General features: G+C 71.1%; 51 protein-coding genes and 3 pseudogenes (1 of these 54 running past the window's edge). 28 read left to right on the forward strand and 26 right to left on the reverse strand.

Annotation, left to right across the window (positions count from 1 at the left end; translation table 11 throughout):
* Positions 1-132, forward strand: a pseudogene (locus D8M39_RS05350) (integrase core domain-containing protein); the annotation flags it as partial.
* Here the strand turns inward: D8M39_RS05350 and D8M39_RS05355 are convergent.
* Positions 129-686, reverse strand: a complete 558-nt coding sequence (locus D8M39_RS05355; RefSeq protein WP_232300268.1) for a TetR/AcrR family transcriptional regulator — start codon at positions 684-686, stop codon at positions 129-131. The pseudogene D8M39_RS05350 and the gene D8M39_RS05355 overlap by 4 nt on opposite strands.
* Before the next feature lie 158 nt (positions 687-844).
* On the opposite strand from D8M39_RS05355, the gene D8M39_RS05360 reads away from it, so the two are divergent.
* From D8M39_RS05360 to D8M39_RS05420, 13 genes are all read left to right on the forward strand, one after another.
* Entirely contained in the window at positions 845-2,359 is a 1,515-nt protein-coding gene (locus D8M39_RS05360) for an MFS transporter (protein ID WP_055084052.1), read from the forward strand.
* A gap of 115 nt (positions 2,360-2,474) precedes the next feature.
* A complete protein-coding gene (locus tag D8M39_RS05365; RefSeq protein ID WP_094393355.1) occupies positions 2,475-2,777 on the forward strand; it encodes an urease subunit gamma in 303 nt (100 codons plus the stop codon).
* Between the two features lie 63 nt (positions 2,778-2,840).
* Positions 2,841-3,272: an urease subunit beta gene (locus tag D8M39_RS05370; RefSeq protein WP_055084040.1), complete on the forward strand. Its 432-nt coding sequence runs from the start codon at positions 2,841-2,843 to the stop codon at positions 3,270-3,272.
* 153 nt (positions 3,273-3,425) lie between these two features.
* Positions 3,426-5,141: an urease subunit alpha gene (gene ureC / locus D8M39_RS05375; protein WP_126874571.1), complete on the forward strand. Its 1,716-nt coding sequence runs from the start codon at positions 3,426-3,428 to the stop codon at positions 5,139-5,141.
* Positions 5,142-5,296: 155 nt separating this feature from the next.
* Entirely contained in the window at positions 5,297-5,911 is a 615-nt protein-coding gene (ureE, locus tag D8M39_RS05380; RefSeq protein WP_055084037.1) for an urease accessory protein UreE, read from the forward strand.
* A gap of 4 nt (positions 5,912-5,915) precedes the next feature.
* Positions 5,916-6,620, forward strand: a complete 705-nt coding sequence (locus D8M39_RS05385) for an urease accessory protein UreF (RefSeq protein WP_094393356.1) — start codon at positions 5,916-5,918, stop codon at positions 6,618-6,620.
* A 152-nt stretch (positions 6,621-6,772) separates the two neighbouring features.
* Positions 6,773-7,384 carry an urease accessory protein UreG gene (gene ureG, locus D8M39_RS05390; protein WP_055084033.1) on the forward strand — a complete coding sequence of 204 codons (612 nt, stop codon included), beginning with the start codon at positions 6,773-6,775 and terminating at the stop codon, positions 7,382-7,384.
* 97 nt (positions 7,385-7,481) lie between these two features.
* A complete protein-coding gene (locus D8M39_RS05395; protein ID WP_371413763.1) occupies positions 7,482-8,357 on the forward strand; it encodes an urease accessory protein UreD in 876 nt (291 codons plus the stop codon).
* 25 nt (positions 8,358-8,382) lie between these two features.
* Positions 8,383-9,462 carry a HoxN/HupN/NixA family nickel/cobalt transporter gene (locus tag D8M39_RS05400; protein WP_126874572.1) on the forward strand — a complete coding sequence of 360 codons (1,080 nt, stop codon included), beginning with the start codon at positions 8,383-8,385 and terminating at the stop codon, positions 9,460-9,462.
* 229 nt (positions 9,463-9,691) lie between these two features.
* Positions 9,692-11,062, forward strand: coding sequence for an NAD-dependent succinate-semialdehyde dehydrogenase (locus D8M39_RS05405; protein WP_055084029.1), 1,371 nt, complete (start codon positions 9,692-9,694; stop codon positions 11,060-11,062).
* A 223-nt stretch (positions 11,063-11,285) separates the two neighbouring features.
* Positions 11,286-11,810 carry a DUF664 domain-containing protein gene (locus tag D8M39_RS05410; RefSeq protein WP_055084027.1) on the forward strand — a complete coding sequence of 175 codons (525 nt, stop codon included), beginning with the start codon at positions 11,286-11,288 and terminating at the stop codon, positions 11,808-11,810.
* Between the two features lie 168 nt (positions 11,811-11,978).
* Positions 11,979-13,592 carry a M23 family metallopeptidase gene (locus D8M39_RS05415; RefSeq protein ID WP_126874573.1) on the forward strand — a complete coding sequence of 538 codons (1,614 nt, stop codon included), beginning with the start codon at positions 11,979-11,981 and terminating at the stop codon, positions 13,590-13,592.
* A 234-nt stretch (positions 13,593-13,826) separates the two neighbouring features.
* Positions 13,827-15,008 carry an NAD(P)/FAD-dependent oxidoreductase gene (locus D8M39_RS05420; RefSeq protein WP_126874574.1) on the forward strand — a complete coding sequence of 394 codons (1,182 nt, stop codon included), beginning with the start codon at positions 13,827-13,829 and terminating at the stop codon, positions 15,006-15,008.
* A gap of 132 nt (positions 15,009-15,140) precedes the next feature.
* Here D8M39_RS05420 and D8M39_RS05425 read toward each other — a convergent pair whose 3' ends face one another.
* The 5 genes from D8M39_RS05425 to D8M39_RS05445 form a co-directional block, all read right to left on the reverse strand.
* Entirely contained in the window at positions 15,141-16,427 is a 1,287-nt protein-coding gene (locus D8M39_RS05425; protein ID WP_126874575.1) for a cytochrome P450, read from the reverse strand.
* Positions 16,428-16,463: 36 nt separating this feature from the next.
* Positions 16,464-17,681: an MFS transporter gene (locus D8M39_RS05430; RefSeq protein WP_055082045.1), complete on the reverse strand. Its 1,218-nt coding sequence runs from the start codon at positions 17,679-17,681 to the stop codon at positions 16,464-16,466.
* Between the two features lie 291 nt (positions 17,682-17,972).
* Positions 17,973-19,217: a DUF4097 family beta strand repeat-containing protein gene (locus D8M39_RS05435; protein WP_055082014.1), complete on the reverse strand. Its 1,245-nt coding sequence runs from the start codon at positions 19,215-19,217 to the stop codon at positions 17,973-17,975.
* An 8-nt stretch (positions 19,218-19,225) separates the two neighbouring features.
* The gene (locus tag D8M39_RS05440) at positions 19,226-19,882 is read right to left on the reverse strand and encodes a response regulator transcription factor (protein ID WP_126874576.1); all 657 of its coding nucleotides are present in this window, start codon (positions 19,880-19,882) and stop codon (positions 19,226-19,228) included.
* A 1-nt stretch (position 19,883) separates the two neighbouring features.
* Positions 19,884-21,626, reverse strand: coding sequence for a sensor histidine kinase (locus D8M39_RS05445; RefSeq protein WP_055082019.1), 1,743 nt, complete (start codon positions 21,624-21,626; stop codon positions 19,884-19,886).
* Positions 21,627-21,775: 149 nt separating this feature from the next.
* Here D8M39_RS05445 and D8M39_RS05450 point away from each other — a divergent pair, with 149 nt between their 5' ends.
* The gene (locus tag D8M39_RS05450) at positions 21,776-23,134 is read left to right on the forward strand and encodes an acyltransferase (protein WP_126874577.1); all 1,359 of its coding nucleotides are present in this window, start codon (positions 21,776-21,778) and stop codon (positions 23,132-23,134) included.
* Positions 23,135-23,238: 104 nt separating this feature from the next.
* The gene (hchA, locus tag D8M39_RS05455) at positions 23,239-24,099 is read left to right on the forward strand and encodes a glyoxalase III HchA (protein WP_094393364.1); all 861 of its coding nucleotides are present in this window, start codon (positions 23,239-23,241) and stop codon (positions 24,097-24,099) included.
* A 45-nt stretch (positions 24,100-24,144) separates the two neighbouring features.
* Here the strand turns inward: hchA and D8M39_RS12955 are convergent, their stop codons facing one another.
* The 10 genes and pseudogenes from D8M39_RS12955 to D8M39_RS05500 form a co-directional block, all read right to left on the reverse strand.
* Complete coding sequence (locus D8M39_RS12955) at positions 24,145-24,318, reverse strand: hypothetical protein (RefSeq protein WP_232300159.1); 174 nt, start codon at positions 24,316-24,318, stop codon at positions 24,145-24,147.
* Between the two features lie 112 nt (positions 24,319-24,430).
* Positions 24,431-24,547, reverse strand: a pseudogene (locus D8M39_RS12960) (hypothetical protein); the annotation flags it as partial.
* Entirely contained in the window at positions 24,544-25,485 is a 942-nt protein-coding gene (locus D8M39_RS05465) for an alpha/beta fold hydrolase (RefSeq protein WP_126874578.1), read from the reverse strand. The pseudogene D8M39_RS12960 and the gene D8M39_RS05465, both read right to left, overlap by 4 nt.
* Positions 25,486-25,533: 48 nt before the next feature.
* The gene (locus D8M39_RS05470; RefSeq protein WP_126874579.1) at positions 25,534-26,208 is read right to left on the reverse strand and encodes a GntR family transcriptional regulator; all 675 of its coding nucleotides are present in this window, start codon (positions 26,206-26,208) and stop codon (positions 25,534-25,536) included.
* A gap of 262 nt (positions 26,209-26,470) precedes the next feature.
* Positions 26,471-27,397, reverse strand: coding sequence for a formyltetrahydrofolate deformylase (gene purU, locus D8M39_RS05475; protein WP_126874580.1), 927 nt, complete (start codon positions 27,395-27,397; stop codon positions 26,471-26,473).
* Between the two features lie 227 nt (positions 27,398-27,624).
* Entirely contained in the window at positions 27,625-28,368 is a 744-nt protein-coding gene (locus tag D8M39_RS05480; protein ID WP_126874581.1) for a sarcosine oxidase subunit gamma, read from the reverse strand.
* The gene (locus D8M39_RS05485) at positions 28,361-31,273 is read right to left on the reverse strand and encodes a sarcosine oxidase subunit alpha family protein (protein WP_126874582.1); all 2,913 of its coding nucleotides are present in this window, start codon (positions 31,271-31,273) and stop codon (positions 28,361-28,363) included. Before D8M39_RS05485 ends, D8M39_RS05480 begins: the two co-directional genes overlap by 8 nt.
* Positions 31,270-31,551 carry a sarcosine oxidase subunit delta gene (locus tag D8M39_RS05490; protein ID WP_055085251.1) on the reverse strand — a complete coding sequence of 94 codons (282 nt, stop codon included), beginning with the start codon at positions 31,549-31,551 and terminating at the stop codon, positions 31,270-31,272. The genes D8M39_RS05485 and D8M39_RS05490 overlap by 4 nt, the downstream gene beginning before the upstream one ends.
* A 40-nt stretch (positions 31,552-31,591) precedes the next feature.
* Complete coding sequence (locus D8M39_RS05495) at positions 31,592-32,809, reverse strand: sarcosine oxidase subunit beta family protein (protein ID WP_055085249.1); 1,218 nt, start codon at positions 32,807-32,809, stop codon at positions 31,592-31,594.
* 83 nt (positions 32,810-32,892) lie between these two features.
* Complete coding sequence (locus tag D8M39_RS05500; RefSeq protein ID WP_094393370.1) at positions 32,893-34,017, reverse strand: hypothetical protein; 1,125 nt, start codon at positions 34,015-34,017, stop codon at positions 32,893-32,895.
* A gap of 844 nt (positions 34,018-34,861) precedes the next feature.
* Here D8M39_RS05500 and D8M39_RS05510 point away from each other — a divergent pair.
* The gene (locus tag D8M39_RS05510) at positions 34,862-35,437 is read left to right on the forward strand and encodes an AAA family ATPase (protein ID WP_126874583.1); all 576 of its coding nucleotides are present in this window, start codon (positions 34,862-34,864) and stop codon (positions 35,435-35,437) included.
* Positions 35,438-35,550: 113 nt separating this feature from the next.
* Here D8M39_RS05510 and D8M39_RS05515 read toward each other — a convergent pair whose 3' ends face one another.
* Together D8M39_RS05515 and D8M39_RS05520 are read right to left on the reverse strand one after the other, a co-directional pair.
* Entirely contained in the window at positions 35,551-37,206 is a 1,656-nt protein-coding gene (locus D8M39_RS05515) for a thiamine pyrophosphate-binding protein (protein ID WP_126874584.1), read from the reverse strand.
* The gene (locus D8M39_RS05520) at positions 37,203-38,648 is read right to left on the reverse strand and encodes a sodium:solute symporter (RefSeq protein WP_126874585.1); all 1,446 of its coding nucleotides are present in this window, start codon (positions 38,646-38,648) and stop codon (positions 37,203-37,205) included. Before D8M39_RS05520 ends, D8M39_RS05515 begins: the two co-directional genes overlap by 4 nt.
* A gap of 215 nt (positions 38,649-38,863) precedes the next feature.
* Between D8M39_RS05520 and speB the strand changes: the two genes are divergently transcribed.
* From speB to D8M39_RS05535, 3 genes are all read left to right on the forward strand, one after another.
* Positions 38,864-39,901, forward strand: a complete 1,038-nt coding sequence (gene speB / locus D8M39_RS05525) for an agmatinase (RefSeq protein ID WP_126874586.1) — start codon at positions 38,864-38,866, stop codon at positions 39,899-39,901.
* Positions 39,898-41,082, forward strand: a complete 1,185-nt coding sequence (locus tag D8M39_RS05530; protein ID WP_094393377.1) for a PLP-dependent aminotransferase family protein — start codon at positions 39,898-39,900, stop codon at positions 41,080-41,082. The genes speB and D8M39_RS05530 overlap by 4 nt, the downstream gene beginning before the upstream one ends.
* 311 nt (positions 41,083-41,393) lie before the next feature.
* Positions 41,394-41,876, forward strand: coding sequence for a MarR family winged helix-turn-helix transcriptional regulator (locus D8M39_RS05535; RefSeq protein WP_094393378.1), 483 nt, complete (start codon positions 41,394-41,396; stop codon positions 41,874-41,876).
* A 135-nt stretch (positions 41,877-42,011) separates the two neighbouring features.
* Here D8M39_RS05535 and D8M39_RS05540 read toward each other — a convergent pair whose 3' ends face one another.
* Positions 42,012-42,626 carry a malonic semialdehyde reductase gene (locus tag D8M39_RS05540; RefSeq protein ID WP_094393379.1) on the reverse strand — a complete coding sequence of 205 codons (615 nt, stop codon included), beginning with the start codon at positions 42,624-42,626 and terminating at the stop codon, positions 42,012-42,014.
* 124 nt (positions 42,627-42,750) lie between these two features.
* Here D8M39_RS05540 and D8M39_RS05545 point away from each other — a divergent pair, with 124 nt between their 5' ends.
* Together D8M39_RS05545 and D8M39_RS05550 are read left to right on the forward strand one after the other, a co-directional pair.
* Complete coding sequence (locus tag D8M39_RS05545) at positions 42,751-43,359, forward strand: LysE/ArgO family amino acid transporter (RefSeq protein WP_244944883.1); 609 nt, start codon at positions 42,751-42,753, stop codon at positions 43,357-43,359.
* 41 nt (positions 43,360-43,400) lie between these two features.
* The gene (locus D8M39_RS05550; RefSeq protein WP_094393381.1) at positions 43,401-44,570 is read left to right on the forward strand and encodes a polyprenyl synthetase family protein; all 1,170 of its coding nucleotides are present in this window, start codon (positions 43,401-43,403) and stop codon (positions 44,568-44,570) included.
* Between the two features lie 106 nt (positions 44,571-44,676).
* Here the strand turns inward: D8M39_RS05550 and D8M39_RS05555 are convergent, their stop codons facing one another.
* From D8M39_RS05555 to D8M39_RS05565, 3 genes are read right to left on the reverse strand one after another with little or no spacing between them, the layout of a single operon-like run.
* A complete protein-coding gene (locus tag D8M39_RS05555; protein ID WP_126874587.1) occupies positions 44,677-46,272 on the reverse strand; it encodes a dihydrolipoamide acetyltransferase family protein in 1,596 nt (531 codons plus the stop codon).
* A gap of 3 nt (positions 46,273-46,275) precedes the next feature.
* A complete protein-coding gene (locus D8M39_RS05560; protein WP_126874588.1) occupies positions 46,276-47,286 on the reverse strand; it encodes an alpha-ketoacid dehydrogenase subunit beta in 1,011 nt (336 codons plus the stop codon).
* Positions 47,286-48,482 carry a thiamine pyrophosphate-dependent dehydrogenase E1 component subunit alpha gene (locus D8M39_RS05565; protein ID WP_126874589.1) on the reverse strand — a complete coding sequence of 399 codons (1,197 nt, stop codon included), beginning with the start codon at positions 48,480-48,482 and terminating at the stop codon, positions 47,286-47,288. The genes D8M39_RS05560 and D8M39_RS05565 overlap by 1 nt, the downstream gene beginning before the upstream one ends.
* Before the next feature lie 356 nt (positions 48,483-48,838).
* On the opposite strand from D8M39_RS05565, the gene D8M39_RS05570 reads away from it, so the two are divergent.
* The 3 genes from D8M39_RS05570 to D8M39_RS05580 all read left to right on the forward strand — a co-directional run bounded on the left by D8M39_RS05570 (position 48,839) and on the right by D8M39_RS05580 (position 51,783).
* Positions 48,839-49,294, forward strand: coding sequence for an Lrp/AsnC family transcriptional regulator (locus tag D8M39_RS05570; protein ID WP_126874590.1), 456 nt, complete (start codon positions 48,839-48,841; stop codon positions 49,292-49,294).
* A 364-nt stretch (positions 49,295-49,658) separates the two neighbouring features.
* Positions 49,659-51,116, forward strand: coding sequence for a tryptophan-rich sensory protein (locus D8M39_RS05575; protein WP_126874591.1), 1,458 nt, complete (start codon positions 49,659-49,661; stop codon positions 51,114-51,116).
* Between the two features lie 4 nt (positions 51,117-51,120).
* A complete protein-coding gene (locus D8M39_RS05580) occupies positions 51,121-51,783 on the forward strand; it encodes a CPBP family intramembrane glutamic endopeptidase (RefSeq protein ID WP_126874592.1) in 663 nt (220 codons plus the stop codon).
* 153 nt (positions 51,784-51,936) lie between these two features.
* Here the strand turns inward: D8M39_RS05580 and D8M39_RS13185 are convergent, their stop codons facing one another.
* The 3 genes and pseudogenes from D8M39_RS13185 to D8M39_RS13190 all read right to left on the reverse strand — a co-directional run bounded on the left by D8M39_RS13185 (position 51,937) and on the right by D8M39_RS13190 (position 54,625).
* The gene (locus D8M39_RS13185; RefSeq protein ID WP_371413764.1) at positions 51,937-52,458 is read right to left on the reverse strand and encodes a hypothetical protein; all 522 of its coding nucleotides are present in this window, start codon (positions 52,456-52,458) and stop codon (positions 51,937-51,939) included.
* Positions 52,441-53,949 (reverse strand): annotated as a pseudogene (locus D8M39_RS05585) (KUP/HAK/KT family potassium transporter); the annotation flags it as partial. The pseudogene D8M39_RS05585 and the gene D8M39_RS13185, both read right to left, overlap by 18 nt.
* 247 nt (positions 53,950-54,196) lie before the next feature.
* Entirely contained in the window at positions 54,197-54,625 is a 429-nt protein-coding gene (locus D8M39_RS13190) for a TMEM175 family protein (RefSeq protein ID WP_161971379.1), read from the reverse strand.
* Here D8M39_RS13190 and D8M39_RS05595 point away from each other — a divergent pair.
* On the forward strand, positions 54,615-55,208 hold the full coding sequence (locus tag D8M39_RS05595; protein ID WP_238693968.1) for a CPBP family intramembrane glutamic endopeptidase: 594 nt from the start codon (positions 54,615-54,617) through the stop codon (positions 55,206-55,208). The genes D8M39_RS13190 and D8M39_RS05595 overlap by 11 nt on opposite strands.
* Positions 55,209-55,224: 16 nt before the next feature.
* Here the strand turns inward: D8M39_RS05595 and D8M39_RS05600 are convergent, their stop codons facing one another.
* Positions 55,225-55,905, reverse strand: a complete 681-nt coding sequence (locus D8M39_RS05600) for a TetR/AcrR family transcriptional regulator (protein WP_238693969.1) — start codon at positions 55,903-55,905, stop codon at positions 55,225-55,227.
* Positions 55,906-55,999: 94 nt separating this feature from the next.
* On the opposite strand from D8M39_RS05600, the gene D8M39_RS05605 reads away from it, so the two are divergent.
* A complete protein-coding gene (locus D8M39_RS05605; RefSeq protein WP_055085809.1) occupies positions 56,000-57,580 on the forward strand; it encodes a DUF3533 domain-containing protein in 1,581 nt (526 codons plus the stop codon).
* A 69-nt stretch (positions 57,581-57,649) separates the two neighbouring features.
* Positions 57,650-57,671: the 5' portion of a DUF4870 domain-containing protein gene (locus D8M39_RS05610; protein ID WP_055085806.1), read on the forward strand. 455 nt of this gene lie beyond the right edge of the window; only the first 22 of its 477 coding nucleotides appear in the window; the start codon lies at positions 57,650-57,652; its stop codon lies off the right edge, out of view.

Genomic DNA, 57,671 nt, shown 5'->3' on the forward strand with positions numbered 1-57,671 from the left:
GCCCGCCGGGAGGCGATCGGGGTGTGGGTGAACCACTTCAACTACCATCGGCCTCACACCGCCTGCGGCGACCAGCCCCCGGCCTCACGCACCCCCGCCCGAGTCAACAACGTCACGCCCTCCTACACCTAGGGGGCAAGGCGCTCCAGCGACTCCAGGAGGCGCTCCAGGATCTGCCGCTTCTCCGCGCTGCTCTCCGGCAGCAGGCCCATGGACGCCTGCTGGTAGAGGCCGTCGCCCATGGCCTGGACGGCGGTGGCGACCACGGGATCCCCCACGTCCTCCAGCACCGCGTGGTACCAGTGCCGCTCCACGCGCGCGCACGTCTCCCGGGCGCCGGGCTCGCGGGCCTGGACCAGGCGGAACGCGACGCCCAGGCTGCGGTCCAGCGGGCTGTCCTCGTAGACCGACGTGGCGAGGAACTCGCGGGCGGCACCCCTGGGGGAGGCAGTGAGCCGGGAGAGGTCCTCCGCGGCCAGCTCCTCGCAGCGGGCCAGCGCGGCGTCCACGAGCGCCTGGCGATGTGGGAAGTGGTAGAGCAGCCCGCCCTTGGAGACGCCGGCCTGGGCGGCCACGGCGTCGAGGGTCGCGGCGCGCTCGCCCTCGGTGAGAACGAGGTGCTCGAACGCGGCGAGCAGCTTCTGGCGGGCTTCGGGTTTGCGGGGCATGGCGGTGGCGGACCTCACGGTGTGATGGGAATGCTTGCGGGCCGTGCGAGGTTAACTGTACCGTCTGGACGGTAAAGACTGGTGAGGTGCCCCGTCCGCGGGGTCGGTACAAGGGTGTACGGCTCCCGCCGTCCCGTGCCGCAACCCGAATCCCAGGAGGTCCCGAGGTGTCCGTGATGGTCGAGGAACAGCGCAAGGCAGGTGCCCGCGAGTGGGGCGCACTGGCTGTTCTGATGCTCCCCGTGCTGCTGGTGTCCGTGAACAACACGGCCCTGAGCTTCGCGCTGCCCGCGATCTCCCAGGGGCTGCGACCCACCGGGGCCCAGCTGCTGTGGATCGTGGACGTCTACCCCCTGATCCTCGCGGCGCTGCTGATCCCCATGGGCAGCCTGGGAGACCGGATCGGGCGGCGGAAGATGCTCATCATCGGCTCCTCCGGCTTCGGAGCCGTCTCGCTGCTCGCCGCCTTCGCCCCGAGCGCCGAGTTCCTGCTGGCCGCACGCGTGGGCACCGCGATCTTCGGGTCCATGCTGCTGCCCACCACGCTGTCCCTGCTGCGCACGGTCTTCCGTGACGACCGCCAGCGCAGCCTGGCCATCGCCATCTGGACCGCCGGGTTCAGCGCGGGTGCCGGGCTCGGGCCCATTGCGGGCGGGTTCCTGCTCAACCACTTCTGGTGGGGCTCCGTGTTCCTGCTGGCCGTCCCGGCGCTGGTGGCGTTCCTGATTGCCGCGCCCCTGCTGCTGCCCGAGTCCAGGGACCCGAACCCGGGACCGGTGGATCCGGCGTCCATCGTGCTGGCCGTCGCCACCATGGCCCCCGTGGTCTACGGCATCAAGTCCCTCGCCATCGGCGGCTCGCCTCTGCACGGCGTCCTGTTCATCGCGGTGGGTGCACTGTGCGGGCTGCTCTTCGCGCGCCGCCAGGTGGTCAAGAACTACCCGATGCTGGACCTGCGCTTCTTCCGCAGCGCCCGCTTCTCCGGGGGCCTGTCCGTGAACATGGTTTCCAACGTGGCGCTGTTCGGGTTCCTGTTCTTCTTCACCCAGTACCTGCAGCTGGTCAACGGCATGGACCCCATGACCTCCGGGCTGCTCATGATCCCGGGCCTGCTGCTGTCCATCCTCACCGGCCTGGGCGCCGAGCGGATCGCGCGCGTGGTGGGGGTGCGCTCAGCGGTGGTGCTGGGCCTGCTGCTCGTGGCCGCGGGCTTCTTCGTGGTCGCCTTCACGGACCAGATGCAGTCCTCCGCGCCGATCCTCGTGGCGTTCACTGTCATGAGCGCCGGCACCGGTCTGGCGACGACGCTGTCCACGGACCTCGTGGTCTCATCCGTCCCCGAGTCCAAGGCGGGTGCGGCGTCGGCCGTGTCCGAGACCGGGTACGAGGTGGGGGCCGTCCTCGGCACCGCCGTGCTGGGCGGCCTGACCACCGCGTTCTACCAGGCGCACCTGGACCTGCCCGCCGCCGTGGGTGCAGACAGCGCGCAGGCCGCGCACGAGACGCTGGGCGGAGCCCTGGACGTGGCCGCCGAGTCCCCGCTGGGATCCGCGGTCGCCGACGCCGCCGTGGCCGCCTTCTCCGCGGGCATGCAGTGGACCTCGGTGTTCGGGGGGATTCTGGTCGCAGGGGTGGCGCTGGCCCTGTTCCGGGTCCTCCGGGCGGACCGCAGGGTGCGCCGGGCCGTCTGATCCCGGGGGCGCCCCGGGTGTGGAGGTACGCTGACCTCGCTCGTGTATCGCGGGGTAGCCAGCCCTCGACGCGAGCGGCGCACCGCACGAGCCGGCCGACCGGAGGGGATCCCGCATGCACCTGCAGCCCAAGGACCAGGAGAAGCTTCTGGTGGTGGTCGCCGCGGACCTCGCGCGCAGGCGTCAGGCGCGGGGGCTGAAGCTCAACTACCCGGAAGCCATCGCGATCATCACCTACGAGCTGCTCGAGGGCGCCCGCGACGGCCGCACCGTGGCGGACCTGATGAGCTGGGGCAGCACCATTCTCACCCGTGACGACGTCATGGAGGGCATCCCGGAGATGATCCCGGACGTCCAGGTGGAGGCCACGTTCCCGGACGGCACCAAGCTCGTGACCGTCCACGAGCCCATCCGGTGAGACCCGCCGTGCACTGCGCCGCACCGATCGCACCACCCACCGCAACCCCCGCGAGGAGCACCCGTGACACCCGGTGAGTACGTCCTGGCCGAGACCCCCGTGGTCTGCAACGAGGGCCGCGAGGCCATCACACTGGAAGTCCTCAACCGCGGGGACCGCCCCGTGCAGGTGGGTTCGCACTTCCACTTCGCCGAGGCCAACCGGGCCCTGGATTTCGACCGGAACCGGGCCGTGGGCCGCCGCCTGGACATCCCCGCTGGCACCGCGGTGCGCCTCGAGCCGGGGGACTCCACCACGGTGCGGCTGATCCCGCTCGGCGGGGACCGCATCGTCTACGGGTTCCGGGACCTGATGGACGGCCCACTGGACGCCCACGAGCCGGCGTCCCTCGACGACGACACAGCCCCCGTCACCCCCGCCCGGCACCGTTCCGCGGCGGGGGACGCACCGCAGCCGCTGCGCGAACGCAAGGGCTTCTCCAACGAGACCCGCTGAGCCGGGCCGCCGCGCGGCGTCGTGCCCGGACGGGCGCCCGCCGGACAGACAGCACCGGAGCGGGACCACCGCCGCGGAACCGCAGGGACCTGCGAGCGCTGTGACCACCAGCACCCCGAGACCAACCGCCCACCCCGAACGAGAAGGCCGACCATGAGCTTTGAGATGAGCAGGGAGCAGTACGCGAGCCTGTACGGGCCCACTACCGGGGACGCCGTGCGCCTGGCGGACACCGAACTCTTCGCACGGATCGAGAGGGACCTCACGACCCCCGGGGAGGAGGCCGTGTTCGGTGGCGGCAAGGTGGTCCGGGACGGGATGGGCCAGAACGGGCAGCTCGTGCGGGACGTCGGGATCCCGGACCTGGTGATCACGAACGTGGTGGTGATCGACTGGACGGGGATCTACAAGGCGGACGTGGCCGTGCGCGACGGTCACGTCCTGAAGATCGGCAAAGCCGGCAACCCCCACGTGATGAGCGGTGTGGACATCGTGATCGGCGTGGCCACGGACGTGATCGCCGGTGAGGGCAAGATCCTCACGGCGGGCGGGATCGACTCCCACATCCACTTCATCAGCCCGGACCAGATCGAGACGGCGCTGGTCTCGGGGATCACCACGATGATCGGAGGCGGCACGGGACCGAGCGAGTCCTCCAAGGCCACCACGATCACCCCGGGCGAGTGGAACATCCACAACATGCTGCGCTCGTTCGAGGAGTTCCCCATGAACTTCGGGATCCTGGGCAAGGGCCACGGCTCGTCCATCTCGCCCATGGCGGAGCAGATCCGGGCCGGGGCGATCGGGCTGAAGGTCCACGAGGACTGGGGCGCCACGCCGTCGTCCATCAACACGTCCCTGCAGGTGGCGGACGAGTACGACGTCCAGGTGGCCATCCACACGGACACCCTCAACGAGGCGGGTTTCGTGGAGGACACCCGCGCGGCCATCGCGGGGCGCGTGATCCACACGTTCCACACGGAGGGCGCGGGCGGTGGGCACGCGCCGGACATCATCGAGCTCGCGCAGGACCCGAACATCCTGCCGGCGTCCACGAACCCCACGCTGCCGTACACGCGCAACACCATCGAGGAGCACCTGGACATGCTCATGGTGTGCCACCACCTCAACCCGGACATCCCCGAGGACGTGGCGTTCGCGGACTCGCGCATCCGCAAGGAGACCATCGCGGCGGAGGACGTGCTGCAGGACATGGGGATCTTCTCGATGACCTCCTCGGACTCACAGGCCATGGGTCGTGTGGGGGAGGTGGTGCTGCGCTCGTGGCAGGTCGCGGACTCCATGAAGCGTCAGCGCGGGCCCCTGCCGCAGGACGAGGGCACGGGCGCGGACAACCACCGGATCAAGCGGTTCATCTCCAAGTACACGATCAACCCGGCGATCGCCCACGGCATCTCGCACGCGGTGGGCTCCGTGGAGGAGGGCAAGTTCGCGGACCTGGTGCTGTGGGAGCCCAAGTTCTTCGGGGTGAAGCCGGACCTGGTCATCAAGGGAGGGCAGATGGTGCACGGCGTGATGGGCGATCCGAACGCGTCCATCCCCACCCCGCAGCCCCGCTGGTACCGCAAGGCGTTCGGGGCGTACGGCAAGGCCGCCGCGCGCTCGTCCATCACGTTCATGTCCCAGGCATCCATCCGGGCGGGCGTGCCACGCTCGCTCGGGCTGGAGAAGGTGGTGCGCGAGTGCCGCGACATCCGCACCCTGACCAAGGCGGACATGAAGTTCAACGGCGAGACCCCGCAGCTGCGCGTGGACCCGGAGACCTACGAGGTGCGCGTGGAGGGAACTCCCGTGAGCTGCGAGCCCCGGGACGAGCTGCCCATGGCGCAGCGCTACTTCCTGTTCTGACGCCACACCGGCTCCGCGCCCGGCTCCGGTCACGACGACGACGCCGCACGGCCCGGTCCGCACGCCCGCCCCGTTCGCGGTCGTTCCGGCCGCGGCCGGCGGCTTCGGCCACGCAGTCCCGCACCACGACATTCGACAGCGAAGGGAGAGCACCCGTGATCGTCACCGAGATCCTGGGCAACATCCATGAGGAGAGCGGCCGCGAGCTGGTGGTCGGCAGACACGTCGAGAAGGTGGTGCTGCCCAGCACCGAGCTGGTGAAGCGCATCCAGCGGCTGAGCACCGACCACGACCGCGAGATCGGTCTCCGCCTGCCCACCGGCGCACCGGATCTGAAGGACGGGGACGTCGTCGCCGTCGAGGATGCGACGGAGGTTGCGGAGGGCGGCGCCGGGGAGGGCCACGGGTACGCGGCCGTGGACGGGCGAGGCCACGACGCCGCGGACGGCACCGACGTCGCGGACACCGCCGGGCACCACAGCCACGCGGGGTCCGGGCGGGGCAACGCCATCGTGGTCCAGGTGCTGCCCACGGACGTGCTGGTGATCGGGGCGCGGTCCATCACGGAGATGGCGTTCGTGGCGCACAGCCTGGGCAACCGGCACCTGCAGGCGCAGTTCTTCGACGAGGACAGCGAGTACGGGGCGCAGGTGATGGTGGTGCAGTACGACCACACCGTCCAGGACTTCCTGGAGCACCACGGCGTTCCGTACTCCCGCCAGGAACGGGTCATGCCGGTGCCGTTCCGCCACGCCGAGCACACGCACTGAGACCGTGGTGGAGCCGAGCCTGAGCGGGGTCCTGGGGCTGATGCAGCTCACGGACTCCGCGCTGCCCACCGGGGCGTTCAGCCATTCGCTGGGCTTCGAGACGTACATGCACGCGGAGCAGCTGGAGGACCGGGAGTCGTTCTCTGCGTGGCTGGAGATGTTCGTGGACCAGCAGCTCACGCACACGGACGCGCTCGCCGTCCGGCTGGTCTACGCGGCGCAGGACTTCGAGCGGGTCGAGGACCTGGACGACCTCGTGACCGCCCAGGCCCTGCCCCGGCAGATCCGCGAGGGTGGGATGACCATGGGCAGGCGGCTGCTGAGCATCGGCGCCCGCAGCTACCCCGGCGAGTGGGTGCAGCGCTACGAGCAGGGGGTTGTGGAGGAGCGGCTGCACGGCCACCAGGCCACCGTGTGGGGCGTCCTCGCGCGGGAGCTGGGCGTGCCCGAGGACACGGCGGTGGCCTCGCACGTGTACGCCACGGTGATCTCCCTGACCCAGAACGCGGTGCGCGGCATCCCGCTGGGGCAGAACACCGGCCAGGCCGTGATCCGGGACGCGCAGGACTGGGTGGGGCGCGCCGTCGCCGTCTCCCGGGACCTCGTGGCGCAGGGCATCGCCGAGGAGGTGCTCGGCGCTGTGGCCCCCGGGCTGGAGATCGCGCAGATGAACCACGAGCGGCAGCGGGCCAGGCTCTTCATGAGCTGAGGCCGACGACAACGACGCGCGGCCGGGAGGGGCGCCCCGGGCCGGTTCACCCGGGACCGGCAGCAACGCACGAACCGCACGGCCGCATGAACCGGCGGAACGCACGACACGTCATGGGAACCAGAAGCACGACGAGCAGCAGGAGGAACAGCATGGACCCCGTCATCATCGGTGTGGGAGGCCCCGTGGGAGCGGGCAAGACGCAGCTCGTGGAGCGCATCACGCGAGCCATGAGCCAGGAGATCTCCATGGCCGCGATCACCAACGACATCTACACGATCGAGGACGCCAAGATCCTCGCGCGCAACTCGGTGCTTCCTGAGGAGCGGATCATCGGCCTGGAGACCGGTGGCTGTCCGCACACAGCGATCCGCGAGGACACTTCCATGAACGAGGCCGCGATCGAGCAGCTGAAGAAGCGATTCCCTGACCTGCAGGTGATCTTCGTGGAGTCCGGCGGGGACAACCTCTCCGCGACGTTCAGCCCGGAGCTCGTCGACTTCTCGATCTACGTGATCGACGTGGCGCAGGGGGAGAAGATCCCGCGCAAGGCCGGGCAGGGGATGATCAAGTCTGACCTGTTCATCATCAACAAGACGGACCTCGCCCCCCACGTGGGTGCGGACCTGGGCGTGATGGAGGAGGACTCCAAGGTCTTCCGCAAGGACAAGCCGTTCGCGTTCACCAACCTCAAGACGGACGAGGGGCTCGAGCGCGTCCAGGAGTGGCTCCGCAACGACGTCCTGATGCTCGATCTTGCCTGAGCCCTCCGAGGCTCCGGGCACGACGACGCCGCTCGGGCAGCGTGCCCCGTCCGCGCCGGTGCACAGGGCTGGGAGCGCGGGAGCGCGGTCGTCCCGGATACGGAGCCTGGCCGAGACCGAGTGGACGGGGCAGCTGCGGCTGGGCGTCGCCGAGCGGGACGGCCGGTCCTACGCGGCCCGGCAGTTCCACGAGGGCGCCCTGCGGGTGCTGCGTCCGCACTACCTGGACCACTCCGGGCAGGTGACCTACACGGTGATCAATCCCGGGGGCGCGTACTTCGGGGCGGACGCCTACCTGCTGGACGTCGTCGTGGAGCGGGGCGCGTCCCTGGCGCTGACCACCCAGTCCGCGACCAAGGTCTACCGCACTCCGCAGGGCCCCGCCACGCAGGAGATGACCGTGCGGCTGGGCCCCGGCAGCGTGCTGGAGTACGTGCCGGACCAGCTGATCGTCTACCGCGGCGGGTCCTACATCCAGCGCACGCGTGTGGACATGGATCCCACGGCATCCCTGGTGCTGGCGGAGATCGTCACGCCCGGGTGGTCACCGTCCGGGGAGTCCTTCGCGTACGACGAGCTGCGGATGCGCACCGAGGTGCGGGTGCTGCCGCCGGATCCCGCCGCCCGCCCGCGGCGCCTGGTCGTCGACCAGCTGCGGATCCGCCCGGACGCGCACGGGGACCTGACCGGCGTGGGGTTCATGGAGGGCCGCAGCCACACGGGGCAGCTGCTGCTCGCGGACGCGCGCCTGGACGATGACCTCTACGAGCGCCTCACCGAGCTCGTGGATGCGTCCGACACCCACTCCGGGATCACGCGCGCGGGCGCCGGGGAGCCGTACGGTGTGCGGTGCGTGTGCGTTCGCTCGCTCGCGGACTCCACGGAGGCCGTCGCGGCGCTGCATAGAGCCGTGGTGGACGAGCTCCACGAGCGCTGGCGCGGGCAGGCCCCGCTGCGGCTGCGCAAGTACTGACCAGCACCACCCACCGAGGAGAACAGTGTCCACCACGTCCCACCCCACGTTCTACCGTCGCTATGTCACGGACCGGCACACCCTGCCGCTGCGCGCGCGGGTGGGGTTCACGCTCGCCGCGGTGGCCGCCCTGCACCTGCTCGCGTTCGCGCTGCTGGCGACGGCACTCGCTCCCGGTGCGCAGCCGCTGGCCCTGGGCGTGGTGCTCACCGCGTACGCAGCGGGCATGAAGCACAGCTACGACTGGGACCACATCTCCGCGATCGACAACACCACCCGCAAATTCGTCTCCGAGGGCATGAACCCGGCGAGCGTGGGCTTCGCGTTCAGTCTGGGGCACTCCCTGGTCGTGACACTCGCCGGGACCATGGTGGTGGCGGGGGCGCAGTTCGTGAGCGGGGCGTTCGAGGACGGCAGCTCCGCCAACCACGTGCTCGGGCTGATCGGCGCGGGTGTCTCCGGGGTGTACCTGCTGGTGCTGGGGCTCTACAACGCGAGCATCTCGGTGGGGTTGGCCCGGGGCCGGTCCACCGCGCACCAGCACTCTGCCGTGGGCGCGCGGGGCGACGGCGCAGCGGATGACGGCGGCTGGGGGCTCGTCTCCCGCCTGCTGCGCAAGCCGCTGCAGCGGGTGCGCCGCCCGCGGGACATCTTCGTGCTGGGCTTCCTCTTCGGCCTCGGGTTCGACACCGCCACCACGATCGGCCTGCTGCTGCTCACCGTCTCCGCGTCCCTGGCCGGAGTGCCGGCACTCGCGCTGCTGGGTCTGCCCGTGGCCTTCACCGCCGCGATGACCCTGTGCGACACCCTCAACGGGCTGGGCATGATGAAGCTCTACTCCAACGCCCTCACGCAGGCGGGCACCCGGCGCCGCTTCAACACCACCGTCACCGTGATCTCCGCGGTCTCCGCGCTGTTCGTCGCCACGATCACCCTGGGTGGCTTCTTTCACGACCTCCTGGGGCTGGAGGACCCGGCGACGACGGCGCTCGCGGAGATCGACCTCGGCCAGGCCGGGCTCGCGCTCATCGCCGTCTTCGCGCTCGTGTGGCTGCGCTTCTGGTGGGTGGGGCGCCGGGAGCCCGGGACGGCGTCGTTGACGTAGTTCCGGCGTCTCCCGCCAGCCGCGTCAGGCGCGGGACACCGCCGCGTGCAGCCCCAGGTACGCGCACGCGGAGGGCACGGGCACCCTTCCAGCGCTACGGGGCGGCGTCGTCCGGCTGCTCCGGGCGCGGCCCGCGCGCCGGGAATCTTTCCCCCGGGGGCCGGTGTTGGAACCGGTGAAGGGGTCGCGCGACGACCCCCGAAGAGAATCCGCGACAGAAGGAGACCTCATGGCTTACCGCACAGAGAACCCCGCCACCGGCGTCGTCGAGCAGGAGTTCACCTCTCTCACGGACGCGGATGTCGCCCGCGCCGTCGAGCGCGCGGACGCCGCATTCACCTCGTGGCGCAAGACCCCCGCGGAACAGCGCGCGGCGGCACTGGCCGCTGTGGCGGACGCGTTCCAGGAGCGCGGGGACGAGCTGGCCCGCGTGATCAGCACCGAGATGGGCAAGCCGTTCGCGCAGGCCCAGGGCGAGGTGGCACTGTCCTCCTCGATCTACCGCTGGTACGCGGACCACGGGCCCGCGCTGCTGCAGGAGGAGACCCTGGACGTGGGCGACAGCGCGAAGTCCGTGGTCGTCACCGATCCCGTGGGTGTGCTCATGGGTGTCATGCCCTGGAACTTCCCGCAGTACCAGGTGGCCCGTTTCGCGGCCCCGAACCTCATGCTGGGCAACACCATCCTGCTTAAGCACGCGTCCATCTGTGCCCGCACGGCGGAGCTCATCGAGGAGATCCTGCACGCCGCGGGCATCCCCGAGGACGCCTACATCAACCTGTTCGTGAGCACGGACCAGATCACGGACGTCGTGGCGGACCCGCGCGTTCGCGGCGTCTCCCTCACGGGCAGCGAGGGTGCTGGCAAGGCCGTGGCGACCACCGCCGCGCAGAACCTCAAGAAGAGCGTGCTGGAGCTGGGCGGCTCGGACCCGCTGGTCGTGCTCGACGACGTGGACGTCTCGAAGACCGCGAAGACCGTGGCCACCGCCCGCATGAGCAACGCGGGCCAGGCCTGCAACTCGCCCAAGCGGATCTTCGTGCCCGCGGGCATGTTCGACGAGTTCGTGAAGGTGGTCGTGGAGACCGTCGAGGCCATGACGGTGGGCAACCCCCTCGAGGACGGGACCGACGTCGGCCCGCTGTCCTCGGTCCAGGGTCGCGACGACGCCGTGGCCCAGGTGGAGCGCGCCGTGGAACAGGGCGCCACTCTGCACACCGGTGGCAAGGCCCTTGACAAGGACGGCGCCTGGATGTCCCCGGCCGTCCTCACCGGCGTGACCCGCGAGATGGACGCCTTCAAGGAGGAGATCTTCGGCCCCGTGGCCGTCGTCTACTCCTACGACTCCGTGGACGAGGCCGTGGAGCTCGCCAACGACTCGTCCTTCGGGCTCTCCGGTTCCGTGTGGAGCTCCGACGTCGCGAAGGCCGAGGAGATCGCCCGCCAGCTCGAGGTGGGCATGACCTACGTCAACGAGCACGGCACCACCAAGGCCGGGCTGCCCTTCGGCGGCGTGCGCCGCTCCGGTTACGGCCGCGAGCTGGGCCGCTGGGGCTTCGGCGAGTTCGCGAACACCAAGCTGGTGCGCGTGGCGGGCTGACCCCCGACTCTCAGTGAACGGTCCTGCGGCCGGCCCCGGTGTGTCCGGGGCTGGCCGTTGCTATGCGGCGTTGTCGCCCCTTACGCTCCCGGCGTCCTGCGGTCCCGCGGCGCCCTCTCACCTCCGGCACCCCTCCCGCCCGCGGCGCCGCGACCGTACAGTGGGGTGCAGGACGCACGACGTAGAACACACGGCGCCGGGACCCGGCGCGGAACGGAGGACCATGAGCGCCCAGGACCTGATGGCCGATGCCGCGAGGCGCCCGGTGGACGCCGCGGAGGCGGCTCTGGAGGGGATCTCCTCGACCGTGCTGAACACGATGCCGGAGAAGACCCACAACTCGATCGCGTGGCTCGTGTGGCACGCGGCGCGGCAGCAGGACGTGCAGGTCGCGCAGCTGTGCGGCTCGGAGCAGGTCTGGACGGCGGAGGGCTGGAACAACTCCTTCGACCTGGGCCGTTCCAGCGCGGACTCCGGCTTCGGGGACACCCCCGAGGACGTGGCGAAGGTGCGGGTCTCGGACCCCGGGCTGCTGCTCGGCTACCTGCGCGCCGTGTGCTGCGGGACGGCCACGTACGTGCGCGGGCTCTCCCAGGAGGACCTGGACGAGGTGATCGACGAGTCGTGGGATCCGCCCGTGACCCGGGGAATGCGCATTGTCTCCACCGTGATCGACGCCGCCGAGCATGTGGGCCAGGCGGCCTACGTCCGCGGGCTCGTGGAAGAGGACTGGTCCGGGAAGTACTGACACGAGATGTCATCTGTAGATGCAACTACATATAGACCTGGACCTCGCCTAGACTGGCGCCACTGACCACCGGCCCGCGGGCTCACAGCGCCGGGGTTCCTCCCGGGAGACTCGATCACACTTATGGCTCGTTCACGCGCACGTTCCTCTGCGGTCAAGAAGCCCTCGATGGCGCTGACCGCCTTCACCTCTTTCTCACTGCTCGTGGCCGTGAGCGTTGCCGTGAGCAACGGCACCGTCACAGCTCCCTGGCAGCCGGCCATGGCGCACGACGCGCAGGGGCCGCAGCAGGTGGGAACCTCCGGTGAGCCCGGGGGCGCGGGGGACGACGCCGCCGCGCAGCCGGTTCGCGCGTCCCTGTTCGCCTCCGTGGCGGACCAGGCCGCGATCGACGAGTCCAAGGTTGTCCCGGCGTCGTTCTCGGTGGCGGGCAGCGCCGCCCCGAACGCGGAGGGCGGGGCGGCATCCTCTCCGGCGTCTTCCACCGGCTCCACGGGCGGGGTCAACGGAGTCTCGTCTCTGGCGCCCTCCACCCACGCTCCCGCAACGCTCGAGGGAAAGCTCCCCGTCAACACGCTGATCGCCCCCGCGCAGCCCGTGATCGTGCTCAAGGGCGGCGAGTTCGGGTGGCGCACCGCCCCGGACACCGGTCAGCACGAGCTGCACAACGGCACGGACATCTCCGCCCCCGAGGGCACCCCCGTGGTCGCGGCCCTCGACGGCACCGTGACCGCGGTGTTCTGGGACGTGTGGGGCGGCAACCGTGTGGAGGTCTCCCACGCCAACGGCATGAAGACCACTTACAACCACCTCAGCAAGGTCATGGTGCGCGTGGGTGACTCCCTGAAAGCATCCGAGCAGCTGGGCGAGGTGGGTCAGACCGGCCTGCGTGTGACCGGTCCGCACCTGCACTTCGAGACGTGGGTGGACGGCAAGGTGGTGGACGCCCAGTCCTTCGACTGGAAGACCGACAAGGACATCATCCGCGCCTCACGCCCCGCGTACTCCACGGCGGACCAGGCCCCCGCCACGCCCCCGGGCGGCGGAACGCACCGTGCACCCTCCCCGTCGGAGGGCGGGAAGGGCACCGACGAGGTCGTGGCGCTGGGCGGTCAGAGCCCCAAGGCCAAGGACGCCCCGAAGAAGTCGCCGGCGGGGCAGGGGAAGAAGCCCTCCACGGGCCCCCGCACACCGGCTCCCACGGGCGGGAAGGGCTCGCAGAAGCCTGCACCCTCCACCTCCCCGAGGCCCAGGCCCTCGACCCCGGCGCCCACCCGGCCGGGGACCGGCCACCCGACGCAGCCCAAACCGACGAAGCCTCATCCGACGCAGCCCAAGCCCAAGCCGACGCAGCCCAAGCCCACGCCCCCGAATCCCGGGACCCCGCCGCTGGATCCGCGCACGGCCCCCATCGACACGCTGACCACCGCGCAACAGCTGCACCAGCGCACGCAGTCGGTCCTTGCCGCACACCTGCAGCTGGGGGCCGGGGACCAGGCAAAGGCGTACGTGATTGGATCCCCGCTGGAGTCCCAGCTGCAGGCGCTCGTGACGCGCTCCGTGGCCCTCAAGCTCCCCGCGGGGGATCCGTACGTGGCGCAGCTCAACGCGGCGCACCGCGCGGTGGTGGCCGCCGCCAAGCCTCCCCAGGACGCAAAGGCTGCGACCGCGGCCACCGCGAAGCTGCAGGCCCTGCAGGAGATCGCCACCCGCACCCCGCCCTACACCCCGCCCGCGGCCGCACCGGACGCGGTGCCCGCACCTGCCGCCCCGAACCGGTGAACCTGTGCCGGTGATCCCGAGCCGGTGATCACCGGCGCGTGACGCCCGCCCTGCCCCGGGGGCTGCGGCGGTGGGCTCCGTCCCTGCCTTCCCGTGCTCCGGCGAGCCCGCGAGCGCCCACCGGGCCGGCCGGCCGGCAGAACCGCAGCCCGTTCCGGGACCCCCTGCCCCGGTGCTAGCCTGCCTCCACGGAGCGCCGCGGAGGGCGGTCCGACCGGAGAAGGGGACGTGCGCGTGCGCGAGATCGTGGTCATCGGGGGCGGCAACGCCGGGTTGAGCTGTGCGGCGCGGATCCTGCGCCGGAGGACGGGCGAAACGGCGCGGGTGACCGTGGTGGAGCCGAGCCCCACCCACACCTACAGCCCCATGCTCTCCTACGTGGGGTCGGGCATGGCCGGTCTGAGCAGCGTGTGCAAGGCCCAGCGGCGGCACATGCCCTCCGGAGCCCGGTGGCTCCGTGCCCGTGTCACGCGGGTGGATCCGCAGGCCCGCACGGTGGCGCTCGACGACGGCACCGAGCTGGACTACGGCGACCTCGTGGTGGCCCCCGGCATCACCCCGGACCTCGACCGCGTGCCCGGGCTACAGGCCGCCCTCGACGGGCCGTTCGCCGCCACCAACTACGAGACGCAGCTGGCCACCAAGACCTGGGACCTGATGTCCGGGCTGCGCGAGGGCAGTGCAGTGTTCACGGTGCGCTTCGACGACGCCGCGTGCGGTGGTGTGGGCTACAAGCCCCTGTTCATGGCGTGCGACCACTGGCGCCGCACCGGTGTCCTGGGCGGGTTGCGGGTGCGGGTGGTCGTGGAGGCCCCCGAGCTGTTCCCGGAGCCGCGGGTGGCCGGGCACATCGCGGACGCCCTGCGGCGCTACGGCGTGGAGACCGTCCTGGACGCGTGCATCGAGTCCGTGGACCCGGACGCCAGGGCTCTGCGCATCACGCGCAACGGGGCGCCGGAAACCGTGGACTACGACGCCCTGCACGTGGTTCCCCCGCACCGCGCCCCGGCGTGGATCTCGGACAGCGGGCTGGGCGACGGCGGATCCGTGGGGCGGGTGGACGTGGACCCCGAGACCCTGCAGCACGTGCGCGATCCGCACGTGTGGTCACTCGGGGACGCCGCCGGGCTGGGCGTGATGTCCTCCGGCGGGGCCATCCGCAGTCAGAGCCCGGTGCTCGTGCACAACATCTTCGCTGCGAGTTCGGCGCAGTTCCAGCGCTACGACGGCTACACCGTGGCGCCCATCGCCCTGTCCCGGCGCACGCTGCTGCTCGCGGAGGTGGACCGGAAGCTGCGCCCGGAACCCTCGTTCGGCGTGCGTGACCTCGCCAACCCCCGCCCGTGGACGTTCCTCTTCGACCGTTGGCTGCAACCCGCCCTGTACTGGAAGGGCATCCTGCGCGGCCTGATCTGAGGCGGCCCGGCCCCTGAGTGCGGACCACGACGCCGCCGGGGCGCTCCCGCGCGAGCCCCCCGGCGGCGTCGTCCGGGGCGGTGCGGGGTGGCGGGGCGGCGCCGGGACCGGGTGGGCCCGGCGCCACCGTGCTCAGCGGGTGGTGCGGACTCGCACCCCGGTGGCCGGGCGGGTCAGCATGTGGGTCCACGAGAACGTGAGGTCGTCCTGGTCGCTCGGCAGCTGGACCTCCGGCCGGCACAGCGCCACCACGGCGGCGGACAGGGACGTGACCGCGATCTTCTCGCCGGGGCAGCGGTGGCCCGTGCGGACCTCAGCGCCGCCCTGGGGGATGAACGTGGTGATCGCCTCGGCGTCCGCCACCCCCAGAAAACGCTCGGGGTCGAACGTGGCCGCGCGGTCCCAGGACGCCGGGTCCGTGTTGGTGCCCAGGATGTCCAGGACCACGCGCTCCCCCTTGTGCACGGGACAGCCCTGGATCTCGGTGTCCTGTGTAACCTCCGCGGGAAGCATGGGCACGAACGGGTAGACGCGGCGGACCTCCTGCGCGAAGGCCACGGCCTCGGGGACGTCCAGCAGGGTGCCGCCGCGCTGCTCGGAGGCGGCGCGGATGCGCTCGACCCACTCAGGGTGCTCCACCAGGGCGGTGGCCGCGAACGCGGCGAAGCGGGCCACGGCCACGTTCGGGCGGGTGAGGTTCTGCAGCTCGATGCCCGCGGTCTTCGCGTCCACCAGCTCGCCGTGCTCATCCACCAGGGCGGCCATGTGCGCGAGCACGGAGTCCTCGGGTGCGTTGACCTTGCCCGCGCGCACGTCCTTGATGAGCGCGGCGAAGCGGCGGTCCAGGGCGATCCGGTCCAGCCGGGACACCAGGTGCGTGGCGGGGCGCCCGAAGGTGTCCAGCAGGCGGCTCATCCGGTGGGCCCAGCGGTCCATCTCCGGCACGCCCCACTGCAGACCGGCCCACCGGAAGGACGCGCGGCCGAAGGCGATGGCGGTGCTGTCGTAGACGTTCTCGCCGTCCTTCCACCGCGCCACGAGGTCCTCGAGCTCCTCCGCCACGAAGGGTTTGTAGGCCGCCACGCGCTCGTCCTCGTATGCCATGTCCGCGAGCTGGTTCTTGCGCACCCGGTGGGCGTCGCCGTCCAGCCCGTGCACGGCGCCCGCACCGAAGAGCGGCCCCTGCACGACTCCGGGCATGGCGCCGTCGCGCCGCACACGGGAGGTGTTGTAGAAGAGCTTGACGCCCTCCTCACCGCGGACCAGGACGGTCTGCTTGCCCAGCAGAGGCATGCGGACGGGGCACCCCGAGTCGGAGGAGAGGCCCGCGCGGCGTCGTGCGCGGGAGGCGAAGAGGTAGCCGGAGCGGAGTAGGGACGGGCCCTGCTCGGAACGGATCTGACCGAACTGTGAAGTCATGACCCCAGTATGGCCCCGAGCACGGACACGCTCGGCTCAGGAGCGGGCGCGCACGCGCAGGGCACCGGCGAAGCAGAACGCCAGCACGCCCATGAGCGGGAAGACGAGCAGCGCGGTGCGCAGCCCCGCGGCATCCGCGAGCAGGCCCACGAGCGGCGGGGAGGCCACGAAGACGATGCGCATGCACCAGCTCACGAGTGTGAGCCCCGTGCCCGGCTTCAGGCCCGGCGCGTGGTCCGCGGCGGCGTAGGCGTTCGGGACCATGGTGGCGCAGCCGAACCCGGCCAGGGCGAAGCCCACCAGGGCCAGCCAGGGGGCGGGGGCGAGCGCCACGGCGCCCAGGCCCATGAAGATCAGCACCCCGCCGATGCGGGTGACCCGTACGGCACCGAGCGCGTCGATGAGCCTGTCCCCCAGGATGCGACCCACGAACTGGGCGCCCACGAGGCTCACGTAGCCCAGCCCCACCATGGCCACCGGCGCGGTGAGCACGTCCCGCAGGTACACGGCGGACCAGTTGGAGCCCACGTCCTCCACGAGCACCCCGGACATCGCGACCACGGCGATGGGCAGCAGGGCGAGCAGGGCGGCGCCGGTGCCCCTGGGCAGGCGGGGGAGCCCGGCGGTGTCCACGGGGACGTTCTCGGCCTGGGCGGCGGCGTGGGCCTCGTGGTCGTCCGGGACCGCCCAGCGCAGCGCCACCACGGCCACCGCGGAGAACAGGACGGCGCTCGTGAGGAAGTGCCACACCAGGGGGACGTGCAGGGCCGCGGCCGTGGTGCCCATGAGCCCGCCGATCACGGCACCCACGCTCCACAGTGCGTGCATGGAGTTGATCATGGACGTGCCCGCGAGACGCTGGACCCGCAGGCCCTGCGCGTTCTGGGCGGTGTCCACCACGGCGTCCAGCACCCCGGCGATGAACAGCCCCGCGCCGAACACCGCGAGCACGGGAACGGACCCGGCCACGAACACGGCCGCGGCCAGGAGCACGGAGCCCACCGCGGCGGTGCGGGCCGTCCCGAAGCGCCGAAGCACGGGGGCTGGCAGCGGGCCAGCCACCACCCCACCGATCGGGAACGCGATCACCGCGAGTCCGTACGCGGCGTTCGAGAGCTCGAACATGTCCTTGATCTCGGGCAGCCGCGGCAGCAGGTTGGAGAAGATCGCGCCGTTGGTCAGGAAGAACAGGGACGCGGCGAGCCGGGCGCGGCGGATGCGCGTCCGGTCCAGGGCGGGATCGGTGGAGGTCACCCGACCAGGCTACGGGGCGAGCCACGGTCCCCGTCATCCGTGGTCACCGGCGCCTCACCTCCTGCCGGGGCCTCGCCGCAGGCCGACGCCGCCCGCCCGCCTCCGTCTCTCAGGGCGGGCCCGCACGACCGATGGGGGCGGTCCCGTGCCATGAACGGGGGGGGCCCGCACGACCGGCGGGGAACGGGCGTGGCGCGGGGCGGGAAGCGGGCAGAGAAAAGCCCCGCGGCCCGCCTGGTCAGCGGTGCCGCGGGGCGCCCGTCCGGGGCCCGTACGCCCCGGACGGGAGATCTACTGCTCCCGGGCCGGAGCGGTGGTCACTGCCGGGGTCGGGGAGCCCGAGGAACGGGGGGAATCCGACGACCTCAGGGAACCGGGGGAATTCTCCGTGGGCTCCTGCCAGTCGCCGTTCCACGAGTCCACGGTTCCGGAGTCCCGCACGTCCACCGGCGTCCCCTTCAGGAACAGGCAGGGCCGGCCCCTGGGTGCGGAGGCGCACACGGTGTCCGCGTCGAGAGAGGACGACGTGCCCGCCTCGGAACGCACCGCGGCGGGCACGGTCTGATGGGTGTCCGCGGTAGCCGCGGTCAGGGGGAAGACACCATCGCCGGAGGCGGTGTCTTCGGAGGTCCCGGAGTTCGAGGAGGACGGCGACTCCGGGTCGCCCTCGGGCCACGGATTCACGGTGCGCGGATGGTGCGGGTCCGGGAAGTCCTTCTGGCTGCCGGCGGGGTACCAGTAGTCGGCGGCAGGCAAGGCGGCCCCGTAGCCGCCGGTGGTCGCGGTCACCGAGGTTCGGCGGGGCGCGGCGCCGTGCACGTTGACCATGGCCATGCCCTGGGACACGTGGGCATCCAGACGGTTGCTCACGCGCACGCCGTCCAGCAGCACGTCACCCGTGGTCGCGCGGGCGTTGAGAACGGTGGCCTCCACGTCCTGGGCTCTGATCGAGCCCACCTCCGTGGTGGCGGTGACGTTCTGGTACGCGCCCTGGATGTTCACCGTGTCGCGGGACGCGGTGAGGTCCAGCGAGACGGCGGGGTCTCCCTGAGGCACGACCACCGAGAGGGTCCGGGCGCTGCTGTTCCAGCCCGACTGCGGGGACGGGTACTCCACGCGCAACGTGCCCTTGTCGAGTGTGGGTTCCGGTTGCCGGGCGTCGAGGCGCAGGCCGGTCTCGTGCCACTGCACCTGGACGTGGTCCACCGTGGGGCTCGTGGACACGTCCACCGAGGCGGTGGGTGCGTCCACGCGGATGGTGGACACCACGGCGTCGGCCGTCCAGGAACCGTCGCGCTCCTGCGTCAGGGCCAGCGCCGCCGCGGTCCCGGCACCGCCCAGGAGCAGTCCGAGGGCAACCACTCCGCCGAGCACGGCTGTCGCGGTGTTCCACGCGCGGCGCTCGCCGCGGGACACGGGCCGGTCGTGGATGCGGGGCTCGCGGGATTCCCGCGGAGGGCGGCCGTCGCCGGGAACGCCCGCGGGCGGCGTCGTCGAGGGGGAAGAGGATGAGGGATCGGGAAACTGTGTGCTCATGTCGTGTCCTAGCGGGAGCGGTCCGAGTAGCCGAGGTACTTGAGAACGGCCAGGACCCTGCGGTTGCCGGTCTCCGAGGTGACGCCGAGCTTGGCGAAGATCGCGCCGATGTGCTTTTCCACGGCCGACTCTGTGAGGTACAGGTTCGCGGCGATGGACGCGTTGGACAGCCCCTGCGCCATGAGCCCCAGCACCTCGCGCTCACGCGGGGTCAGCAGCTCCAGGTCCTCACGACGCCGCGAGCGCACCAGGATCTGCGTGAGCACCTCCGGGTCCAGCACGGTGCCGCCGGAGCCCACGGTCTGCACGGACTCGAGGAACTGCTCCACGTCCGCCACGCGGTCCTTGAGCAGGTAGCCCAGGCCCTCGCGGCGCGAGGCGATCAGCTCGGACGCGTAGCGCTCCTCCACGTACTGCGAGAGCACGAGTACGGCCACGTCCGGGTGGGCGGAACGGATCAGCACGGCGGCACGGATCCCCTCGTCGCTGAAGGAGGGCGGCAACCGCACGTCCACCAGGGCGAAGTCCGGTCGGTGCTCCTCCACGGCCTTCACGAGCCCTTCGGCGGTGTCAGTCTCCGCGACGACGTCGTGCCCCGCGTCCGTGAGCAGGCGCACCAGTCCGGCGCGCAGCAGGACGGCGTCCTCGGCGATCACGATGCGCATCTCAGTTTCCCTCTCCGGTGCTGGTCCGCGACGATGACGACGACGCCGCGCCGCCCGTTCCCGGATCCCCTTCGGGGGCCTGACACTGGGGCTCGCGCGGAGTCCCGTGCTGGGTCTCCCCGTGGTGGCCGGGTGCCGCGGCCGGGGTGTCCTGGCGGGTGCTGCCGAGCGGCAGCTCCACGACCACCTCGGTGGGCCCGCCCGCGGGAGAGTTCAGGAAGAACCGTCCCCCGGCCGAGCGGATTCGGTCCCGGATGCCGGAGAGGCCACCACCGGGAACCACCTGGGCGCCGCCGCGGCCGGAGTCGCGGACCCCCGCCACCACCACGCTCGTCCCGGGGGCGGGGCCGTCCTGCACGGACACGGCCACGTCCGCGGAGCGGGCGCCGGAGTGCTTGACCGCGTTGGTGAGGCTCTCCGAGACTGCGAAGTAGACGGCGGCCTCCGTGCGCGGCTCCAGGCGCGGCACGTTCACGGCAACGTCCACGGGGAACGGGACCTGCGCAGCGATGGCAGACAGGGCTGCGTCGAGCCCCCGGTCCTCCAGCACCGCGGGGTGGAAGCCGCGGGCGAGCCTGCGCAGCTCGGTGATCGCGGCCTTGGTGGTGCCGTGGGCCTCCGCGACGAGCTCCTTCGCGGCCGCGGGGTCCGTGTCGATCCTGGACTTCGCCATCGAGAGGTTCATGGCCACCGAGACCAGCTGGGGCTGCACGCCGTCGTGCAGGTCCCGTTCGATGCGGGAGCGCTCGGTCTCCGCGCCGCGGACCGCGGACTCCTTCGCCGCGGACTCGTACTCCGCGCGGCGCTCGGACTCCATGGCCTCGCGGCGCAGCCGGGCGGCCTCGCTCTGGCGCAGCAACCCCGCGGAGAGCCCGCGGTGGGCCAGCGTCAGCAGCACGCCCAGCAGGATCCCGAGCACCACCGCGAGCACCGAGCCCGCGATCAGGGCCCACTCCGGCACGTCCCCGACGGAGCGCAGCCCGGTGCGCACCACGGAGTCGGCGGGCATGTACAGCGGCGTGGTGGCCGCTGCGATCCCGGCTCCGGCCACCACGAACGGCACCAGCATGAGCCAGCCGAGCAGACACGTGATCGCCAGGTGCAGCATCCCCAGCCACAGAGGGCCGTCGCTGGCGTCCAGCCAGATCTGGTGGGGGATCCGCACCCAGTCCGTGCGCGGTGTGCGGCGCCGCTGGGGGTCGCGGATGTCCAGACCGAACGACGACGCCGAGCGCCGCCGTTCCAACCACACCGCCGCCATCATCACGTAGACCGTGGCGGCCAGCACCAGCGCTCCCAGCCCGAGCGCGGGGATGGCGGCCACACCGGTCACGAGCAGTGCACCGATCAGGCACAGCAGCGCCGTGTTGAGCGCCGCGTCCACCACCAGGTCCAGGCTGCCGAAGAACAGGGTCTTGGGGGAGAGCATGCGCCACTCGCGGATCGCGGGCACCGACGGGCCGGGCGGCACGTGGCCTCCGGCCGGCGCCTGACCGGGACCGCCGTCGACGTCGTCGTCCCCGGCTAGGGGGCGACTCGCGCGGTTCGCGGAGCGGGCGCCGTACCGGTCTTCCAGACCTTCCGGGCGGCCCACGGGAGGCAGCGCGCGGTGCGCTGCGGCGTCCTCGCGGGGCAGCACGCGGGTGGCGCCCACCGGCGGCAGCGGCCGGGTGCAGCCCGAGGCCGGGGGAAGAGGTTCGGTGGCGTCCCACGGCGGAGTGGGTCGCGAGGCTGGTGTGCTCATGGCCTCCACGCTACGGACACCCCGCCGGCTCTCGCGCCAGAGCCAGCCACCGGTTTGCAGTGGGGTTTTCCCCACCCCCTGCCCATCCCCGCTCCAGAGCCGCGCGTGCCGCCCTGGCGCCAGCGCGCTCCCGCCCTAGAGTGAGCCTCATGCAGCACGATCTCACCGCTGCCGGGACGCCCCGGCCGCCGGGAGCGCCCGCCGTCGAGCGCGACCCCGCCGTGGACGCCGCCCGCGTGGGCTGCGTGATCGCCGTGGTGTGCATCCACATCCTCATGGTCACCCTCACCGCAGACCCCGCCACCGGGGAGATCCGCTCCGTGCTCGTGCCCACCCAGCAGCCCTGGTACTGGTGGGCCACCTGGATCTTCCAGATCATGCCCCTGTTCTTCGTTGTGGGCGGAACGGCAGCGGCCGGGGCGTGGCGGCGTCGTCGGGCGCAGGGCATGGACCCCGCGGAGTACGTGCGCGAGCGTGCCCTGCGGCTCGTGCAGCCGGCCGCCGTGCTGTGGTGCGCGCTGGCCCTGGTGGCCGGGGCCGCGCTCGCGGCGGGAGCGCCGTACGAACTGGTGACCTTCGCGCTGTCCGGGGTGGGCATGGCGCTGTGGTTCCTCGCCGCGTACCTGATCTGCCAGGCGCTCACTCCCACGTTCCTGGCACTGCACGAGCGTATGGGGTGGGTGTGGTGCTGGTTCCTGCTGTGCTGTGCCGTGATCGTGGACCTGCTCAGCGCGGCCAGCGGGGAGCAGTGGTGGAGGCTGCTGAACATGGTGTTCGTGTGGCCGCTCGTGCAGCAGTTCGGCTTCTTCCGCGCGGACGGCTGGTTCGCGGCACGCTCTCGGGGGCTGCTCGTGGCGCTCGCTGCGGCGTCGTTCGCGCTGCTCGGGGTGTGCGTGGCGGCGGGCCCCTACGCGCCGGACATGCTCACCGATCTCAACCCGCCCACGGTCTGCATGGTGGTCCTGGGCTTCGCTCAGGCGTGCCTGCTGGAGGTGTTCTCCCCGGCGCTGCGGCGGCTGATGACCCGGCGTCCGGCCCGGGTGGTCGCGCACCTGATCGGCACCCGCGCCATGACCGTCTACCTGTGGCACCTGCCCGTGGTCGTGGCGGTCATGGCCGTGTGGTTCTTCGCTGGCGGCTGGGACCCCGCACCCGGTTCCGCTGGGTGGTGGCTGCTGCGGATCCCGCTGGCGGTGGTGTGCTGGGTGGCCGTGATGCTCGTCGCGGCGGTGCTACGGCGCGCGGAGACGGCTTCGGTGGAGCCGTGGGGCGGGCGGGAGCGCAGCCTGCCGAGCGCACTGGTGCTGGTCGCGCTGGTCTGCGCGGCGGCCCCACCGTTGATCGAGATCGTCACGCTGCTCACTGTCCCGCTCGTGGTGGTGGGCGCGGCAGGCTCGGTGCTCGCCGTCGTCGTCCTGCGCAGCGGGCGGGTGCGGCAGGGACCGGGCCCCGCGGACGGGGCCGTGGGCGGTCAGCGGGTTACCGGGGGCCGCGGGGTCCCGGCGTAGGCTCGGTGGCGTCCTCGTCACGCAGTGCCCCGCGACCCATTCGCGTACGCACCCGGCGTGACGCCGTTGCGGGGGCACCGCCCCCGCGACCGAGAGGTGATCGCATGGCTTCCAAGAAACCGGTGCGCGACAGCGCCGAGCACAACGCCTACTTCCCGTCCGAGTACTCGCTGGGTCAGTACGTGGCACCCACCACGAACTTCGACGGCGCCGCAGGTGTTCCCGCCGCCCCGTCCGGTCCGCACAAGGTCCTGACCGTCCTCACGGACGAGCGCTACCTGCCGCTGCAGGACGACATCTACTTCTCCACGGGCAACCACCCGGTGGAGACCCTGCTGCCGCTCATGCACCTGCGCGCCGCCGGGTACGACGTGGACGTGGCCACCCTTTCCGGGAACCTTGCCAAGTTCGAGCTGTGGGCCATGCCCGAGAAGGACGACGCCGTGCAGCAGGCGTGGGAGGAGCTGCGGCCGCAGTTCGAGCGTCCCCGGGCCCTGCCGGAGATCGCCGACGGGCTGGACGGGGACAGCGACTACGCCGCCGTGTTCATCCCCGGCGGCCACGGTGCCACGATCAACCTCGCGGACAGCCCCGAGGTGGGCCGTGTGCTCGCCTGGGCACTGGAGAACGACCGCCCCGTGATCACCCTGTGTCACGGACCCGCCGCGCTGCTCTCGGCCGTGGGCGAGGACGGCAGGAATCTCTTCGACGGCTACGCCGTGACCGTGTTCCCCGATGCCCTGGACTCCGGGCCCAACATCGAGATCGGCTACCTCCCGGGCCGCATGAAGTGGCTCGTCGCCGAGGAGCTCACCCGCGCCGGGCTCACCGTGGTCAACGACGACATGACAGGGCAGGTCCACCGCGACCGCGGCCTGCTCACCGGCGACAGCCCGCTCGCCTCCAACGCGCTGGGTCGCCTGGCCGTGGAGACGCTCACGGGCCAGGAGTACGCCGCGGACTGAGGTCCGGTGCTCTCCAGAACGACGACGCCGCCCGCCCCCCCCCGCTCACGGGTGCCGGGCGGCCTCGTCGCCCAGCGGCCGGGCCCGCAGGCCGGCGTCCACGTCCGCCCGGGCGCCTGCCTCGGATGCGGAGACGACACACGCCGAGCCGATCACCTGGCAGCGCTGCGCGGACCGCGTGAACTGCCGCACGGAGTGGAAGACGACGGAGCCCAGCACGCCGAGGGTCGCGAGCCAGTGGGGCCGGGGGGCTGTCGGAGAGGCCGTGGGGCAGGGAGAGGCCTGTGACGCTGCGGAACGAGAACCAGAGGTGCTCCACGCCGTGGAGGTGGCTCGGCATGAGCCAGGAGAGCCCGACGACGAATACGAAGACCACCAGCAGACCGGCCAGGAGCGTGAAAAGGGTCCTGCGCAGGGCCCCGTGGCGCGTGCGGGCAGGGATGTTCAGCCCAGGTGGTCCAGGACCAGGGGGAGCAGCCGTGGTACGGCCAGGGGGTGCACCTGGTGGCCCATGCCGGGGACCGTCACGAACCGGGCTCCCGGGATGGCCCGGGCCGTTGCGGGGCCGCCGTCCGGGCGCACAATCCTGTCTCTGTCCCCGTGGAGCACGAGCGTGGGCGCGGTGATCTCGCCCAGCGCCTCGGTCCGGTCCCCGGAGGCGCGGATCGCACCGATCTGGCGGCGCATCCCGGCGGCCCCGTGACGAGGGTCCAGGTTGCGGTCCCAGTGGATCTCGGCGAGCCGACGTTCGTGGGCAGGGTCCACGGGGAAGCCCGGGCCTGCGAGGTGGCGGGACATGACCATGCGCGCACGCACGTACGTTCGGCGGGTCCTCGCTCCCGGCAGGGCGAGCATCGCGGCGGTGGAGGTGGCCACCGTGCCCACGGACGGGTCCCCCGTGGTGGAGCACAGCGAGACCAGCCGCCGCACCCGCCCCGGGTGGTGGGCGGCCAGGGACTGCGCGACCATCCCGCCCAGCGAGAAGCCCAGCACGTCCGCGCGGTCGATGCCCAGTGTGTGGAGAGCGTCCGCCACGTCCTGGGCCATGTCCTCCACCGTGTACTGCCCGGTGGGCAGGGCCCCCGTCAGCAGCTGCCGGGCGGTGGGAGGGGGAGCGCTCGCGCGGAAGGACCGGCCCTCGTCCCGGTTGTCGAGGCGGATCACCCGGTGGCCCCGCTCCATCAGGCCCTGCACGAGGGATTCGGGCCAGGTGGTGAGGTCGAAGCCCAGGCCGGTGATGAGGACCAGGGGTGAGCCCTGTGCCGGGCCGTCCTCCCGGATGCAGATGAAGCGGTCGGCTGACAGGGGCACTACGTGCTCCTCGCCGGCGAGGTTTCCCGGGGCGTCGCAGTGACCCGGGGCGGGGAGACCGGGGCGCGACGTCATGCCCCGATTCTACGGAGCCGCACGCCCGTCACCACAGGACGGGCCCGCTCAGAGCACCTGGCGGATGTGCTCCTCGAAGTCCCGCACGTGGTGCAGCATGACCGCCTGCGCGGTGTCCGGGTCCCCGTCCAGGACCGCGCGCAGCAGGGTGGCGTGCTCCTCCACGTGGCCCTGCAGCTGCGGCATCCGGTCCGCAGCCACGCACCAGATGCGGGTGGCCAGGTTGCTGTAGCGCTCGAGGGTGTCCTGCAGGTGGGCGTTGCCGGCCGCGGTGTACACCGCCCGGTGGACGCGGTTGTCCCAGCGCAGGGCGCCGTCCCGCTCCAGCTCGTCCGCACCCAGCGCGTCCAGTTCCCGCGCGAGGGTCTCAAGCTCGTCACGCTCCCGGCCGCCCCGGCGCTGCGCGGCGAGCTTCGCAGCGAGTGGCTCCAGCACCTCGCGCACCTGCGAGATCTCCGAGAGCGCGGTGATGTCCACGGTGGTGGCGAACGTCCCCCGGCGGGGATAGGTGACCACCAGGTGCTCGGAGTCCAGCCGCTTGATGGCCTCTCGCAGCGGGGTGCGCCCCACACCCAGCTCCACCGAGAGCCGCGCCTCGTTCAGCGGCATCCCCGGCACGATGTCCAGGAAGATCAACCGGTCCCGCAGTCGAAGGAAAGCACGGTCGGCCAGGGAGAGCTGGTTGTCGTCCGCGGCGTGGGAGGCGGAGGGGGTCGCGGTCATGCGGGAAACACCGTGCTTTCGGGTCGAACGGGCGGGGCCGAAAGGCGCCGGTCCGCGAGACACTCTACTGAACGGCGTCGCACGGGCCTGCGGAGTGTGGGGGCAGCGCCCGCGCTGGGATGGTCTCGAGGGACGCGGCACTCGCCGCCGGCGCGCGGGGCAGGCGCGGGGGCGACGTCGTCGGCCCGGGGGCCCGTGCCCAACGCGCCGGGCCCCACGACCCCGCGCCCCACCGCGTGCGGGCCGACGCCGCGGCGGCGCCTCAGCGCAGCACCACTGTCTTGGCACCGTGCAGGATCACACGCCCCTCGCAGTGCCAGCGGACGGCGTCCGAGAGGGCCTTGCACTCGGTGTCACGTCCGGCAGCCACCAGGTCCTCGGGCCCGTAGGCGTGGTTCACCTCCACCACCTGCTGGGTGATGATCGGGCCCTCGTCCAGCTCCGCGTTCACGTAGTGGGCGGTGGCACCCACGGTCTTCACACCGCGCTCGTACGCCTGGTGGTACGGCTTGGCGCCCTTGAAGGACGGCAGGAACGAGTGGTGGATGTTGATGACCCGGCCCTCCATGCGGGTGGCCAGCGAGTCGCTGAGCACCTGCATGTACCGGGCCAGCACCACCAGGTCCACCTCGAAGCGGTCCACGAGGTCCAGCAGCCGGGCCTCGGCCTCCGGCTTGGTGTCCCGGGTGACGGGCACGTGGAAGAACGGGATGCCGTGCCACTCCACGAGCCGCTGGTGGTCCAGGTGGTTGGAGACCACCGCCACGATCTCCACCGGCAGCTCTCCAGTGCGCGCCCGGAACAGCAGATCGTTGAGGCAGTGGCCGAACCTGGAGACCATCACGAGCACCCGCCGCTTCTCCTTGTGGCGGTGCAGCTCCCAGCGCATGTCGAAGCGTTCGGCCACCGGTGCCAGATCCGTGCGCAGGGCGGTCTCGTCCAGGGGCCGGTCCGCGCCTGGCGCCACGTGGACGCGCATGAAGAAGCGGCCCACGCGTCGGTCGTCGAACTGGGCGAGCTCCACGATGTTGGCGCCGTGCTCCAGCAGCACACCGCTGACCGCGTGCACGATCCCCAGCTGCTCGGGGCAGTTGAGGGTCAGCACGAGTTCCGGGCCGTTCGCGGCGGGCTCGGTGCTGCCCGGTGCCGGTGCGGGTCCGGGCGTGGAGGACGTGGGCTGGGCAACCATGGTGGGTCTCCTCGGGGTGTCGCGGGGGTGGCGCGGTGTCCTGGCCCGACGGCGTCCGTGCCGTCGGTCGGTTCCGGCACCCGACGGGGTGGCCGGGTGCCGGGGCGGTGGTGGTCTGTCCTGTAGGGAAGCGGCGCGGGTTCTGGCGGGCGGAGTCCCTGTGCGTGGGGTCCGCAACGCCGACCCGGGCGCGCCCCTCCGGGCGGCCCCCGGGCTGGCAAGTCCGCTCAGGCGAACTCGGGTGAGGCGAACTCGGTCATGGCGTCCAGCAGCCACTGGGCGGTGAACTGCGCGAACGAAGCGCGCGGCATGATCCGCCACGTCTGCTCCCCGGTGCGCCACAGCAGCACCTGGACCAGGGCGAGGGTTGTGGACACCGCCGAACCCACGGGGAAGGCCCGCGGGTGAAGGTCCACCGGGCAGCCCTTCTCGAGCACGGCCCGCGCGGAGGGCCCGCTCAGCTCGAGAGTGGTGCGGTTGGCCGAGAGGTCCACCACCTGTCCGGGCCCGCCCGACGCCACGAGGGCGTCCGCAAGGCGCTGGGCCAGCGGGCTCGTGGACAGCGTGGGAAGAGCCGAGCGGTCCGGTTCCGGTGCGTCGGCGGTCGGGGACGGCGACGTCGTCGTGGTATCTGCGGTGAGGGCGGGCGGGACCACGGTCTCGTCCGGGCCCACCACGAGGAACTCGTCCGGTCCCTGCCACAGCACCGCGATGTCCGCGGGGTCCCCGCTCACAGCCCCCGCGCGCGAGGGTAGGGGGCGTCCCACGACGTCGCACAGCGCCTCGGCGTCGGCGCCGCCGGGTGCTGCCCGGAGCCCGACCATGGTCAGGAACGGGATCTCGCGCAGGGACACGCCCCTGGGCCCGGCTACGGAGCCCTCGCGCATCGCGCCGGCCCACTGCTCCAGGGGGCTGTGCCGCAGGGCAGTGATGCCCGGGGTACGGGTGCTGGTCGTCTCGGTCTCAGCCATCTCGGCGGTTCCCTTCGGGGTCGTAGAGGACGGGGTCGGCGAGCACAACGTCCACGAGCCGCCCGTCCAGCGGTGCCTGGAGTGTCTCCCCGATGCGCTGCCGGCCGTTCCTGACCAGCGCGAGGCCGAACGTGCGCTCGAGTGCGGCGCTGCGGTAGCTGGAGGTCACGTGGCCCTCCATGGGCACGGGGCCCTGCTCGGGGGTCACGGGCGTGCCCGCAGTAATCAGTTGGGCACCCTCCGGCAACCGGAACGAGGGGTCCACGGGCAGCACCCCCACGAGCTGCTTGCGGTCCTCGCGGCTGGTGTCGGCGCGGGCGTAGGAGCGCTTGCCGATGAAGTCCTTGGTCTTGGACACCACCCACTCCATGCCGAGGTCCTGCGGGGTCACGGTGCCGTCCGTGTCCTGGCCGACGATGGGGAAGGCCTTCTCCGCGCGCAGCACGTGCATGGTCTCCGTGCCGTACGGGGTGATGCCGGACTCCCGGCCGGCCTCGTAGACCTGCTCCCACACGGAGAGCCCGTACCAGCCGGCCACGTTGACCTCGAACGCCAGTTCCCCGGAGAACGAGATCCGGCAGATCCGCGCGGGGATCCCGGAGGCGAGCACCGTCTCGCGGAACGCCATGAACGGGAACGCGTCCTGGGAGACGTCCAGGTCCGGGGCGAGCTTCGCGACCACGTCACGTGACCTCGGTCCGGCCACGGCCACCGTGGTCCACTGCTCGGTCACGGAGGTGAAGAGCACGTCCAGCTCGGGCCACTCGGTCTGCGACCACTCCTCCAGCCACTCCAGGACCTTCGCGGCCCCGCCCGTGGTGGTGGTCATCAGGTAGCGCTCCTCGTCCAGGCGCAGGGTCACGCCGTCGTCGAAGACCATCCCGTCCGGGGTGCACATCACGCCGTAGCGGCCCAGGCCGGGCTTCAGCTTCTTGAACGCGTTGGTGTACACGCGGTTGAGGAACTCACCGGCGTCCCTGCCCCGGATCTCGATCTTGCCCAGGGTGGTGGCGTCCATGAAGCCCACCCCGGTGCGCACGGCGACGCACTCCCGCAGCACGGCGGCGTCCATGTCCTCCCCGGGCTGCGGGTAGTACCACGGGCGCTTCCACTGCCCCACGTCCTCGAACAGTGCGCCGTGGGCCACGTGCCACGGGTGGATCGAGGTCAGCCGGGCGGGGTCGAACAGCTCGCCCTGGCGGCGTCCGGCCAGCGCGGCGAACGCGACGGGTGTGTAGGGGGCGCGGTAGGTGGTGGTGCCGATCCCGGCCACGTCCCCCGTCTTCAGCGCCTGGGCGATCACGCCGATCGCGTTGACCGCGGATGTCTTGCCCTGGTCGTTGGCGGTGGAGATGGAGGTGTAGCGCTTGATGTGCTCCACCGAGCGCATGCCCGCACCCACGGAGCGCAGCACGTCCGCGACGGTCTGGTCCCGCTGCAGGTCCACGAAGTGGCGGTTCCAGTCCTGCTCCTCGTCCGCCGTGCGCGGCACGAGCCACAGGGGCCGGGCCGGGGTGATCTGCTCGGGAGCGGCCACGGGTACGCGCACCGCGGCGTCGAAACCTGCGCTCTGGGCGGCCTGCGCACCCACGGCCGCGCCCTCGGCCAGGCAGCCGACCAGGTCCAGGGTTCCCGTCAGGGCGCCGGCGCACTGCTGGTCCTGCACGCCGGGCACCGGCAGGAAACCGGCGATCTCCTCGTTCCACTCGAGGCTGCCCTGGCGCTGGCTGTGCAGGTGCACCACGGGGCTCCACCCGCCGGCCACCGCGAGCAGGTCCGCGTCCAGGGTCTCGTAGGGTCCGGTGGGGCGGGCGTCCTCGTCGATCGGGCTGACGACGACGCCGCTGACCCGCCCGTCCTCGCCCTCACCGAGGGTGTCCACGACGGCGCTGCCGGTCAGCACCCGCACGCCCGTGGCCTGCGCGGTGCGCGCCGCGGCGTCGCCCGGTTCCGGGCGGCTGTCCACCACGGCGGCGACGTCGATCCCCGCCGCGTGCAGGTCGCCCACGAGCGCGTAGGCGGAGTCGTTCGTGGTGGCCACGACCACCCGGCTCCCGGCCGCCACGGCGAAGCGGTTGAGGTACGTGCGCACCGCTGCGGCGAGCATGATCCCGGGGCGGTCGTTGTTCGCGAAGACCACGGGGCGCTCGTGGGCGCCGGTGGCCAGGATGACCCGGCGGGCGCGGACGTGCCAGATCCGCTCCCGGGAGACGCCCGGGCCGGCGGGAGCGGCGAGGTGGTCCGTGCGGCGCTGGACGGCCACCACGTAGTTGCTGTCGTAGCTGCCGAACGCGGTGGTGCGCCGCAGCACCGTGACCTCGGGGTTCTCCAGCAGCTGCGCCTCGACACGGGCGGCCCACTGCCACCCGGGCACTCCGTCCACGGTCTCCTCACGACCGGAGAGCAGCGCGCCGCCGGGCAGCGACTGCTCGTCCATGAGGACCACGCGGGCCCCGGACTCCGCGGCCTGGTGCGCGGCGGTCAGTCCCGCGGGCCCGGCGCCGACCACGAGCACGTCCGTGTGCACGTACTTCGCGTCGTAGCAGGCCTCGTCCCGGGCCGGGTCCAACTGGCCGAGCCCGCGCAGGTACTCGGCGCCCAGCCCGTCCGTGAGCTCCACCGTGGTGGCGGGGAGCATGGACTCGGCCGCGTCCGCCGCGGTGCGCGGGGCCACCTTCACCAGGGCGTTGGGCTCCTCGACCCCCGCCGTGAGGATTCCGCGCGGGCGGCCCACGTACATCGAGTCCCCGCAGCGGATCCGGCCCTGGGCGAGCAGCGCGGAGGCCACCGTGTCACCGGGGTGCGCCGGGACCTCCCGGCCGTCCACGCGGACGGTGAGAGCGGCGTCGCGGTCCACACCCGTGGCGGTCCAGCGGTCGGCGGGAAGACGGAACGGGGCGTTCATCGGGAACCTCCGGGAGCGGTCTCGCCCATGCGGTAGACGGCGGTGATCTCGTACGTGGCGGTGTCACGCACCGCGTTGAACCAGCGGCGGCAGCCCACGGTGTGGACCCACCGCTCCTTGAGCAGCCCCTTGGGGTTGCTGCGGTAGAAGAGGTACTCCGCCCACTGGCGATCCGTCAGCTCGAACGGGTCCTCGGGGTACGGCACGTGGGCCTCCCCGCCGTAGTGGTACTCGGTCTCGTCGCGCGGGCCGCAGTAGGGGCATTCGATCAGCAGCATCGTGGGTCGTCTCCTCCGGGTGACAGCAGCGTGTGCACGGTCAGTGGGCCACGGCGGCGGCGCCGTGCTCGTCGATCAGGACACCGGTCTCGAAGCGCTCCAGGCAGAACGGCTCGTTGAGCGGGTGGGGCTCGTCCGTGGCGATCGTGTGGGCGAAGGCGAAGCCCGCTCCGGGTGTGCCCTTGAAGCCGCCCGTGCCCCAGCCGCAGTTCACGTACATCTGGTCCACCGGGGTCTTGGACACGATCGGGGAGGCGTCCAGGGTCACGTCCACGATCCCGCCCCACGTGCGCAGGACGTGCGCCCGGGCGAAGATCGGGAACAGCTCCACGGCCGCCGCCATCTGCTCCTCCACCACGTGGAACGCCCCGCGCTGGCCGTAGCCGTTGTACGCGTCCACACCCGCGCCCATCACCAGCTCGCCCTTGTGCGCCTGGGACACGTACACGTGCACGTGGTTGGACATCACCACTGTGGGGTGCACCGGCTCGTGCAGCTCCGAGACGAGCGCCTGCAGCGGGTGGGACTGGATCGGCAGCGTGAACCCGGCCAGTTCCGCGAGCACCGAGGAGTGCCCCGCCCCGCACAGCCCCACCTTGCCGGCGTTGATCCGACCGCGGGAGGTCTCCACCGCCACCACGCGCTCGCCGTCCTTGACGAAGCCGGTGACCTCGCAGTTCTGGATGATGTCCACACCCATCTGGTCGCACTTTCGCGCGAACGCCCACGCCACGTGGTCGTGCTTGGCGATCCCCGCGCGCGGCTGGTACGTGGCGCCCATGACCGGATAGCGCAGCTCGTCCGACGTGTTGATGATCGGGCAGAGCTCCTTGACCTGTTCCGGTGTGATCCACTCGGCGTCGATCCCGTTGAGCTTGTTCGCGTTGACCCGGCGCACCGACTCGCGGACGTCCTGCAGGGTGTGAGTCAGGTTCATGACGCCGCGCTGGGAGAACAGGAAGTCGTACTCCAGCTCTTCCGGCAGCCCCTCCCACAGCTTCAGAGAGTGCTCGTACATGGCCGCGGACTCGTCCCACAGGTAGTTCGAGCGGATGATCGTGGTGTTGCGCGCCATGTTCCCGCCCGCGAGCCACCCCCGCTCGAGCACCGCGATGTTGGTCATGCCGTGGTTCTTCGCCAGGTAGTACGCGGTGGCCAGCCCGTGCCCGCCGCCACCCACGATGACAGCGTCGTAGGACGGCTTCGGGTCCGGGTTGTGCCAGAGGAAGTCCGGGTGCTCCGGGAGCAGATCGGCCATGTGGTGCTCCGTTTCGGTGTTGAGGGTCGGGTGCGGTTCCCCGGGATGGGGGTGGACGACGTCGTGGACGTCCTGCGGTTGGGTCAGGCGCGGCGGGTGCGCGCGGTGCGGGTCAGGGACTTCACGAGCATCAGGGTCAGCAGCAGGATGCCCACGTAGTCGTTGACCACGTAGACGATGTTGACCATCAGCGAGAACGGCAGCACGAGACCCACCAGGGTGCCGATCGCTGCGAGTGCGAGGGTGAGGTACTTGAAGGGCAGGGACTTCTCTGGGAAGAACCGGGAGGAGACGGTCCACAGCAACGGCACCGCCGTGGTGTAGATGCCTGCGAGGATGATGAGTGAGAAGCACGAGGCGACCACCGGACCGAGATCCGAGGCGAGCACGAGCATGGGAATCTCGGTGCCGTTGACCGCCTCGATGTTCGCCAGCAGGCCCAGGCCCACGACCATGCAGGCCACGGAGAAGGAGACCCCGCCGAGCACCGCACCGGAGTGGGCCTCGCCGCGGCTGTGTGCGGTCCTGCCCAGTGCGGTGAGGAACGCGGCGAGCCACAGCATGCAGAAGCCCACATAGGACAGCCCCGCCAGCACCCAGTTGCTCGACGCGCGGGTGAGGTCCAGTTCCGGCAGCAACGCGTTGCCGTCGGCGATCCCGCCCGGGTTGCGAATGATGCCCAGGATCCCCAGGACGATCGCTATCACGACGATCAGCGGGCCGATCTTGCCGATCACGTCCACCAGCCGGTCCAGGCCGAACCACACGGTCAGTCCCACCACGGCGGCAAGCCCGATCCCGCCCACGTACTTGGACAGTCCGTAGTGCTCCTGGAACACAGCGCCCGCCCCGGCCACCATGACAGTGAAGCTCAGGAATACGAACAGAACGAAGAAGTAGTCGAAGAACACTCCCAGGTGGCGGCCGCAGTAGTAGCGGAAGATCAGCGACGGCCGGTCGAACTTCTCGCGGTGGCCTGTGGTCAGGAACTCCACGGCCACGTAGGTGATCAGCACCAGGACTACCAGGCCCGTGCCGAAGACGCCCCAGTAGCCGTAGGAGGTGAAGTACTGCAGGATCTCCTGGCCGGTTGCGAAGCCGGACCCGATCAGGAACGCGACGATCGCTCCGGCGTACGTGAGGATGCGCAACGAGCTCCTGGTCTCGACGGTGTCCAGCTGCGTGGAGGGTGACGCGGTCTGTGCCATGGTGACGTTCTTTCCCGAAGGGGGGGTGCTGGCCGGACGGTTCCGGTGGTGGCGAAGGGTTTTGTCGATCATTGATATATCTGTGTTCTGAGTACGGTATGTGATGCGGCCCACCCCGTCAATGCCCCGAGGTCAGGAGCAGGCGCCCCGCACGGGTGCGCAGAACATCTGAGGCACAACTTGCCCAGGGAACGCCCCGCACGGGTGCGCAGAACATCTGAGGCACAACTTGCCCAGGGAACGCGCCGCGGGGCGGGCATGTCCTGCCCCAGATGTTCAACGGCGGGGGGTCCTGCGGGCGTCGTTGGCCTGGGGACATGAACAGCCGCTCGTTCTCATGCCTGCCCGTGCGGCCGGATCGAGGAGCACGGCCTGAACTCGCTGCCGCGCGCAGAGTGGCCGGCCACTGTTCCCGCGGTGCGGCAGGTGCTGGACGAGGGCCTCAACCTCGGGCCGCTGACCGTCCGGGTGGGTGAGAACGGGGCGGGGACGCCCACCCTGGTGGAGGCCGTGGCGGCAGTTCGGTCTCAGCGTGGAGGGCGGCGCGCGGGACCAGGTGCTGCACCGGACCCGGGTGACCGAGTCTGGACCCGGCGACCGTCCGCAGCTCGTGCGCGGGGTGGTTCTCTGCACGCACTCGCCGGTCCTCGCCGCCCTGCCTGAGGCACGCAACTACGAGCTCGGCGAGTGGGTTCTGCGCCCCAGCGAGTACGACGAGCTGGAGATCACCTGGCACCTCTTCCTGGACGCACCCCAGCGATCCCCTCGGCGGGTCGGCCTGCGTGGTCGATCCGCTGAGCCCCGTGGGCTGCGCAGTATGTTCGCAACGGCATAGGCTCGCCCCATGACCGCCGCCCCGCCCTCACCATGCCGGATCCTCGTGGCCGGGGTGAGCGGCGTCGGCAAGACCACCCTGTGCCGTGAGATCGAGCAGTGCTCCGGCATCCCGCACACCGAGATCGACGCCCTGTTCCACGGCCCCGGCTGGATTCCGCGCCCCGAGTTCTCGGCGGACGTCGCGTGCCTGGCGGCGGGCGGTTCGTGGGTCACCGAGTGGCAGTACGACGCCGCACGGCCGGTTCTCGCCGAACGCGCCGACACCCTGCTGTGGCTCGACTTCCCGTTCTGGACCGTGACCTTCCCACGCGTCGTCCGGCGGACCGTGCGGCGAAGCCTGAGCCGCCAGAAGCTGTGGAACGGCAACACGGAGGGGTCGCTCCGTACTCTCTTCACGGACCCGGAGCACATCATCCGCTGGGCGGTCGCGAGCCGTCACAGCTACCGGGAGCGCATTCCCGCCCTGGCGGAGACGGCCCCGCAGCTGCGCGTGCTGCGTCTGCGTCACCCCCGGGAGGCGCGGGCATGGGTCTCCACCGTCTGGCCCGCGGGGACGGACGCCAAGGATGGACCCCGCAGGTGAGCCCGGCCCGCCCGATCACCCACCCCATCCGGGGACAACATTTGGGGCGCGACATGTCCGCCACCCAGCAAACCCGCCCGGGGCGGGAGGTGGGCACGGGGCAGCGCCAGCTCTCAGATCTTCAGGTGCACCAGGCTCGGGCCCTTCGTGGCGAGGGCCTTCTGCACGGTCTCCGCGAGGGTGTCCATGGTGGCGGGGAACCCGGTGGCGCCGAAACCCTCCGCGAGCTTCACCCAGTCCGGCTGCGCGAGGTCAACGGCCAGGGGGTCGATGTCCCGGTCCAGCATGTTCTGCCGGATCTCCCCGTAGCCGCCGTTGTCCACGCAGATCACGGGCAGGTCCAGGTTCAGCTCCACGGCGGTCATGAGCTCCTGGATGGAGAACATGAGGGCGCCGTCCCCCACCAGGCACACCACCGGGCGCTCGGGCGCGGCGAGCTTGGCACCCACCGCCGCGGGCAGCCCGTAGCCGAGCGTGGCGTACGTGCCCATGTACAGCAGCGAGTGCGGCTGGGGTGCCCGGAAGAACGTGGTGGAGCCCATGTACGTCACCTGCGAGGAGTCCCCGGCCAGGATGGTGTCGTCCGGGACCACCTCCATGATCGTCTCGTTGAGCGCCGCGAGGTCCGGGGCCCAACGCCGGCCCTCCTCGTCCATCGCCTCGAACACCGAGCGCAGGTCCCGCTCCGGGCGCGGTGCGGCGTCGGCAGCCGCGGCGCGCAGCCCGTCCAGCAGCTGGGGGACGACGGCGGCGGCGTTGCCGGGGACCTCCACGTCCGGGGAAAGATTGCACAACATCTGGTCGCGCATGATGTCCACGCGCACGATCGGTCCCTGCGGGGTGATGTCCCCGCCCCACAGCTCGGCCTCGCCCACCTTGGAGCCGATCACGAGCAGCGCGTCCGCGGAGCGCATGAACTCGTGGGCGGTGCTCAGCCGCAGGTCCGCGCCCAGGGACAGCCGGTGCTTCTCGGGGATCGCGCCCTTGCCGTTGGTCGTGGTGATCACCGGGGCCTCGAGCAGCTCGGCCAGCTCCAGCAGCCGCGGTCCGGCAGCGAGCGAGCCTCCGCCGGCCAGGATGACCGGGCGCTCACTGGCCGCCAGCGCCTCGACGGCCGCGGCGATGTCGTGCTCCGGGGCGGGCGTGGGCTCACCGAGGGGGCGCGGTGCGGTGGCCGACTCGGGGACGTCCGCCGCGGTCTCGAGGTTGTCCAGCGGGATCTCGATGTGGATGGGCCGCGGGCGCGAGTGTGCGAAGTCCCGCATGGCGTCGTGGATCATGGTCACGGCCTCGGCCCCCGAGGTCACGCGCCGAGAGACGCCTACGATCGCGTTCACGGCGGCGGAGGGATTCTTGGTCTCGTGCAAGGAGCCGATGTCCCGGAAGTCGTGGCCCACGGGGCGCCCGGGGGAGAGCAGGATCATGGGCCGGGACTCTGCGTAGGCGGTCGCTGCGCCGGACAGGGAGTTGAGCAGGCCGGGTCCGGACGTGGTGATGACCACCCCAGGCAGCCCGCGCACCTGGGACCAGCCGTCCGCGCCGTAGGACGCGCCCTGCTCGTGGCGCGTGGTGATCGCACGGATTCCCAGCGAGCGCAGCGGCCGGTAGAACTCGAGCGAGTGGGTGCCGGGGATGCCGAACACGGTGTCAATCCCGTAGCCGCGCAGCGTCTCCAGCACCGCGGTGGCCACGGTGCGCTCCGGGCGTGTGACGTCCGCGCCGGCCCCGGGGGTCTCGGGTGCCGTGGTGATGGTGTTTTCGGTGCTCATGCCTTGGACTCCTGAATCCGACGGTTCCATTCCTGACTGATCTCCGGCGTGGTGGGCTTCGTGGCGAGCGAGACGGCCACGAAGACGACGGCAGAGGCGAGCAGTCCCATGTAGATGGGTGCGTTGGCGAGCACGCCGTAGACCACCATGCCCACCACGGTGGCGACGACGCCCGCGGCCATCGACCACATGGCACCCGCCGCGGTGCCCCGCTTCCACAGCAGACCGCCCAGCACGGCGACGAGCAGGCCGCCCACCAGCAGGTCGTACGCGATGGTCAGGGCCGTGACCGTGGAGCTGACCAGCATGGACATCACCGTGATGACCAGGCCGACCACCACCACGTAGACGCGGTCCTTGAGGACGGACGCGTCCTCGGAGCGGGCGCGGGCGATGCCGTCGTCGGGGGCTCCGAACAGGCCTCGGAGGGTGGGGACCACGTCCACGCGCGCCACCGTGGCGGCGGCGATCGTGGCCCCGGAGGCCGTGGACATCATGGCCGCGACACCGGCCGCGAGGACGATCCCGCCGAGACCCGCCGGCACGTGCTCCTGGGCCATGGTCGCGAAGGCCTCCTCGGGAACCGCGAGGTTCGGCAGCACGGCGGCCGCGGCGGTGCCGATCAGCGCCCCGGCCACGCCGTAGAGCGCCACGTACGTCGCGGAGACGAGACCGCCCCAGCGGGCGACGCCGGGCGAGCGGGCCGTGAACACGCGCTGCCAGATGTCCTGGCCGATCAGCATGCCGAAGCCGTAGACCACGAACTGCGTGAGGATCGCCTGGAATCCCATGGAGCCGATGTCGAAGTAGGAGGCGTCCAGCCGCTCGCGGATCCCGGACCAGCCGCCGCCGGCGGACAGTGAGAAGGGCAGCAGGATCGCGAAGATGCCCACCGTCATGAAGAGGAACTGCATCAGGTCCGTCAGGGTGATGGACCACATGCCGCCGAGCACCGAGTAGGCGATCACCACCGCGCCGCCCAGCAGGATGGCCCAGGGCCGCGAGATGGGGAACAGCACGGAGAAGATGGCCGCGTAGGCCGCTGTGGAGGTCACCGCGATCATGAGCGTGTAGGCGAGCATCACGAACGACGACGCCGTGGCGCCGCCCTTCGCGCCGTAGCGCAGCTGCAGCATCTGGGAGACCGTGAAGACCTTCAGGGACTGGATGCGCGCGGCGAAGAACAGGCTCAGCACGGCTAGCCCGGCGGCGATCGCCACCACGAGCCACATTCCCGAGATGCCGTACTGGTAGCCGAGCCCCACCCCGCCCACGGTGGACGCGCCGCCGAGGACCACCGCGGCCATCGTGGAGGTGTAGAGCCCCGCACCGAGGCGACGGCCGGCCACTCGGTAGTCGGTGGCGGTGCGTGCCCGGCGTGCCGCCCAGAGCCCGATCACCACCATCACGGCCAGGTAGAGCACGATGACGAACACGTTCACGGGGTCTCCTCGGCAGGCGCGGCGGTGGGGTGCTCCGCCTCACGGGCCGGTCCGCCCGCACACAGTGTTCTGGCGCTAGGGTTTATGCACCAGGTCACAGAAAAATATCATCCCGGTTCGCCCGAACGGCGCCGGAGGCCGTGCCGCGGAACCTGAGGACCCGCCGTCGGCCGAGTGGGACATCCCGGGCGATCCCCGGGGCGGAAGGAGACACGGTGGAACCGGAACGCACTGTCGAGACCAACGCGGCGGGCGAGGAGCGGGTGGGGCCCGTGAACGCGGCGCTGACACCGCGATGGGCCGGGCCCGCCACGTTCGCGCGGCTGCCCCGCACGGACCAGGTGGAGCACACGGACGTGGCCGTGGTGGGCGTGCCCTTCGACTCCGGGGTCTCCTACCGCCCGGGTGCGCGCTTCGGGCCGAACCACGTGCGCGAGTCCTCGCGGCTGCTGCGCCCCTACAACCCCGCGCAGAACCACTCGCCGTTCGCCAACCTCCAGGTCGCGGACGCCGGGGACCTCGTGGGCAACCCGTTCGACATCCGCGAGGCGATCGAGTCCATCGAGGCCGGCGCCAAGGATCTGATGGGGGAGGACACCAAGATCGTGGCGATCGGCGGTGACCACACCATCGCCCTGCCGCTGCTGCGCGCGGCGCACTCGCGCCACGGGAAGGTGGCGCTGCTGCACTTCGACGCCCACCTGGACACGTGGGACACCTACTTCGGGGCCGAGTACACGCACGGCACCCCGTTCCGGCGTGCCTTCGAGGAGGGCATCATCGACACCGACGCCGTGATGCACGTGGGCACCCGCGGGCCCCTCTACGGCACGCAGGACCTCGAGGACGACTCCCGCTTCGGCTTCGAGATCGTCTCCTCCGCGGACGTCCTGCGCTCCGGCGTGGACGCCGTCGTCGAGACCCTGCGCGAGCGCGTGGGCGACCGCCCCCTCTACATCTCCCTGGACATCGACGTCCTGGACCCCGCCCACGCCCCCGGCACGGGCACGCCCGAGGCCGGCGGCATCACGAGCCGCGAGGTGCTGGAGATCCTGCGCGGGCTGCGGGGCCTGGACGTGGTGGCGTGCGACGTCGTGGAGGTGGCCCCCGCGTACGACCACGCCGAGCTCACGGGCATCGCCGCCGCGCACGTGGTCTACGAGCTGCTCTCCCTGATCAGCCTGGGCGCCGACGCCGCGCCGGACGGCCCCGCGTACGGCATCTCCGGAGCGCGCTACGGGGACGCGAAGTGACGGGGTTCGCTTCCCGCGCGGACGGGTTCTGGCCCTCCCCGGTCCGCGCGGTCTTCGAGGTGGCCCGGGACCCGTCCGTGGTCTCGCTGGCCGGCGGCAACCCGGACCTCTCCGTGCTGCCCGCTGACGCCGTGGGAGACATCGCGTCCCTCCTGCTACGCGGGCGCGCCGGGGAGATCCTGCAGTACGGATCCGGTGCCGGCATGGACGGGCTGCGCGAGCTCGTGGTGAAGCTCATGGCGCGCGGTGGCTCCACGGTCACCGGTGCGGACATCCTGCCCACCACCGGATCACAGGCCGGGCTGGACCTCGTGACCAAGCTCTACTGCAACGCCGGGGACGTGATCCTCGCGGAGGGCCCCACCTACGTGGGTGCGCTGGGCGTGTTCGGGGCGTACGAGGCCGAGGTGCAGCACGTGGCCATGGACGAGGACGGGATCGTTCCCGACGCCGTGGCGGAGGCCCTCGACGCGCTCGCCACCCAGGGCAGGCGGGTGCCGTTCGTGTACGTCATCCCGAGCTTCCAGAACCCCACCGGCGTGACCATGCCGGAGGAGCGCCGTCGCGAGCTCGTGGCGGTGTGCGCGCAGCGGGACGTGATGATCGTGGAGGACGATCCGTACGCGCTGCTCGCCTTCGACCGCAGTGAGCCGGTGCCGTCCATGCACGGGATGGACCCGGAGCACGTGATCCACCTGGGCAGCTTCTCCAAGATCTTCGCCCCGGGCCTGCGGGTCGGGTGGATGGCCGCACCCCCGGAGGTGCGGGGGCGGCTGCAGATCGCCGGGGAGTCCGTGGTGATCCACCCGTCCAACCTCGCGCAGTCGCTCGTGACCTCGTGGGTGGGCTCGGAGCACTGGGAGCCCGCGCTCGACAGCGCCGTGGCGCTCTACAAGGAGCGCTGGGACGCCATGAACGAGGCGCTCACCGAGTACATGCCACAGACGGCATCGTGGACGACGCCGAGCGGCGGGTTCTTCACGTGGGTCACCGCGGAGGAGCTGCAGGGTAGGGACATCCTGGCCGAGGCCGTGGCGCACGGGGTGGTGCTCGTGCCGGGCTCCGCGTCCTACATGGACGGCCGGGACTCCGACGCCGTGCGCCTCGCCTTCTCCGGCGTGGCCCCGGCCCGGATCCGGGAGGGTGTCAGGCGCTTCGCGGAGGCGCTGCGCGGGGACTGAGCCCATCGCTTCGCCACGTCAGCGGCGGGTGGACGGGTGGTCTCCGCCCGTCCACCCGAACCGGGGAGGGGACGGACCTCAGCTTCCCCTCCTCGGTGCGCACAAGAACGGTCTGGTCCTCGCCCTCGGCGTCCTCCGAACTTCGGAGGGCCCGGACCAGAAGTCTCCCCGGCCGGTCACCGCGGTGCCGGCGCGCTCGTGGAGGCCGGGGACCACGCCGTCGAGTGCTGTCAGGATCTTGTCCACGGGCTTCGTCTCCCAGCCGGTTCTCGCGCGGGGGCCCGCGCCCGTCGAGGATAAAATACGGAGCCATGATGGCTTCCCCCGGACCCGCTCCCGACGACGACCGAGCACGGGCCGTGCTGCGCGCGCACCGGCTGCGGGAGGTGATGCGCTACAGCGTGTATTTCCTGCGGCGCATGGAAGGGACGCGGGAGCTGACGAGCCAGCAGATCAGTCTCCTGACCATGCTGCGGCCCGGGGGTCTGCGGATCACGACCATCGCGGCGAACATGGGCGTGCGGGTCTCCACGGCGACTCAGAGCGTGGACCGGCTGAGCAGGGCGGGCTACGTGCGTCGTGACCCGGACCCCACGGACGCCCGCGCGGTCCTCGTGTGCCTCACCCCCTACGGGCTCAAGGAGCTCGCGCTCGAGGACCAGCGGCGCAGCGACAGGGTGGCGGACGCACTGTGCGTACTCTCTCCGCGCGAGCTGGACTCGCTGGACGCTGCCCTGCCGGTGCTCGCGAAACTGGCGAGGACTCAGGGTGCGGGTGGTGAGACGTCGCGGTAGTCCGCGGGGTTCCGAGCGGTGCGGGTGAGCAGGCGTGCGGGGCTGGATGTGCAACGGGGCCCGGTGGCGAACCCCTCGGCTCACCACCGGGCCCCGGCCACGGTGCGTCGTGTCAGTGCCTCACGAGACCTCGGCTCAGAGGGTCTCGGCCACGTCCTCCATGTCGAAACGGGGGCTGCGATCGTACTCCGGTGCGACGGGGTGACCCAGGTTGACCACCACGATGGAGCGCTTGCCCGTGCCGGCGAAGAACTCGGCGTCCACAGCCATCGGATCGAAGCCGGTCATGGGCCCGGCGGCCAGGCCCACGGCGCGGGCGGCCACGATGAAGTAGCCCACCTGGATGTGGGAGTTGGCCTTGCCGCTGGTCAGGCGCAGGTCCTCGTTCTCGTCGTACATGCCCTGCAGGTGCGGGGCGGCGGGGAGGAACTGGGGGAAGCGCTGGTGCCAGTTCTCGTCGTAGGACAGGATCGCCGTCAGCGGCGCCTGGCGGGTCTTCTCCTGGTTGCCGCCGCTCATGTGCTGCACCAGGCGCTCACGGGCCTCGGGGGTCTCCACCCAGGTGATGCGCAGGGGCTGCGAGTTAAACGCCGTGGGGCCCATCTTGGTGAGGTCGTAGATCGCCCGCTTCTCATCCTCGGTCACCGGATCCTCGGTGAAGTGGCTCGCGGTGCGGGCGTCGATGAACAGGCGCTCGGCGTCCTCGGAGGAGATGGCGAGGGGCAGTTCCTCGGTGGTCACGGTCGTCATGGGGGTCCTTCCATCAGGCGGGTGGACAGGCCACCCGAAATCATTTCGCCGGAAACTATACCCACGTCGCGGCGCGTGAGGGGTCGAATGTCGGCAACGTCACGCACACCTGTACATTGCTCTGGTGACTTCTGCGTTCCTTCCCGGACTGGTGACCGGGCTCGCCCTCATCGTGGCGATCGGCGCCCAGAACGCGTTCGTACTGCGCCAGGGGATCCGCCGCGAGCACCTGGGCGTGGTGGTGGGCATCTGCATCGTCTCGGACATCTTCCTGATCGGCCTGGGGACCGCCGGGATCGGCTTCCTGATCGACCGCGTGCCCTGGCTGCTGAACATCTTCCGCTGGGCCGGCGTGGTCTACCTCCTGGTCTTCGCGGTCACCTCCTTCCGCTCGGCTCTCAAGCCCCAGGCGATGGACGTCTCGGGCGACGACGCCGGGTCCTTGCGTCGCGTGGTCCTCGCCACCCTGGCGTTCACGTGGCTCAACCCGCACGCCTACCTGGACGCGGTGCTGATCCTGGGGAACCTGGCCAACCAGCACGGTGAGCAGCGCTGGATCTTCGCCGGGGGCGCGTTCGCCGGCTCGGTCATCTGGTTCACCGCCCTGGGCGCGGGGGCCCGGGCGCTGTCGCACGTGCTGAACACCCCGCTCACCTGGCGCATCGTGGACGCCCTGGTGGGCGTGGTGATGGTGTTCATCGCGATCCAGCTGGCGCTGATGCCCGCCGTCTGATCCGGGCACCGCCCCGGCGGCTGGTGTGCTGGAATGGAGGCATGACTCCCACCTCCTCCTACACCAGCAGCGGCACCGGGCGCAGGTCCCAGGAGTTCACACCGACCTCTGCACTGCGAGGGTTTCTCTCCCACTCGGGCCGCAGGGCTGCCGATCTGAGCCCCGGCTATGAGCGCGTGTGGGAGCACATCGCTCAGATCACGGATGCGGGCCGTGGGCTGCAGCAGGAACTGGTCATGACCTCCGTGGAGGCCTATCCCGCGCGACCCACCCGCCCGGTGCTCAACGCCGTGGCCGCCTCCTTCGAGCTGCTCCACACCGCCATCGTGCTGCGTGCCGACGCCGACGGTCTGCGGGGAATGGCGCGCGCGGCCCATGCAGCGGACCGTGTGCCGTCGGGGTCCCCGCAGCAGCACGACGACGCTGCGGTGCAAGGTGCGATCGCGCCCGCCCCGGGTGCTGTGGAGGGAGCCTCCGGGAGCAACCCTGTCGGGTGGGCAGACCGCGACGGTTCCCGTGCGGACCTCACCTCGGCGGCTGGTGACCTAGCGCTCACCGGCGCCTACCGGCTCATTGCCACCTCCCGAGTGCCGGAGACGCGCATGCTGCGCCTGCTCGAGATCCTTGACGAGTCCGTGTTCCACGCCGCGGCGGGCGAGCGGCTCGTGGCTCAGGTGGCCCGGCGCACCCAGCCCGTTCCGCACGACAAGGCCCTGGACGCCATCCGGCTGGCCATCGCGGTGCCCTGCTACGAGGCGCCCCTCCGCGCGGGCGCCGTCCTGGGTGGGGCCCCCACCGCGCACGTCACCGCCCTGGCGACCATCGGGCGCTCCCTGGGTGTGGCCCACCAGCTCACCGGTGAGCTGCGCGCGGCCGCCGGCTCCCCTGACGCTGCGGGTGAAGCGGGCTCCGCGGGCGCGTCCCCCGTGCTGACCCCGGACCGCTGCACGGTTGCGGGGGTCCTCGTGGAGGCGGGTGACTATGCTGCGGAGTGGCAGGCGCTGCGAGAGCGGGCGGTGCGGCAGCCGCTGGGGGACGACGACGTCGCCCATGCCCGCGACCTCCTCGACCGCTCCGGTGCGGCCCGCTCGGTGGCCCGCATGGTGGACACTGCCGTGCGCCGTGCGAAGGACACCATGGCAGCCACGGACCTGCCGCCCGCCCTGGCGCAGAGCCTCATCGCGTGGCTGGAGCGCGAGACGGCGGTCTGACGGGATATTCCTCGGTCGGAATGGTTCTCCGCCCGTACACGCCGACGGCGCCCGGGCCGAAGCCCGGGCGCCGTCGTGATTCTCACCGGCAAACACCGTAAGGGCGTCAGATCTGCGTGAGCGCCCCCACGGGGTTCTCGATGCAGTCGGCCACGAAGCGGATGAAGCCGCCAGCCGCGCCGCCGTCGCACACGCGGTGGTCGAACGCGATGGTGATGGTCGTGACCTTGCGGACCGCGAGTTCACCGTTCACCACCCATGGCTTGTCGATGATCCGCCCGATGCCCAGGATCGCGGACTCCGGGTGGTTGATGATCGGGGTGGCCCCGTCCGTGCCGAAGACGCCGTAGTTGTTCAGCGTGAACGTGGAACCGCTCAGCTGGGCCGGACTGGCCTTTCCGCAGCGGGCCACGTCGATCACTTCGCGCATGGCGGTGGTGAGCTCCACGGCGCTGAGCCGGTCCGCGTTGCGCAGGTTGGGAACCATGAGCCCACGCTCGGACTCCACCGCGAGCCCCAGGTTCACGCCGTCGAAGCGCGCGATGCTCCGCGAGCCGTCCTCGGCGGTGTCCAGGCGGGTGTTCAGCTGCGGGTACTTGCGCAGCCCGGCGAGGGTGAACCGGGCGATCAGCGCTAGCAGGCTCGGCGTGTTCTGCGGATCCTTCGCCTTCAGCTCCGCGCGCAGGCTCAGCAGCTCGGTGGCGTCCACGTCCACCCACACGGTGGCCTCGGGGATCTCCGTGCGCGAGCGGGTCATGGCATCCGCGATGTGCTTGCGCACGCCCTTGACAGGTTCGCGGGCGGCCAGGGGCAGCCCGGTGCGTGCGTCCACACCCTGGGATGACGCCGCGGCACCGGCTCCCGCGCTCGACCCACCGCGGGTGGGTCCATCCTGCGCGGGGCCACCCTGGCCCGGAGCACCCTGCATAGGCAGCACGGGCGCACCCGTTGCGGCGGGGCCCGGGGCTACCGGGCCGGGGGTAGCCAGACCCGTGGGAGCCGGCCCGGCGGCGTCGGCGCGCATCCGCTGGTCCTCAACCTGCTCGATCGCGGCGAGGACGTCCCGGCGCATGATGAGCCCACCCGGGCCGCTGCCCTGGACGGTGGCGACGTCCACGCCGTGCTCGCGCGCGAGCTTGCGCACGAGCGGCGAGATCACGGACGGCGCGAGCCGGGGGGACTCGGTGAGCGCGTCGTGGGTGTGCGCGGCGGCCCCCGTGGGAGCGGCGCCGGTGGTCCCGGCGACGGCACCGTGCCTGCGGCGGCGTCGTCGGGATGCGGACGCTGCGGAGGTGCCGTAGCCGATCAGCACGTTCCCGGAGGACTCCTCGGCCTCGTCCACGGCCTCCTCGGCGGAGGGTGTGGTTCCGGCGAGCTCTTCCTCGCGGTAGCTCGCGGCGTGCTCGGCACCCGGGGCATCCGCGTCGGATCCGGTCCCGGCGGAGGAATCGGGGGCCTCCACGCCGTCGGACACGGAGATCAGCGGCTGGCCCACGAGCATGGTGTCGCCCTCGGCGCCGTGCAGCGTGTGGACCACGCCCTCGAACGGGGTGGGCACCTCCACGGCGGACTTGGCGGTCTCCACCTCCACGACCGGCTGGTCCATGGTGACGGTGTCACCCTCGGCCACGAGCCAGCGGAGGATGTCCGCCTCGGTCAGGCCCTCGCCCAGGTCGGGCAGGTTGAACACATTGATGCTCACGGGTCAGTCCTCCCACTGCAGGTCGTCCAGGGCATCGAGGATGCGCTCGGAACTCGGGATGTGGTGGTGCTCGAAGGACGGCGAGGGGTAGGGGATGTCGAATCCCGTGACCCGCAGCACCGGCGCGGCGAGCGAGTGGAAGCAGCGTTCCTGGGTGCGCGCGACGATCTCCGAGGCCACGGACGCGAAGCCCTGGGCCTCGGCCACGACGACGGCGCGCCCCGTCTTGCGCACGGATGCCGCCACGGTCTCGTCGTCGTAGGGGACCACGGAACCGAGGTCGATGACCTCCACGGACATGCCGTCCTGCGCGGCCTCCTCGGCCGCGGCCAGGCACACGGGCACGGACGGGCCGTAGCTGATGAGGGTGGCGTCCGAGCCCTCGCGGGCGACGACGGCGTGGCCCTCGCGCCGCGGCAGGCTCCCGTTCTCGTACTGCTCGCGCAGCTCGTCCAGGTCCACCTGCGCGGTGGACCAGTACAGCCGCTTGGGCTCGAAGAACACCACGGGATCCGGGGAGTCGATGGCCTCGCGCAGCATCACGTAGGCGTCCCGCACGGAGGCGGGGGTGAAAACCTTCAGGCCCGGGGTGTGCGCGTAGTAGGACTCGGAGGAGTCGCAGTGGTGCTCCACGCCGCCCACGCCGCCGCCGTAGGGGATGCGGATGACCAGCGGCATGGTGAGTCGGCCGCGGGTGCGGTTGTGCATCTTGGCCACGTGGGAGGCCACCTGCTCGAACGCGGGGTACGCGAACGCGTCGAACTGCATCTCCGCCACCGGGCGCATGCCGTTCATGGCCATGCCCACGGCGGTGCCGATGATCCCGGACTCCGCGAGCGGGGTGTCGAAGCACCGCTCGCGGCCGAAGCGCGCGGTCAGGCCGTCGGTGATGCGGAAGACGCCGCCGAGCGTCCCCACGTCCTCACCGAAGACCACGACCTCCCGGGAGGCCTCCATGGCGTCCGCGAGTGCGGTGTTCAGGGCCTTGGCGAAACTGACCTTCGAAGCGCTCATCACGCCTCCTCTCGGGAGAGCTCGTCAGCGAGCTGCTCGGCCTGCTCACGCAGCTGGGGCGTGGGCTCGTGGTAGACGAAACGGAACAGGTCCTGGGGGTCCAGCTCCGGCTTGTGGGCCATGGCCTCGCGCAGCCGCTTGGCCATCGCCTCGGCGTGCTCGGAGATCCGCTCGGAGGCGGCGTCGTCCAGGGCGCCCTGGTCCGTGAGGTAGCGCTGCATGCGGGTGATCGGGTCCTTGGCCACCCACTCGGCGACCTCGTCGCGCTCGCGGTAGCGGGTGTCGTCGTCCGCGTTGGTGTGCGCCTGCATGCGGTAGGTCATGGCCTCCACGAGCAGCGGCCCGCCGCCCTGGCGGCACAGCTCGACGCCGCGTCCCAGCACGGAGAGCAGGGCGGCGAGGTCGTTGCCGTCCACGCGCTCGCTGGCCATGCCGTAGCCCACGCCCTTGTGCGCCAGGGACGGCGCCCGGGTCTGCGAGGACAGGGGCACGGAGATCGCGTAGCCGTTGTTCTGCACCAGGAACAGCACGGGCAGCTGGAAGACCGCCGCGAAGTTCAGGGCCTCGTGGAAGTCCCCCTCCGACGTCGCCCCGTCACCGCACATGGCCAGCGTCACCGTGTTCTCGCCGCGCAGCTTGGCCGCGTGCGCGACGCCCACCGCATGCAGCAGCTGCGTGGTCAGCGGGGTGGCCTGGACGGAGACCTTGTACTTGCGGGGGTCGTAGCCGCCGTGCCAGTCCCCGCGGTAGGTGCTCATGACCTCCAGCGGGTCCACGCCGCGGGACATCACGGCCACGGAGTCGCGGTAGGTGGGGAACAGCCAGTCGTCGTCCTCGAGGCACAGGGCGGCCGCCACCTGGCAGGCCTCCTGGCCGTGGCTGGACGGGTAGACCGCCATGCGGCCCTGGCGCACGAGCGCCATGTTCTGGTCGTTGATGCGCCGGCCCACCACGAGCTTCTCGTATGCGTCCAGCAGGCGGGAGTCCTCCGGCATGGGGTACTCGTGGCCGGGCTCCTGGCCCTGCTCGGACTCCGGGACCGCGCTGCCGTCCGGGTTCAGCAGCCGGATCTCGCTGCTCGCGGGCAGCATGTACTGCTCGGGGGTGATCCCGAAGTTCTTCGAGGCCTCCACCGCGGGGTTCACGGGGGACTTCTCCCGGGCGGCGGATTCGCCGGCGGGGGTGGGCTCGCTCATGGTGCGTCCCTTTCTTCTCTGGCTGGAACTCGGTGGTGTCCATGGCGAACCGGACACCGCAGGGCTCTGGTGGGGCGGCGGTGCCGGGTCCGGGCCAGGCACGTCGTCCGGTCAGTATGGGCAATCGGGGCGCTCCGTCTCCACAGCGGGGGGAAGCTGTGGACGAATTGCTCCGTTGGCGCGGAATCGTGGACAATGTGCAGGGACGTGAGCCAGGTCATGCTGCTTTGTCCGGTACGTCACAGCACTGTGACGGGGAAGGGGCGATCTGGTGCCCCGCACCCGGGCCTGCGAGGGAACGAACGGGCGCTGCGGCGTCGTCGTCCCCGCCCGCCCCACCACCAGGAGGAGTCCGCATGCCCGAGACCAGGCGCCCGGTGCTGGACGAGACGGACCGGCGGATCCTGGACGAGCTGACCCGTGACGCCCGGCAGTCCGTCACGGCGCTCGCCGCGACCGTGCACATCTCCCGAGCCCACGCCTACGAACGGATCCGTCGGCTCCACGAACAGGGGGTGATCCTGCGCTACACCGCGGTGATCGACCCGGCCAGGGCGGGGCTGGAGGCGTCCGCGTACGTGACCCTGCGGCTGAGGCAGAACACGTGGGCCACCCTGGAGGCCAAGCTGCGCGAGATCCCCCAGGTTCAGCACATCGCCCTGGTGGGCGGGACGTTCGACGTGATGCTGCTCGTGCGGGCTCGCGGCAACGCCGAGCTGCGGGACGTGATCTTCGAGCGGATCCAACCCATGCCGGAAGTCGTCGACACCCAGACGTTCCTGATCTTCGAGGACGTGGACGTCCGCGGGTGACGGGCCCGGCACTGGGTGTCCGGGGTGGTGAGTTCCGGCCGTGTGCTGAACATCGAGGCACGGTGAAGCCACACGGCGCACTCTGAGTCATCTCCGAGCCACTTTCAGGGGTTATGTGTGGCTTCCGCGTGCCTCGGAATGCATTCGGTGGCCGGAACGTGCCTCAATGCGTAGCCGGTGGACTGAAGTCGCCCGAGCCTGCACCGACCGGGTGACCGGAACTCACCCCACCGCAGGCTGCGCGGTCCGGACTCGTCGCGGTCCGCGCCCACCCCTCTCGCGGCGTCGGATGCTCAGCATACGATCGACATGGATGGGGTGGCCGCCGCGGTCATCCACGGATCGTTCACGGTTGGGAGTTCGCATGACTGAGATCGCACGGCTCGCCCTGGTCACGGGAGCCACGGGATACATCGGCGGCCAGGTGGCCCAGGAACTGTTGCAGCGGGGGTGGCGGGTGCGCCTGCTCAGCCGCAGCGCGGAGAAGGTGCGCGACCTCCCCTGGGGGGACGCCGTTGTCCCCGATGGGCAGAGCGCCGAACCCGGCCGCGCGGAAGTGGTGGAGGGGGACGCCTCGGACGCGAGCGACGTCGCCCGCGCACTGAAGGACGTGGACGTTGCGTGGTACCTGCTGCACTCCATGGGCGACTCCGAGAACTTCGTACAGGAAGAAGTGGAGATGGCGGAGACGTTCGCGCGGGCCGCCCACGACGCCCATGTGCAGCGGATCGTCTACCTGGGGGGACTGCACCCCACGGACGAGCCGGTCGAGCAACTGTCCGATCACCTGCGTTCGCGCGTGGAGGTGGGGCAGGCGCTCATGGACTCCGGGGTGCCCACTGCGGCGCTGCAGACGGGTGTGGTGATCGGGGACGAGTCCTCGTCCTTCATCATGATCCGTCACCTCTCCGAGCGACTGCCGGGTGCGATCGCCCCCAAGTGGGTGCGCAACCGGATCCAGCCGATCGCCGTGGCGGATGTGGTGCACTACCTCGCGGGGGCGGCGGACCTGCCGTCGGACGTGAACCGCACGTTCGACGTGGGCGGTCCGGACGCCATCGAGTACGCGGACATGCTGGACCAGTACGCCCGGGCCGTGGGCAAGGGTGGGCGGTTCATGCTCACCGCGCCCGTAACCACCGCGAACCTCGCGGCGCGCTGGATCGGGCTCATGACCCCCGTCAAGACCAAGCTCGTGCGGCCGCTGATCGGCAGCCTCCAGCACGACACAGTGCTGCACGAACGGGACCTGGACGACTACATCGGCGCCCCGAAGGGTGGTCACACCCCCTTCGCGGATGCCGTGCGCACCGCCGTGAAGAACGAGGACCTCGGCCGGTGGCGCCGCGTCTTCCTGACCACGGCGGGGGCCGTGACGGCCACGGCGGTGGTCGGTTCCCTGGCGACCGATCCCAATTCGCGCTGGTACAAGACGCTGCGCAAGCCCTCGTTCCAGCCCCCGGCCTGGCTGTTCCCCGTGGCATGGACGGTTCTGTACGCGGACATCGCCGCGGTGGGGGCCCTGTCCATCGCGGACCTCGGGGAGAGGAAGGAGGAGAAGAAGAAGCGCGCCTACATCGCCGCGCTCGCGACCAACCTGGTGCTCAACGCCGGGTGGAGCATCCTGTTCTTCCACCGCAAGCAGCTCACCGCGTCCTCCGTGGAGTCTGTCCTGTTGACACTCAGCAGCGCGGACCTCGTGCGCCGTAGCGCAAAGGTGTCCCCCGAGAAGGGCGCTGTGCTCAGCCCGTACGCGGGCTGGACCGCGTTCGCGGCCGTCCTGACCAACACCCTCCGAGCACTCAATCCGCGCAGGAAGTGATGATGTGAGCGAGTACCGGGTCAGCCCCTACGGGGACGCCACCCAGGCCACGCGTAAGCGCACCGTGTGGGTCGTGATCATCACGGGCCTCCTGGCCGCCGCGGGTCTCGCGTGGTCCCTGCGCATCCCCGCCGGGGACCCGTGGTTCACCCCCGCGACCTTCATCCTCGCGGGGGTGTACATCATGGGCAGTTCGATCGCCGTGCGGATGACGGGGGAGCGCCTGCCCTGGAAGGTCACCCCCAAGGGTTTGCGGGACGCGGTGATCGGAGGTCTGCTGCTGGCTGCGTTGTTCATCGCGGGCGGTTTCATGGTGCGGTTCGTGCCCTTCCTGGCCGGGCCCGTCCACGAACTGCTCAACCACGCCCGCGTGGGGAGCCTGTTCATGGTGGCCTTGACCACCGCGGTCAACGGCGTCGCGGAGGAGACCTACTACCGCGGCGCGCTGTGGCGCGTGCTCCCGCGGGGCTGCCGGATCCTTGTGACCACGATCGCCTACACCGCGGTCACCTCCCTGGCCGGCATCCCCCTGCTTGCGCTCGCGGCCGCCGCGCTCGGAGCATTCGTGGGGTACCTGCGCGAGCGCACGCGCTCCCTGGTCCCCGGGATCGTGACCCACCTGATCTGGTCGCTCACCATGTTGTTCGTGTTGCCGTTCGTGGTGTGACCGGTCCGTCCGTCTCGCGTTCGCTCGCCCACGGTCGTCCCGCTGCTGCGGAGCTTGCGGGGGCGACGTCGCTGTGGGGCTCTCGCGGTCGACGGCGCGTGCGCGGCAACCACGTGACGACGACGCTGCGGGCCTGCAGCGTCGTCGTCCGTCTCATAGCTCCAACTGCGCCCCGATCATCACCGTGCGCTCGCGCGGGAGGCGGTAGTAGTCGGCGGGGACCGCGGCGTTGTGGCTCATGGCCATGAACAGCAGCTTGAACGGTTTGCGCATGCCCCGGTAGCGGCCCGCGTCCAGGAGGGTGAGCTCGGAGACGAAGTAGCGGGCGGTGTCCGGGTCGATGTCCACCCCGTGATCGCGGGCGATCCGCAGGCCGGCGGGGACGTCCGGGTCGTCCAGGAATCCGAAGTGCAGGGTCAACTGGGTGATGTGATCGGAGTCCGCGCCCGTACGGTCCACCGTGACCGTGTCCTGCGGTGCCACGTGCGGGACGTTGGCGGGAACCGTGCGCACGATGAACACCTTTTCGTGGATGACCCGGTTGAACCGCGCGTTCTCGCTCAGCGCGAGGGGGGTGGAGACCGTGTTGGGGTGCAGGTAGACCGCGGTCCCGGGGACCTCGTTGAGGTGGCCGTTGCGGGCGCGGCGGATGAAGTCGGTGAGCGGGCCTTCCACGTCACTCTGGTAGGCCATCACGATCCGGCGGCCCTTGCGCCACGTGAGCATGCTCGCGCCCATGATCCCCGCGATCGCAAGGGGGAGCCAGCCGCCGTGGAAGAGCTTCACGGTGTTGGCGGCGAAGAACAGCCCCTCGACCACGTAGAGCACCGTGCCGAGCGCGATCAGCCGCCACAGGGGCCAGCGCAGTTTGGTGTGTGCATAGACCAGGAACAGCGTGGTGGTCAGCAAGAACGTGCCCGTCACGGCCAACCCGTAGGCGATCGCAAGCCGCTCGGAGCTGCGGAAGACCACCAGCAGGACGAGCACCCCGATGAACAGGGCCCAGTTCACGCTGGGGATGTAGATCTGCCCTTCCTCGTGCTGACCCGTGTGACGCACGGTCATGTGGGGGAGGTAGCCCAGCCGCTCGGCCTGCCGTGCGGCGGAGAACGCCCCGGAGATCACGGACTGGGAAGCGATCACGGTGGCCAGTATGACCAGGGGCAGGCGCGCCCACCCCGGGGCCAGCAGGTAGAAGGAGTCGTTCACCGTCTCGGGGTGGCCCAGGATGAGCGAGCCCTGACCCATGTAGTTGAGCAGCAGGCTCGGGAAGACCAGGAAGAACCACGCCTGGTTGATGGGTTTGCGGCCGAAGTGGCCCATATCCGCGTAGAGCGCTTCCGCACCGGTCACGCACAGGACCACCGCGCCGCCGGCCACGAACGCGATCCCGGGGTGTTCCACGATGAACGCCACGGCGTACGTGGGGGACACCGCCTTGAGGATGTGGGGATCCCGCACCACCTGGACCGCGCCCAATACCGCGATCATCACGAACCACACGACCATGACCGGGCCGAACGCCTTGCCCACCAGGTCCGTGCCCTTGCGCTGGGTCAGGAACAATGTGGTGATGATCACCGCGCCCAGCGGCACCACGTACGCTGCCAGGCCGGGATGCACCAGTTCCAGACCCTCCACCGCGGACATCACGGACACCGCCGGGGTGATCACACTGTCCCCGAAGAACAGGGCCGCACCGATCACTCCCAGCATCATGATGAGGCCCCACCGCTTGGCCCAGGTGGGGACTCCCTTGCGGGTCAGTGCGGCCAGGGAGAGCACACCGCCCTCGCCGTCGTTGTCCGCCTGCATGACCACCATGACGTACTTGAGGGTCACGATCAGGGCGAGCACTCAGAAGAAGCACGAAGTCACACCGTAGACATCCACGGGATTGGCCTGGACCACCCCGCCGTCCACCGTGAACACGGTCTTGACGGAGTACAGGGGACTCGTGCCGATGTCACCGAACACCACTCCCAACGCGCCCAGTGTGAGGGCACCGCGTTTGTGCGGGGTTCGCGTCTCTGTCTCCGTGGCTTCCGCGACGGAGGTGGTTGCCGTACCAGACACGCTGCTGTCCTTCGATCCCGAGTTCCCGGTCCGGGTGCCCGGGCGCGCCTCGGAACCGAGCCGCGCACTCCGTGCTGCGGGTGTGTACATGATGCTCCCGCCCCGGGTGGGGGTCAAGGGTGGGAACCTGTGTGATTCCTGGCGGTGGTCGAGGGGTGCATGCGGTCGGTTCGGGCCGCGCTGTTAACCATGAAGGGGTGCCCGCGGCGCCCGACCCCGCGGCCGGATCACGGCCCCTACCTCCCGTGAGCCGAGGCGCTCAGGTCGTGTTCGATCCGCCGGTCGGGGATCAACCAGAGGACCGCCACGATCACGTAGAACGCGACACCCACGTCGATCAGGATCCCGCCGTGATCCTCTCCCAGCAGTGCGCAGGCCACCCCGGCGAAATGGAGGACCAGGGAGATCCCCCTTCCGATCCTTGCCCAGCACCCGTTTCAGGGTCGAGTCCGGCCCCTGGGCCCGGATGATGGCGGCCGGCACGACGACGTACGCGAGCGCCGCGCCCAGCAGAGTGATCCCGTAGACCACTAAGGGAGTGCGCGCCAAGCTGCTGTCGTCCATCCACGCGGTACTGAACGGCAGCAGGGACAGTCAGAACAACGGGTGGAGGTTCGCAGAGCACCGCGTCGTTGATGTTTTCGGTGGCCTGGAACAAGTGGTGATGGTTGTTCCAGTAGATCCCGATGTACACGAAGCTCAGCACGTAAGTCGGGGACACCACCGCCGCCACCCGCCTGCGCACCGTGTGGGTGGTGGTGGCCACCGGTGTCGTGGCCGCCGCATGCCTCGCGTGGTCCCTGCGTATTCCCGCGGGGGACCAGTGGTTCTACCCCGCCACGTTCATACTCGCCGCGGTATATATCATCGGCAGCTCCACAGCGGTGCGCATGACCGGTGAGCGCCTTCCCTGGGCTGTGACGCCCCGCGGCCTGTGCTACGCCGTGCTCGGCGGGCTCGGCCTTGCCGTCCTCTTCGTGGCGGGCGGGTTCATGGTCCGTTTCCTGCCGACGCTGGCAGGGTCGGTGCACGAGCTGCTCGACCACGCCCGCGTGGGGAGTCTGGTGGTGACGGCGCTGACGACCACCGTGAACGGGGTGGCGGAGGAGACCTACTACCGCGGCGCCCTGTGGCGGGTGCTGCCCCGCGGTCGGCGGATCCTCGTGACCACCGTGGCCTACACCCTCGTGACCTCGCTCGCGGGCATCCTGCTGCTCGCTCTCGCCGCTGCCGCGCTCGGCGCGCTCGTGGGCTGGCTGCGCGAGCGAACGCGCTCACTCCTGCCGTGCGTCGTCGCGCACCTGATCTGGTCCCTGACCATGCTCTTCGTCCTGCCGTCCGTGGTATGACCCCGGGCGTTCGGGCTCAGGCCGGGCGCGTGAAGGCGAGCCAGATGGTGGGGATCACCCGCTGCGCCCCGCGCCCGGTGGCGCCCATGGCCATCTGGTCCGTGAGCTGCCCCGAGTAGCTGGTGACCAGGATCCGGGCCATCTCGGCGGCCGGGACCATGAGGGTGAGGTGCTGGCTGCGCGCTACGCGGCCCAGCGCGTTCTCGATGGCCGCGTAGATACGCTCCCGGACGGGTGCGACCGCCGCGCGGGCTTCGGGGGAGCGGAACGCCGCGAGGAACAGCTCCATGCGCAGGGCCTGCTGCTGCACGTTGGCCACCGAGTCCGTGACGCCCTCGATGATGCGCGTGACCACCTCACCCACCTCCAGGCCGGAGTCCAGCCACTGGTCCAGCTCCGAGTCGAGCGTCTCGATCAGCTGGGTGGCGAGGTCGTCGAACGCGAGGACGGCGAGCTCGTGCTTGGTCTCGAAGTTAGAGTAGAAGGCGCCCCGGGTGAAACCGGCGGCCGCGCACAGGTCGCTGACCGAGGCGCCGTCGATCCCCTGTTCCGCGAAGACCGCGGGGGCGGAGCGGATCAGCTTCAGACGGGTGGCCGGGCGGGAACGCCTGTCGGGGGAGGACGCCTCACCGGGCGGCGGGGTGCCCCTCCCGGGTTCGGTACCGGCCACGTATTCTGCTTGTGTCTGATTGCTCACGGTTCCATCGCCTCGTCGTGACTACTCGATACATGAGTGTATCGTGTCTCCAGAACTCAATGCACTCGTGCATCCCTCGCTTACAGGAGAACCTGTGTCACCCAAGCACGCACCCGCCAACAGCTTCCGGGCCCGGCTCGGCAAGCCATTTGCCCAGCCCGGGTTCTGGCTGCTGCCCATGCTCGCCATCATTGCGGTGGGAGTCATCGGCACCGCCCTGTACCTGGGCGGCCTGTCCAGCCCTGACAAGCACTTCAAGGAATTCCCCATTGCCGTGATCAACGAGGACGAGGGCGCCACGGTGCCCCAGGCCGACGGCGCGAAGTCCGAGGAGAACCTGGGCAAGGAGCTCGTCCAGAAGTTCGTGGACAAGGCCAACGAGGAGGACAAGATCGACCTCCGCGAGCTGACCATGGACGAGGCGAAGGAGCAGCTGGACCGCGGTGAGCTCTATGCGGCCGTGGTGGTTCCGGAGACCTTCTCGAAGGACACGGTGAGCCTCATCGAAGGCTCCCTGACCCGGGACAACGCCGCGCGGCCCGAGGTCACCGTCTACACGGACCCCCAGGCGGGGTCGCTGGGCACGCGTCTCGCGTCCGGTGCCGTGGAGCCCGGCATCCAGGAGGCCAGCAAGGCACTGGGCGAGCAGCTCACGGAATCCGTGGCCCCTGCCGAGGAGCAGGCCTACAACCAGGTGCTGCAGCAGCTGAAGGAGAGCCAGCAGGCCCAGCAGCAGCAGCTCCAGCGCTCCGCCGCCCAGGGCGGCCCGCAGGTGCAGCAGTTTGCGCAGCAGGTGCAGCAGTCCCAGGAGGGCTCCGCCGAGCAGATCGCCAAGGAGCTCTCCCCCACCGTCAGCTCGGTGGCCAAGGACACCCTGAAGGATCCGGTCTCCGTGGTCTCCAAGGCCTACAACGACCTCCCCGAGGGCACCGCCCTGGGCATGAGCGCCTTCTACTACTCCATCCTCCTGCTCGTCGTCGGCTTCTCCGGCTCCGTGGCGCTGAACCTCCTCATGGACGGCCGCATGGGGATGTCCCCCTTCGAGATGGGGCCCTTCTTCAAGGACTACCCCCGCGCCGTGCTGCCCCGCCCCGTGGGGTTCCTCATGAAGTGGCTGACCTTCGTGGTGGCGGCCGCCCCCGCCTCCGCGCTGATGATGTGGGTCGCCTCCGCCGTGGGGATGCCCGTTCCGCACGGGTTCCTGGTGTTCCTGCTCGGCTGGCTCGCCATGTCTGCCGTCTCGGCCATCGTGCTCGCGCTGATCGCGGTGGGTGGCAGCGTGGGCATGCTGCTGTGCCTGATCTACCTGGTCTTCATGGGCCTGCCCTCCGCGGGTGCCGTGGTTCCGCTGCAGGCCGTTCCGGAGTTCTTCCGGGCCATCGCCCCGTTCGAGCCGCTGCACCACATCTTCAGCTCCGTGCGCTCCGCGCTGTTCTTCGACGCGATTCCGGAGGCCGGCCTGACCACGGGTGTGATCGGACTGTCGGTCATGCTGGTCGTGGCGCTGCTCGTGGGTCTGCTGGGCGGCTGGGGCTACGACCGCTGGAAGGGCCTGCGCGGCGCCGACCGGCCGGGCAAGCACAGTGCCGAGGAGGACGCGCACGCCGCCTCCGGGGAGCGCCACCACCGCAAGAGTGCGGATAACCCCCCTGCCCACAGGGGCGCGCACGCCTAGGCTGGAGGCACACACCGAACCCCGCCCCGGGGCACGCCACGACGGGTCGGAAGATCCAGGGAGAAGAAGATGAGCTACGAACCGCAGCAGC

Source organism: Kocuria sp. HSID17590 (assembly GCF_003989485.1).
GTDB lineage: Bacteria > Actinomycetota > Actinomycetes > Actinomycetales > Micrococcaceae > Kocuria > Kocuria salsicia.

Coding starts and splice junctions, on each gene's coding strand:
- D8M39_RS05360 (WP_055084052.1), top strand. CDS start 845: ATGGTCGAGGAACAGCGCAAGGCAGGTGCCCGCGAGTGGGGCGCACTG.
- D8M39_RS05365 (WP_094393355.1), top strand. CDS start 2,475: ATGCACCTGCAGCCCAAGGACCAGGAGAAGCTTCTGGTGGTGGTCGCC.
- ureC (WP_126874571.1), top strand. CDS start 3,426: ATGAGCTTTGAGATGAGCAGGGAGCAGTACGCGAGCCTGTACGGGCCC.
- ureG (WP_055084033.1), top strand. CDS start 6,773: ATGGACCCCGTCATCATCGGTGTGGGAGGCCCCGTGGGAGCGGGCAAG.
- D8M39_RS05405 (WP_055084029.1), top strand. CDS start 9,692: ATGGCTTACCGCACAGAGAACCCCGCCACCGGCGTCGTCGAGCAGGAG.
- D8M39_RS05410 (WP_055084027.1), top strand. CDS start 11,286: ATGAGCGCCCAGGACCTGATGGCCGATGCCGCGAGGCGCCCGGTGGAC.
- D8M39_RS05415 (WP_126874573.1), top strand. CDS start 11,979: ATGGCGCTGACCGCCTTCACCTCTTTCTCACTGCTCGTGGCCGTGAGC.
- D8M39_RS05425 (WP_126874575.1), bottom strand. CDS start 16,427: ATGACTTCACAGTTCGGTCAGATCCGTTCCGAGCAGGGCCCGTCCCTA.
- D8M39_RS05435 (WP_055082014.1), bottom strand. CDS start 19,217: ATGAGCACACAGTTTCCCGATCCCTCATCCTCTTCCCCCTCGACGACG.
- D8M39_RS05440 (WP_126874576.1), bottom strand. CDS start 19,882: ATGCGCATCGTGATCGCCGAGGACGCCGTCCTGCTGCGCGCCGGACTG.
- D8M39_RS05445 (WP_055082019.1), bottom strand. CDS start 21,626: ATGAGCACACCAGCCTCGCGACCCACTCCGCCGTGGGACGCCACCGAA.
- D8M39_RS05450 (WP_126874577.1), top strand. CDS start 21,776: ATGCAGCACGATCTCACCGCTGCCGGGACGCCCCGGCCGCCGGGAGCG.
- hchA (WP_094393364.1), top strand. CDS start 23,239: ATGGCTTCCAAGAAACCGGTGCGCGACAGCGCCGAGCACAACGCCTAC.
- D8M39_RS05465 (WP_126874578.1), bottom strand. CDS start 25,485: ATGACGTCGCGCCCCGGTCTCCCCGCCCCGGGTCACTGCGACGCCCCG.
- D8M39_RS05470 (WP_126874579.1), bottom strand. CDS start 26,208: ATGACCGCGACCCCCTCCGCCTCCCACGCCGCGGACGACAACCAGCTC.
- purU (WP_126874580.1), bottom strand. CDS start 27,397: ATGGTTGCCCAGCCCACGTCCTCCACGCCCGGACCCGCACCGGCACCG.
- D8M39_RS05480 (WP_126874581.1), bottom strand. CDS start 28,368: ATGGCTGAGACCGAGACGACCAGCACCCGTACCCCGGGCATCACTGCC.
- D8M39_RS05485 (WP_126874582.1), bottom strand. CDS start 31,273: ATGAACGCCCCGTTCCGTCTTCCCGCCGACCGCTGGACCGCCACGGGT.
- D8M39_RS05490 (WP_055085251.1), bottom strand. CDS start 31,551: ATGCTGCTGATCGAATGCCCCTACTGCGGCCCGCGCGACGAGACCGAG.
- D8M39_RS05495 (WP_055085249.1), bottom strand. CDS start 32,809: ATGGCCGATCTGCTCCCGGAGCACCCGGACTTCCTCTGGCACAACCCG.
- D8M39_RS05500 (WP_094393370.1), bottom strand. CDS start 34,017: ATGGCACAGACCGCGTCACCCTCCACGCAGCTGGACACCGTCGAGACC.
- D8M39_RS05510 (WP_126874583.1), top strand. CDS start 34,862: ATGACCGCCGCCCCGCCCTCACCATGCCGGATCCTCGTGGCCGGGGTG.
- D8M39_RS05515 (WP_126874584.1), bottom strand. CDS start 37,206: ATGAGCACCGAAAACACCATCACCACGGCACCCGAGACCCCCGGGGCC.
- D8M39_RS05535 (WP_094393378.1), top strand. CDS start 41,394: ATGATGGCTTCCCCCGGACCCGCTCCCGACGACGACCGAGCACGGGCC.
- D8M39_RS05540 (WP_094393379.1), bottom strand. CDS start 42,626: ATGACGACCGTGACCACCGAGGAACTGCCCCTCGCCATCTCCTCCGAG.
- D8M39_RS05550 (WP_094393381.1), top strand. CDS start 43,401: ATGACTCCCACCTCCTCCTACACCAGCAGCGGCACCGGGCGCAGGTCC.
- D8M39_RS05560 (WP_126874588.1), bottom strand. CDS start 47,286: ATGAGCGCTTCGAAGGTCAGTTTCGCCAAGGCCCTGAACACCGCACTC.
- D8M39_RS05565 (WP_126874589.1), bottom strand. CDS start 48,482: ATGAGCGAGCCCACCCCCGCCGGCGAATCCGCCGCCCGGGAGAAGTCC.
- D8M39_RS05570 (WP_126874590.1), top strand. CDS start 48,839: ATGCCCGAGACCAGGCGCCCGGTGCTGGACGAGACGGACCGGCGGATC.
- D8M39_RS05575 (WP_126874591.1), top strand. CDS start 49,659: ATGACTGAGATCGCACGGCTCGCCCTGGTCACGGGAGCCACGGGATAC.